The sequence below is a fragment of the Pantoea sp. Z09 genome, from assembly GCF_022394795.1.
Taxonomy (GTDB): Bacteria; Pseudomonadota; Gammaproteobacteria; order Enterobacterales; family Enterobacteriaceae; genus Pantoea; species Pantoea latae.
In genome coordinates this window covers 1,979,080-2,034,885 of record NZ_CP092373.1, presented here as the reverse complement: position 1 = coordinate 2,034,885, position 55,806 = coordinate 1,979,080, and the positions used below count along the sequence as shown (strand labels likewise).

Sequence of the window (55,806 nt, the reverse complement as noted above, 5' to 3'; positions counted from 1 at the left end):
TGGGCGCCTGGGCGATTATCGGCGTCGGCATGGCGATGGGGCTGTACGATGCGCTGTTCGCCACGCTGGGCACGCGCTACGGCGGGCAGGCGCGCGGCGCCATTACCAGCATCACCCTGATTTCCGGCTTTTGCACCACGCTGGTCTGGCCCGGCACCGCCTTGCTGATCCATCTGCTAACGTGGCGCGGCGCCTGTTTCGCCATTGCCGCCATGCTGCTGCTGCTGGTATTACCTGCCTATTTCTACGCGCTGCCGAACCGGTCGCTGGCGCTTAAGCCGACAGCGCAGGCCGCGAGCGCGGCGCAGCAGGATATCGCGCCGTCGCTGTTCTGGCTGCTGTGCGCCATCTTTACCCTGGCCTCTGCGCTGGGGATCAGCGCCATCCTTGGCCCTTGCCAGGTCGGCTCGCGCATCGTCGATATTTTATTTAAGCGCGGCCATCCCATCTGGACCGCTTTTTTCTCGGTGGGGCTGGTGGCGCTGGGCCTGCTGCTGCTGGCACTGTTTCCGCAGCTGGCGCTGCTCAGTATGGTGCATTACGGCGCAGGAAACGGCCTGCGTGCGATTGTCAGGGGAACTTTACCGCTGGCGATGGTCAAACCAGAAGCCTATGCCGTCGTGGTGGGCCGCATGGCGCGTCCGGCGCTGATCGGACAGGCGCTGACGCCGCTGGCGGGCGGCTATGTCTTTGAAACCTTTGGCGCCTCCGCAACCATGGGGTTGCTTTGCGCGCTGGCATTGCTTAACGTGGCGCTGGTAATAGTGCTGAAACAGCGGCTGCCGGCGAGACCGGCGTCAGTGCCGTAGCAGTGGGGCGGAAGCCGCAGCGCCACTGGGCTGAACAGCTTGTGCTGTCGATGGCGATGTTTTAATGAATACGTGCCCTGGCGCAGCAGCCTTGCTTCTAAAAAGCAACAGTGTTTGTTATATTTATTGCTCACTGAATGTTCACTTACGCGGCAATAAAACAATAAGATGCACCGCAACTCAGGAAAATGAAATGCTTGATTACCGCTTCCCGACAGCTTTGCAAATGGTTCTTAGCGTAGCGATGGCGGAGCAAATGGGTAAACGCTCGACCAGCGCCATTCTGGCATACGGTCTTGAAGCGAACCCCAGTTTCATCCGCAAGCTGATGGTTCCGCTGACGCGCGACGGCATTATCGTCTCGACGCTGGGGCGTACCGGTTCGATCCATCTGGGGCGTCCGGCCAGCGAAATCACGCTGCGCGATATCTACACCTCAGTGATTGAAGACAAAAAGCTCTGGGCGTCGCGTCCTGACGTCGCGCCGCGCTGCCTGGTCAGCGCCAACCTCTGCTGGTACTTCAAATCGATTGCCGACGAAGCCGAGCAGGCCTCGCTGGACGTGCTGGCAAAACGCACCGTCGCCGACGCCCTCGAAGAGCTGAAAAAAGGCAACGAAACCGAGTGCGCCCCGGTGCTGGAACCGGATGCTATCGAAGACCTGTGCAAAAAAAGCCGCTAACCGCGGCTTTTTTTATGCCCGGCAACGCCGGAGTTCAATAGCCAGGATTAATCAATAACAGACTGAAGCAAAAAAAACCGCCCAAATGGCGGTTTTTTTATTCGATTGATTTTTCAGGATAATAGTATTTTATCTGCTGTTTATTTTTATCTAAGGAGAGAGAAGTGGCATTAATCAATTGTCCGGAATGTAAAGCGGCAATCAGCGATTCAGCATTTAAATGTCCTTCATGCGGGCATCAGGTAAAAAAACCAAAGCGAACGCTGTTTGGAAAAATTGTGAAGATCGTATTTATCCTCTTCAACCTTCTGATGATTTATTCCATTTTCAGCGGGATGGGCGCAAGCGGAGACGTCATCAACCACGCTGCTTCAGATGCAGAACGGGCCGGCGCTGCGCTGGGGGCTGGAATGGGCGCAATGATGCTAGGGATTCTCTGGGTCGTAGGGGATATCATTATCGGCACGCTGGTTTTTCTGACGCGCCCCAAAGCCTGATCATACCTCCCGTAAAGCAGGTACATGCGTGTGAACATAAAAAGCCGCTGATGCGGCTTTTATTAGGGTTAAGCCATTTCCTGCCGCGTTATTTTTTCCGTAATGGATGCTGCTTCCAGCGCATGACCAGCCACTCAAATTCCTGATACGTTGTCTCTGAGTGAATATGCTCTCTAATCGCCTTAATCAGGGGCTCCGCAATATCCCATGCTTGAATAACAGTAGTAAAAGAGGTTCTCTTAATCATCTGCTCATCATATATCCCTTCACGAATACTGACGGCAACTCTCTCATAAAAGTTTAAAATGTATTGTAACTTGCGTCGCTCAAGCATCTCTTTTTCCGGTAATGACTCCAACTTACTGATAGTGTTTTATGTTCAGATAATGCCCGATGACCTTGTCATGCAGCTCCACCGATTTTGAGAACGACAGTGACTTCCGTCCCAGCCTTGCCAGATGTTGTCTCAGATTCAGGTTATGTCGCTCAATGCGCTGAGTGTAACGCTTGCTGATAACGTGCAGCTTTCCCTTCAGGCGTGATTCGTACAGCGGCCAGCCATCCGTCATCCATACCACGACCTCAAAGGCCGACAGCAGGCTCAGAAGACGCTCCAGTGTGGCCAGAGTGCGTTCACCGAAGACGTGCGCCACAACCGTCCTCCGTATCCTGTCATACGCGTAAAACAGCCAGCGCTGACGTGACTTAGCACCGACGTAGCCCCACTGTTCGTCCATTTCAGCGCAGACAATCACATCACTGCCCGGTTGTATGCGCGAGGTTACCGACTGCGGCCTGAGTTTTTTAAGTGACGTAAAACCGTGTTGAGGCCAATGCCCATAATGCGTGCACTGGCGCGACATCCGACGCCATTCATGGCCATATCAATGATTGTCTGGTGCGTACCGGGCTGAGAGGCGGTGTAAGTGAACTGTAGTTGCCATGTTTTACGGCAATGAGAGCAGAGATAGCGCTGATGTCCGGCAGTGCTTTTGCCGTTACGCACCACGCCTTCAGTAGCGGAGCAGGAAGGACATCTGATGGAAATGGAAGCCACGCAAGCACCTTAAAATCACCATCATACACTAAATCAGTAAGTTGGCAGCATTACCCTTTTTCCGTTATTATTTTACCTTCTCGCGGAAAAATATATGAACGAAAAGACTTACCTGAACGATTTACTTTTTTAAGAACGTGTAAAGATTCCGTGTAATCTTTATCCTGGCGGCTTTCAAATAAAAATTTTGCTGTCTCTGTTTTTTTGGCTGTGCGCACGTTATAGAAGATGGCGCATGTAGCGACGATAACGCCAAGCAGGACGATGGCGTTACTGATGAATGGCCAGACAGGCAGGTTTGAAGTCATATTTTTCATCCATGAAAAAGAAAGGCGGGTTGCTTCCCCGCCTTAGTTACTTTGCGGCTGCTTAAAACCCGTCAAATTCGTCTCTTACTTTGTTCATATAGCCCCCATGAATAGACTTATTGCTTTCGCCTTAATAGTTAATTCTTCATGATCTTGCTGTTCCGGAAATTAACCTGGGAGGTTTTCGCTGTCAATTACTTGTCTGGCTGAATTGCGTAGCGTTACGCAGTTTTCACATTCTGTTTCCATCATCTGAATAAAAGAAAGGGCGGTCATCGACCGCCCTCAACTATTTACGCTGTCTGCAGCGCCTCTTTCGGCGCCTTGCGCGTCACCAGCTTACGCAGCGTGACGTAAAACACCGGCGTCAGGAACAGGCCGAACAGCGTCACGCCCAGCATCCCGGCGAACACGGTAATGCCGGTCACGCCGCGTACTTCCGCGCCCGCGCCTTCGCCGAGAATCAACGGTACGGTGCCGGCGATAAAGGCGATAGAGGTCATCACAATCGGCCGCAGACGCAGGCGACAGGCTTCCAGCGCCGCCTCCACGATGCCTTTGCCCTGCATCTCCAGCTCGCGCGCGAACTCCACGATAAGAATAGCGTTCTTACACGCCAGCCCCATCAGCACCACCAGACCGACCTGCACGAAGACGTTGTTATCGCCGCCCGTCAGCCAGACGCCGACCAGCGCCGACAGCATGGTTACCGGCACGATCAGGATCACCGCCAGCGGCAGCGTCCAGCTCTCATAGAGCGCGGCCAGCACCAGGAACGCCAGCAGCACCGCCACCGGGAAGACGATAAAGGCGGTATTGCCCTGAGTCGCCTGCTGATAGCTCAGATCGGTCCACTCGATATTCATGCCGTTCGGCAGCAGCTGACCGGACATCGCTTCCAGCTGGGTCATCGCCTGGGCGGAAGAGAGCACGCGCGGATCGGCGTCGCCAATCAGGTCCGCCGCCGGGTAGCCGTTGTAGCGGATCACCGGATCGGGGCCGTAGGTGGTGGTGATATGCACCATACTGCCGATGGGCACCATCTCACCGCGATCGTTGCGGGTGCGCAGGTTGGCGATATCCTCCACGCTGTCGCGGAACTCGCCGTCCGCCTGCGCCATCACGCGCCAGGTGCGGCCGAAACGGTTGAAGTCGTTAACATACGACGAGCCGAGATAGGTCTGCAGCGTGCTGAAGAGATCGGTCAGCGACACACCCTGCGCCTTGGCTTTATCGCGGTCGACCTGCACGTCGAGCTGCGGCACGTTCGCCTGATAAGAGGAGATGGGATAGTGCATGCCTGGGGTCTGCATCACCGCGCCGGAGAGGGTGTTGATCGCCGTCTGTAGCGCGCCGTAGCCCAGCCCTGCGCGGTCCTGCACGTAGAGCGAATAGCCCGACCCCTGGCCGAGGCCGAGGATTGGCGGCGGCATAATCGAGAAGCCGAAGCCCTGCTGCAGCTGGGCGATCTTCGCGTTGATTTCCGCGTTGATCTCCGCCGCGCTGTGGGTGCGCTCGCTGAACGGCTTCAGGCCGAAGAACACCGTGCCGGTATTCGGCGTGTTGGTGAACTGCAGCGCGTTCAGGCCGGGGAAGGCGACAGAGTAGGCGACGCCTTCGGTGTTCATGCCGATTTCGCTCATCTTACGGATCATCTCGTCGGTGCGCTCCAGCGACGAGCCTTCCGGCATCTTCACGCCGCCGATCAGATAGAGCTTATCCTGGGTCGGGATAAAACCGCCCGGCACCGCGTGGAACATAAAGCCCGCGCCCGCCAGCAGCAGCACATAGACGCCGAACACCGCGCCGCGTCGGCGCAGCGTTTTGCCGACCAGCCCTTCATAGCCGTGCGCGCTGCGGTTAAAGAAGCGGTTGAACGGACGGAACAGCCAGCCAAGCAGGCGATCGATAATGCGCGTCGGAATATCTTTCGGCGCATGGTGATCTTTCAGCAGCTTCGCCGCCAGCGCTGGAGAGAGCGTCAGCGAATTGATGGCGGAGATCACCGTGGAGATGGCGATAGTCACCGCGAACTGCTTGTAGAACTGGCCGGTGACGCCGGAGAGAAACGCCATCGGCACAAATACGGCGCACAGCACCAGCGCGATGGCGACAATCGGCCCGGAAACTTCGCGCATCGCCTGATGCGCCGCCGCCTGCGGCGACAGGCCCAGCGCGATATTACGCTCGACGTTTTCCACCACCACGATGGCGTCATCCACCACGATGCCGATCGCCAGTACCAGCCCGAACAGGCTCAGGGTGTTGAGCGAGAAGCCGAGCAGGTAGAGCACGCTAAAGGTCCCGACCACTGACACCGGCACCGCCAGCAGCGGAATAATCGAGGCGCGCCAGGTCTGCAGGAACAGGATCACCACCAGTACCACCAGGGCGACCGCTTCCAGCAGCGTATGCACTACCGCGCTGATCGAGTCGCGCACGAACACGGTAGGGTCGTAGGGCGCGGCCCACTGCACGTCGTCCGGGAAGCGCGTCGCCAGCTCGTTCATTTTGGCGCGCACCGCGTTAGAGAGATCGATGGCGTTGGCGCCAGGTGCCTGGAAAATACCGATGCCGACCGCGTCTTTGTTGTTGAGCTGCGAGCGCAGCGCGTAGCTGCCAGAACCCATCTCAATACGCGCCACGTCGCGCAGCCGCACCAGCGAGCCGTCGTCGGAGGTTTTCAGGATGATATTGCCGAACTGCTGCTCGTTTTCGAGGCGGCCAGCGGTGTTGATGGACAACAGAAAGTCAGACTGCTTCTTCAGCGGTTCGGCGCCGAGCTGGCCGGCCGACACCTGCACGTTCTGCTCCTGCATCGCCGTCACCACGTCGGCGGCGGTCAGGCCGCGTGCGGCCACCTTGTTGGGATCGAGCCAGACGCGCATCGCATACTCGCCCGCGCCGAAGATCTGGATCTGGCCGACGCCCGGCAGGCGCGCCAGCTCATCTTTCACCTTCAGCGTGGCGTAGTTGCGCAGGTAGAGCGAGTCGTACTTGCCGTGCGGCGAGAACATATGCACCACCAGCGTCAGCGTCGGCGACATCTTCTGGGTGGTGATGCCGAGGCGGCGCACATCTTCTGGCAGACGCGCCTCCGCCTGGGCGACGCGGTTCTGCACCTGAACCTGTGCCTGATCGGGATCGGTGCCTGGGCGGAAGGTGACGGTGGTCACCAGCACGCCGTCGGAGCCGGCCACCGACTTCATATACATCATGTTCTCAACGCCGTTGATCGCCTCTTCCAGCGGCGTCGCCACCGAGTCGGCAATCACCTTTGGGTTAGCGCCGGGATATTCGGCGCGCACCTGCACGCTGGGCGGCACCACGTCGGGATACTCGCTGATCGGCAGCAGCGGAATGGCGATCAGGCCGGTCACAAAAATCAAAATCGACAAAACGGCGGCGAAGATCGGCCGGTCGATAAAAAAGCGGGAAAAGTCCATAGCGGCAGTAGCCTCAGTTAGTTGGCGTGAGCCGCGCGCATCGCGACCTGCTGGGCCGTGACCGGCATGCCGGGCATAAACACTTTCTGCAGGCCGTCAACGATCACCCGATCGCCCGGCTGCAGCCCGTTTTTCACAATGCGCAGGCCCTCGGCCATCTCGCCGGGCTGAATATCGCGGCGCTGCGCTTTGCCGTCTTTATCCACCACATAGACATATTTGCGATCCTGGTCGGTAAGCACCGCCTTATCGTCGATCAGCAGCGCCTGAAACTCCGCGCTGCCCGGCAGACGCACGCGCGAGAAGAGGCCCGGCGTAAACTGACGCTGCTGGTTGTCGAGCTGGGCGCGCATGCGGATGGTGCCGGTGCTGGCGGTCAGCTGGTTGTCGGTGAAGTCGACCACGCCACGGTGCGGATAGCCGTTTTCGCCGGCCAGGCCGATCTCGACCGGCAGCGAGCCGCGCTGCTGGCCCTGGCGCGCCATCGCCTGGTAGTGCAGAAAGGTAGTTTCATCGACGTCGAAGTAGACATACATGCGGTCCTGCGACACCAGCGAGGTGAGCACGCTGGCGCTGTCGCCGGCGGTCACCAGGTTGCCGGTGGTGATCATGGCGCGACTGGCGCGTCCGTCGATCGGCGCGGTGACGCGGGTAAAGTCGAGATTAAGCTGCGCCATATCGACCGCCGCCTCGGCGGAGAGCACGTCGGCCTGCGCCTGACTGGCGGCGGAGCGGCGCTGCTCCCACTGCTCGCGCGAAATCGCCTGGCTGCCGATCAGCTTCTCGGTGCGCGCCGATTCGCTGCGCGCCAGCGCGGCCTGACTGCGCGCGCGCGCCAGTTCAGCCTTCGCCTGCTCCAGCGCGGCACGGTAGGTGCGATCGTCGATGGTGAACAGCACCTGGCCTTTTTTCACCTCGTCGCCTTCGCGGTAGTTCACCGCGTCGATATAGCCGGAGACGCGCGGGCGCAGCTGCACGCTCTGCACCGCCTCGATGCGCCCGTTAAAACTGTCCCACTGGCTGACCGGTTTCTGCACCACATCGGCGACGCTGACCTGAGGCGGCGGCGGCGGGGCGTTTTTCGCCACGCCTTTGTCACATCCGCTGAGTATGCTGGCCAGCAGCGCCGCGCCCAGAAGGGTTGAACCCTGACGAACCCACTTCGTTTGTCTGTTCATTATTGTTATTCCGCATAGCGTTAAAAAAGAGCCCACACGCGCGAGCCAATATTTGCAACTTTTAAGATTGCAATTAATCGCGAGGAGTGTAGGCTCGTGCATCAGGCAACTGCAAGAATATCTGATACACTTTATGTGCGGTTTTGACTGAGACGAAACGCCGACGGAGCGGGGGAAGAGAATGACCTTACGGCGAGTGCGGCATTTAATGTATCAATCCAACTTGCATTAAATGGCAAAGTCAGTCACCCTTAAAGTGTAATTGCAACTGATACTGATACTGTTCGCAACGGCGACGGGAGAAAATGGGATGATGAGCGACGCATTTATTCACGATCTTATCGACTGGATCGACAACAACATCGAAGCACGTCTGGATCTGGACACCGTATCGGAGCGCGCAGGCTACTCCAAGTGGCACCTGCAGCGTATGTTCAAAGAGCATACCGGTTATCCGCTGGGCGAATACATCCGCATGAAGAAACTGAAAAAATCAGCGGATCGCCTGACCACCACCAACGAACCGATCCTCAACGTGGCGATTTCGCTGGGCTTCGACTCGCAGCAATCCTTCAACCGCAGTTTTAAACGCCAGTATGGCGTCGCGCCTGGCGCATGGCGTCGTCACGGTGCCCAGATGCAAGTGATGCAGTGATCCCCGCAGGGCCAGCTATGCTGGCCCGCGCTGTATCTGACAAGTAAAGCTGGTATCATCTGCGTCCTGTTGTCTGGGATGCCATCATGTCGAAAAAACTCTGGATCGCACTGATTATCGTGCTTGCGGCCGCCTGGGCCGGTCTTAAACCCCATCTGAACGCTCTGCCTTCGTCCGACGCCCGCGATATCAGTTCGCTGACCGATGCGCGCACCGTGGCGCGTTACCTGCTGCAACATCAGCAGCTGCCTGACTACTACATCAGCAAGAACGACGCACGCCGTCTCGGCTGGGATCCCGCCAGAGGCAATCTGTGCGACGCGCTGCCGGGCAAAGCGATCGGCGGCGACCGCTTCGGCAACCGCGAAAAGCGCCTGCCGCAGCGCAGCGGGCGCCTGTGGTATGAGGCGGACGTCAACTACCGCTGCGGCCACCGTGAGGCGGATCGGCTGGTTTACTCCTCCGACGGCCTGGTCTATATCACCACCGATCACTACCGCAGCTTTAAGCAGGTGCCGTAACCATGCTGACCATCACGCTCGATTTCCGTCATCTTCAGGATCGCGACGCGCTCTATCGGGCGCTGGCGCAGCAGAGCCACTGTCCGTTCACCTTCGGCAATAATCTGGACGCGCTGTGGGACTGGATCACCGGCGGCATGGCGCTGCCGGCGCGCATTCACCTGCGCCATGCGGCGGGGCTGGAGAACAGCGAAACGTTCGGCGCCGTGCTGGCGCTGCTGGAAGAGGCGGCGCAGGCGCTGGAGGGCGACCTGCGCCTGAAGCGCGATTAACTGCGCAGCGAGGCGAGGATGGCCGCCAGCGCGTGGCGCGCGGCGGGCGTGAGATCGCGACCGCCGGCGTAGCCGTTGTTTTCAAGGATCACCGCGTTCAGCCCCACCAGCCAGTCATAGATATAGTAGGCGGTATGGTTAGCGGGCGCGGCGGAGAGCCGCGTCAGGCGCTGCCCGGCGGAAAAATTGACGCTCGGCGCCGGCGGGCGCGCGAAAATCGGCTGGCCGCGATTGACGCGGCTCGGCGGACGCGCCGCCTCGTCGCGCTGCAAAAAGCCGAGCCAGGCGACAAAATCTCCCAGCACCGTCATCGCCCGCGAAACCTGACGATCGGCGCGCGACTCGTGCGTCACCGCCTGATTTTCCGGCTCGTGCAGCGCCTGCTCCAGCCTGGAGAGGATATCAAGGCGGAAGCTGGCGACGATCAGCTCCTCCACCAGCCACTCCAGCGTCACGCGATCCACATTCAGCAGCGTCAACAGGCTGCGGTTCTCCGGCAGCTCGCGCAGATGATCGAGCCACAGCGCCATCACCTGACGCGCGAAGCTCTGGCCGGCGGCGCTCACCGGCTGCTGTCCCGCCGCCGGATCGGCCAGCGGCGCGTCGCTGAAAAGATCGAATTCAAAACCAACGCCAAAGTGCTGCGCGGGCGCGTCGGTGCGGATTGCCGCGGCGCTGGGCGCGTCATGCTGGCTCAGCCAGAGCTGACGCAGGGTGTCGCGCGGCGGCTGCAGCCGCTCCAGCAGCTCGCCGTGCAGGCCGGTGCGGTGCTGCAAACACTTCAACAGCGTATCGGCGATGGTTTGCTTGCGCGCGGCCTGCTCGGGGCTGGCCTCGGCGTCGGTCCAGGGCAGCAGCCGACGCTCCAGCACGCTGTGCTGCAGGTCGCGTAGCTCCGCCACCAGCCGCTCGCGGCGCGCATCGGGCTGCATCTCATCCTGAAGCCACTCCGCCATGCGGTCGACGCCGGCGCGATCGAGCGCCAGCATCGAGCCCCAGCGCTGGCCGGGCTGGCCAATCTGACGCTGCACCGCTTCATCGACGTTGATCTGCTGATGGCGCGCGTCGTAAGGGGTGATGGCCCAAATCAGGCGCGGCTTTTCGCCGCTCTCACGCAGCGGCTGATGCAGCTGCCATTCGCGCAGGGCGCGGCTGGCGAGATCGACATCCTGACGCTGGCTGGCGGCGGTGCAGATCAGCATCAGATCGATGCCCTGACGGCCGGCGTAGAGGCCAGGCAGCAGGGCGCGTTTCTGCTCCAGCGCCAGGGCGAACAGCGGATCCTGCTGCGCCAGGCGCTGGCGCTCGTCACGCGCTGCCGCGTCGGCGGGCACGCCGGGCGCGGGCAGATCCAGCATATCGGCGTCGTCATACAGGGCGGTGCGCGGCGTCGAACTCAGCGGCATCACCAGCTCCAGCGTCAGCAGCGCCAGCCAGCCGAGCGGCACCTGCTGCGGCTTGCCGATGCGGTTGCCGTTGAGCGGGCAGACTTCCACCTTCATCTGCCGATCCTGCTCGCTGGCGTGGGCGATCAGCTGTTCGCTCGGCAGCAGGGCGTGATCCACCAGCAAGCTGAGCGGCGCGAGCACGCGGCTGGCGCTGCGCAGCTGATGACGCAGGTGCAGCAGATGGCGCAGCATCTCGCTCAGCGCCGGCTGCGTCGGCCAGAGCAGCGCGAAGAGCTGCACCCGGTCGTCGACGCTGAGGGCGGGCGCCAGTTCGACCGCCTGCGGCCAGAAGTGACGGTCGAGTCGCGCCTCGTGCAGGCGGTGACGGCGGCTCCAGGCCCAGAGCGTCACCAGCGCGTCGCCGTCGAGCCCGCCGACGGGCGCGTTGAGCCGCTGGCGCTGCAAACGCTGCAGCTGCTGGTCAAGCTGCGCGCTTTCCGGCTGCGGCGCCTCGGCGCGGCAGCTCAGCACCAGGCGTAAAATTTCCGCCTCGCTCATCAGCGCCAGCTCAACCGGCCACTCGCCGGAGAGGGGTTCACGCTGATGGCAGTAGCGCGTCGCGGCGGCAAAGTCGAGGTTGCCGGGATTGATCTGCTGAAACACGTTGAGGGTTTTCTCGCCGAGGCGCGCCAGCATCTGGCCCTGCGCGTCGGCGACCATTTCGCTCAGCAGCCAGGCTTTGCCCGCCTGCGACTGGCCGAACAGCGCCAGCGTCACCGGGCGTGCCACCTGCTGCGCCAGGGCGTCGCTCTGCGCGCGGGCGCGGCGCAGCTGACGCGTGACGGTCTCCGCCTCCAGCGCCAGGCGCGGCGCGGCGTCACGGTGTTCGGCAATCCAGCCGAGGCTGGCGTTGAGCGCCTCCTGCAGCAGGCTAAGACGTTTTGCCAGCGTCTGCGGCTGGCGCGGTTTTACAGTTCTCATCGTTTACACAGGCTTCCGCTGTCGATCCAGTACTGGGCATGGGCGTTGCCCGTCGGCGAGAGGGTATTGAGTTTCAGGCTCAGTTGCTCAAGCGGCACGCGCGTGCCGTCGTCGAGGCGCGCGTCGCTCAGCACCAGCCGCTCCGGTCCCGGCAGCACCGGGCCGGGCGCGACCGCCAGCTTCACGCGCAGCACGCTCTCGCCGGCAACCTTACGCGCCAGCTGGGCGTCGTTCAGCGTCAGGCTGTAGAGCGGCGAGGCGGGCCAGCGATCGTTGTCGAGCTGGCGAAAGCCGAGGCAGACGTTGCCGCGAATGCGAAAGCTGCTTTTACGATCGAGCGCGAAGCTGCCATCGTCGAGATCGATATCGCTGTAGCAGAGATTATCGTCGGTCAGCGCCTGGTTTTCGTCGAGCACGCCGAGGTAGCGGATGGTCGAGTAGGGTTCGAAATCGCCCGCGCGGAACCAGAAGCTGTTCAGACGCAGATCCAGCGCCAGCAGGCAGAGCATGGCGCCCACCGCCGCAGTGGATTTCGGGTTGTCGATACGCCCATGTTTATTAAAGGGATACCAGTCGCTGGTGTGGTAGCCCTCCAGCGAGAGAATGCGGCTGCCCGGCAGCGGCTGCAGATGACGCACCAGCGCCTGAATGCCGGGGAAGCGCGACGGCCGACCGGTGAGCAGCAGCACGTCGCACTGATAGAGCGATACCACTTCGCACATCGAGCGCAGCGCCGGAATGATCGCCATGCGGTGCTGCATAAACTCGGCGTGCAGCTGCGCCAGGCTGACGATCAGCGGCACCTGCAGCAGATCGAACGCGCTCTCGGCGCCCAGCGCGCGCTGGATTTCGCCGTTGATAAAGGCGAGCACCGCGTCGGCGGGACGCTGTTCGACCAGCTCGCCGAACAGGGCGTTGATCTCCGCGTGGCTCTCCAGCGGATCCCAGTTCTCATAGCGCTCCAGCACCGCCTGCGCCAGCGGAATAAAGAGCTGCAGCGTCGCCTGCTGGCGCAGCGTGGCCTGGCCGTCGAGGCGGCCGTCGTGGCCGAACAGCTTGTTCAGCAGCGGCTCGGCCAGCGCGAGGCCCGCTTTTTGCAGGCTCTGCTGCAGCGCGGGCAGGATCCAGAGCTGGATCACGTCCAGCAGAATATCGTCACCCGCGACCTTGAAGCCTTCGCGGAACAGCAGCCGCGGGGTGATCTTGACGTTATTGCCCTGGCCGTCGTCGAGACGGTAGTGGGTAATCGCCAGATCGGTGGTGCCGCCGCCGATATCGATCGAGGCGATGCGCAGGCTTTTGCCCGCCACCTCGTCCGCTTCGCGCGGCCGATCCGGACGCGCGGTGCTGCTGAAGAAATCCTGCGCGCGACCGGCGAAGTTGACCTGGGTTTCGTTGAACAGCCAGACCATCTGGCCGCAGGTGGCTTCATCCCACTCCATCTGCACGTCGGGCACCGGCTTGCGGCAGACCGGCGGCGCGGCGGCGTCGAACGGCTCGTCGCCGGCGTGCCAGCCTTCCGCTTTCCACACCAGGGCGATCGCCTGCTGCATGCGGCGACGGAAAATCTCGCGCTCCGGCTTCGGCATCGCCGACGGCAGCGTCAGGATGACGTGGCGCAGCTGACGCGGCGCGTGGCTCTGCGGCATGCGCTGGCGCTGCGCGGCGCTGTTCATCTGCATCAGCGCCTGCGCCAGCAGCTCGCACAGCATAAAGGTCATCAGCGAGCTGCGGCTGTAGTGGGCGGAAAAAACCGGCAGGCGATCGTCGGCGGCGAGGGCGTGCAGCGGCTCGCCTTCGTCATTGAGCAAGAAGGTGAAGGGCGCGGCGTTGGCCTGCGGCTCGTTGGCGCCCTGCGGCTGGTTAAAGCGCCAGCCTGGCTGATAGCGCGCCTCGTCCCACAGGTAGCGGCGCGGGCTGGAGATGCCGGTGCTGCCCTCAAGGCCGGCGCGCTGCAGCGCCAGACGGCTCGCTTCGCGGCCGACGCGCGTCAGCGACGGCCACATAAAGGCGTTTTCGCGGCCGCTCTGCAGGGAAAAGTTCGCCTTGCCGAAGTGCGTTTCGGCGAACTCCAGCCGGCTGTCGAACAGTTCGTTATAGACCTGATGCGGCTGCGACAGGTCGCGCAGCTGCAGTTCATAGGTCTGCTTCAGGCCGTTGCTCTCTTCGGGATGATCCTCCACCAGAATGCCGCAGGTGTGCGAGTTGCCGACGTCGAGAATAATGTCGACGTTGACGGCGGGCGTCTGCTGGCTGGCGGCCTGAATATGGATATCGCTGAGGTTGAGCTGCTCGCCGAGCAGTTCGAGCAGATTAAGGTAGTGCGCCTGATATTCGAACTCGCGCAGCGCCTGGGCAATCGCCTGCTCGCGGCGGTCGCCGACGCGATCGCTGAAGGATTCGCGCAGCCAGCCGTCTACCCAGGGGTGATCGAGAAACTCACCCAGCTCATAGTTGTGCCAGGCGAGGGAAAAGGTGACGCCGTTTTGCGCGTCGGCGGGCGTCAGGCCGAGCGGCTCTTCGCCCTCCGCCACGAGGCGGGTATCGAACGCCAGGGTGGCGCGATGAGTGTTGCCCGCCGCATCGGGCTGCGCCAGCGCGGTCAGACGCAGACGCGCCCAGTTTTCCGGGCCGCCGATAAAGCGTCGGCCGCTGGCGCAGCGCAGCATCGGCAGCGGCAGCCAGCAGTCCGCCAGCAGCGCCAGCGAGTCGACCAGCGCCACGTCCGATTCGGGACGCACCACTTCCGGCGCGCCGCCGTCCTCGGGATAGAGCAGAAACTTGCCGCTGTTGCCGTCAACGTTGAGGCGCAGCAGCGGACCGTTCGCCGTCTGACGCACAAACTGGCGGCGCGCCTGGCCGGCGGCGATGCGCAGGCCGAAGTCGAGAAACTGCACGCCGCTCTCTTCGATCAGCGTGATTTTTTGTTTGTCATCGATCAGGGGAGCCAACATGGTTACTTACTCTCGCGCGTAATCGTCATCGGGAAGGATTTGTTGTCGCTGAACAGCGCTTCGCACACGGCGGCGCCGTCTCCCGGTTTACACATCAGCTGCGGCATGCGGTAGCGCGAGCCGTCGCTGCATTTGGCGGTATAGCGGCTGCGGATCGAGAGCTGGCCGCTGCCGAGCATCGCGGCGGAAACCTCGTCGGCGCTGCAGCGCAGGTTATTGCCCTGGGTGACCGTGGCGCTGCCTTTGCCCGCGCTGAGTTCATAGCGCAGCACCGGAGAGGCGCCGCCCGGCAGGGAGTTTTGCATCACCACGCGCCAGCGGCCGTCGACCACGCTAATCGCGCCGTTGCGGACGTCCTCCACGCTCATTTTCAGCGCGGCGTCGGCGGTGGGCACGGCGGGCGTCACCACGCTGGCGAGCGTAGCGGAAGGCGCAGCCGGCTCGGCGGGCGCGGCGACGCTGGCCGGCGCCTGCGGCAGGGTGGTCGCCAGCTTCTGCGCGGCAATCAGCGCGGCAGGCGGCGCAACAGCGGTAGCCACCACCGGCGTGCTCGGCTGCGGTGCGGCGACCGGCGTCGGCTGATGCAGCCAGAACGCGGCGGCGGCGGCCACTGCCAGCGCCAGCGGCGCGAGCATCCAGACGCGCATGGCGCGGCGCGGCGCGACAGCGGGCGTCATCACCGGCGTGGCGTCAGGCAGGGGTTCTGGTTCAGGCAGCGGCTCTGGCTCAGGGATGATTTCCGGCATCGCAGGCGGCGGCGCGGCGATGACCGGCTCCGGCAGCAGCGGCGGCAGCGCCTCTTCCAGCGTTTCGCGCAGGCAGGCGAGCGCGTCGTCGCGCGTGCGCGCCTGCGCGTCAACAAAGCCCCAGAAGGTGATCACCGGCTTGCCGTCCACCAGATAGACATACTGCTGATCGGGAAACTGCAGCGCTTTGGCCAGCAGCGCGCCGAACAGGCGCATCGCCGGATTGTCGGCTTCGCGCGCGCGCGCGCTGAGTGCCTGCATCTCCTGCTGGGTCGCTGTGAGCTGATCCAGCGCCTGACGGCGCTCATAATCGCTGGCGCCCAGCCAGGATTTCACCTTGCCGCTGAACGGCGCGTACCAGTCGAGGCGGTCGCCGCGCGCGTTGGGCTGAGGAATGGCGAGGCAGTTTGCCAGCGCGGTCTGACGACGCAGCCGCAGGGTTTCACGTATTTGCAGGGCGGATGCGTAGACCGGCTGGCCGTTTTCACCCAGCGCCAGCACCGCGTCGAGATTGCCGCTGCGCAGAAAAGTTTTTGCCACCTGTTGGGCCCTTATCGGTCGAATTCTGAGGCAGAAAATCGTGTGTTATCGGCGATTGGGGTGATTTTACGTCGAGCAACAGCAAATCAAACGGCGGAAAAAACGGTGATTAAGGGCGTTTTTCGCGCGCTGCGAGAAAAATGTGCAGCGCGCGTAAGCGGTTATGCGGCGCGCGGCTTCAGCACCGCGTGCGCCGCCAGCCCGGCGACCAGCCCCCAGAACGCGGCGCCGACGCCAAGCAGCGAGAGGCCAGAGGCGGTGATCAAAAAGGTGATGACGGCGGTGTCGCGCGTACTGGGATCCGCCAGCGCGCGCGTCAGGCTGCCGCTCAAGGTCGACAGCAGCGCCAGACCGGCGAGGGTGGCGATCAGCGGCGAGGGCAGCGCCACAAACAGCGCGGCGATCAGCGCGCCGGAGAGCCCGGCCAGCAGATAAAAGCCGCCGGCCAGCGCGGCGGCCATCCAGCGCCGACGCGGATCGGCGTCGACCTCGTCGCCCATACAGATGGCGGCGGTGATTGCGGCGATGCAGACGGAAAAGCCGCCAAACGGCGACAGCAGCAGGGCGGCCAGCCCGGTCCAGCCGATCAGCGCCGAAACCGGCGGCTGATAGCCGTGCGCCTGCAGCGTGGCGATGCCCGGCGCGTTTTGCGACGCCATGGTGACGAAGAAAAAAGGCAGGCCGACGCCCAGCAGCGCGGTGAGGCTAAAATGCGGCATGATGCCCTGCGGCAGGGCGAAGCTGGCCGCCTGTACCGGAAAATGGATTGTCTGCCGGGCCAGCGCCACCGCGACGCCGGCGGCCAGCGCGGCGAGAATGGCGTAGCGCGCCAGCCAGCGCCGCGCCAGCAGCCAGGCGAGACACATGGCGCCGCACAGCGCAAAATCGTGCTGCAGTCCGGTAAACGCCTCCAGACCGAAGCGCAGCAGGATCCCGGCGAGCATCGCCGAAGCGAGCGCGGGCGGGATAACGCGCATCAGACGCGCGAACAGCCCGGTGACACCGCTCAGCACGATCAGCGCGTTGGCGAAGATAAACACGCCCACCGCTTCATTGAGGGTCAGCCCCTGCAGGCTGGTGGCCAGCAGCGCCGCGCCGGGCGTCGACCAGGCGCACAGGATCGGCATGCGCGTCCAGAGTGACAGGCCCAGCGAGCAGAGGCCCATGGCGATGCCCAGCATCGACAGCCAGCCGCCGATCTGCACCGAGGAGGCGCCGGCCGCCTGCGCCGCCTGAAAAATAATGGCCGCAGAGCTGCTGTAGCCGACCAGCACGGCGACAAACCCCGAGACCAGCAGGGGAAAAGAGAAGGCGGATCGCGCCGTGATGCTCTGCATAAAACCTCCGTCGTGCGTTATAGCGCACATCGTAGCAGTGTGCGCTATAGCGCTCAAGTGCTACACTGCCGCCACGATTTCAGGAGAAGCCTATGGAAAATCTGCATCAGCATCTCAGCGAGGCGCTGAAACAGCTGCGCCAGGCGAACGGCTGGAGCCTGACGCTGGCCGCGGAGCGCACCGGCGTCAGCAAAGCGATGCTCGGCCAGATCGAGCGCGGCGAGTCCAGCCCGACGGTGGCGACGCTGTGGAAAATCGCCACCGGTTTTAACGTGCCGTTTTCCTTTTTTATTCAGGGCAACGGGCTGCCGCCAGGGGAAAGCGCGCGCTTCAGCCAGCCTAACGCGCAGATGACGGTGCGTCCGCTGCTGCCCTGGGACGCGCAGCTGCGCTTCGATCTGCTGGCGGTGGAGCTGGCGGCCGGCGCGCAGAGCGACTCCTCGCCACACGAAAAAGGCTGCGTCGAGCAGGTGGTGGTGATCGAGGGCGAGCTGCTGCTCGGCACCGGCGGCGTCTGGCGGCGGCTGCAGGCGGGCGAGGCGTGGCAGTTTGCCGCCGACGTGGCGCACAGCTACCGCAATCCGCTCGCCACGCCGCTGCGCTTTCACAGCCTGATCCACTACCTGCAGCGCCCCTGACCTTACAAATTGATACGAAGGTAAACTACACAGTTTACCTTCGCATCTCTATACTGCGATGAACGTAAGGAGAAGAGCGATGAGCGAACTGACTGAATCGGCCGCAACGCTGCGCAGGCTGATCGGCAAGCTGAGTCGTCGACTGCGCGAATCCGCGCCGCCGGGCGATCTCACCTGGTCGCAGGTCTCGGTGCTGGGCTATCTGGTGCGCGACGGCGCGATGACCATTACCGAACTGGCCGCGGCAGAAGGGGTGCGCACCCAGTCGATGGGCGCCACCGTTGCCAGCCTGCTGGCGGTGGGCATGGTGCAGGGCGAAGCGGATCCCCACGACGGACGCAAAACCCGCTACCTGCCGACGCCGGCCGCCTGCGCGCTGATCGCCGCCAACCGCGCCCTGCGCGACGACTGGCTGGTGCGCGCCATCGACACGCAGCTTAGCCCCGACGAACAGCAGCTGCTGCGCGCCGCTGTTCCCTTACTGCAACGACTCGCCGACAACGCATCCTGAGAGGATTTTCCATGGCTCTGACCACCCTTGATACCCAAACTGCCCTGATTATTATCGACCTGCAGCACGGCATCGTGCGCCTGCCGCTGGTGCACGAGCCGCAGCCGGTGATCGACCTTTGCGCGCAGCTTGCCGACGGATTTCGCGCGCATCAGCTGCCGGTGGCGCTGGTGAACGTCGCCGGCGGCGCGCCGGGCCGCAACGAGCAGGCGCGTCACAGCGGCGACCTGCCGGCGGACTGGGCGACGCTGGTGCCGGAAATGGCGCCGCAGCCGGGCGATATCACCGTGACCAAGAAAACCTGGGGCGCGTTTCATCAGACCGATCTGCACGCTGAGCTGCAGCAGCGCGGCGTGACTCAGGTGGTGGTGTGCGGCATCGCCACCAGCATCGGCGTGGAGTCCACCGCGCGTCAGGCGTATGAACTAGGTTACAACGTCACCTTAGCCACAGACGCCATGACCGATCTTAATCTCGACACCCATAACAACAGCGTCGAGCTAATTTTCCCGCGCCTCGGCGAAACCGGCTCTACCGCCGACGTGCTGGCACTGCTTAGCGCGCGCTAAGATGACGATGGCGCAGGCGGGTCTGACGCGCTGGGCCGGGCTGATTGCCGGCTCGGCGGCACTGGTCGTGGCGCTGGAGTGGCTGCATATTCCGGCCGCGCTGCTGCTCGGCCCGATGTTCGCGGCCATCGGCTTTGCCGCATCCGGCCGCGCGCTGAAAATATCGCGGCCGCTGTTCAACTGTGCCCAGGCGACGGTGGGCGCGATGATCGCCGCGGCGATCCCCGCCACTATCTTTCATGAGATCGCCGATGACTGGCCGCTGTTTGTGCTGTGCGTCGGCTCGGTGATCGTCGCCAGCCTGGTGCTGGGTGGGCTGCTGGCGCGCTTTCGCGTGCTGCCCGGCTCGACGGCCATCTGGGGATCCTCGCCCGGCGCGGCCACCGCCATGACGCTGATGGCAGAGAGCTTCGGCGCCGACGTGCGTCTTGTCGCCTTTATGCAATATCTGCGCGTCATGATGGTGGCGCTGGTGGCCACGCTGGTGACGCGCTTCTGGGCAGGCGGCGACGGCGGGGCGCCGGCAACATCGCCCGCGCTTAATCTCTTCGCGCCGTTCGCGCCGCTCTCGTTCCTGTTTACGCTGCTCACCATCGCCGCCGGCGTGCTGGCGGCGCGGCTGCTGCGCATTCCCGCCGGTCCGATGCTGATGACGCTGATCGTCGCCTCGGTGGTGCAGGATGTGGGCTGGGTCGAGATCACCCTGCCGAAATGGCTGCTGGCGCTCGCCTACGCCTTTGTCGGCTGGGGCATCGGCCTGCGCTTTAGCGCGGAGATCCTGCGCTACGCGGCGCACGCCTTTCCGCGCGTGCTGCTGTCGGTGCTGACGCTGATCGCCATCTGCGGCCTGTTCGCCTTTCTGCTGGTGAAATTTGCCGGCATCGATCCGCTCACCGCCTATCTGGCGACCAGCCCTGGCGGCGCGGATTCGGTGGCGATTATTGCGGCGTCAAGCAACGTCAATATGCCCTTTGTGATGGCGATGCAGACCGGGCGCTTTATCGTGGTGATGTTCACCGGTCCGATTTTATCGCGCTGGATCGCCAACTGGATGGCGCGGCGCGCGTCCTGAAAAACGCCCCGGCGTCTGGCCGGGGCGATAAGGTTTACTGAAAGGCGTAGCTCAGCGTCAGCCCGACGCTGTAATTCCGTCCCGGCGCCGGTTCGAAATAGCGCCCATTCCCCTCGTTAACGATAACGGAACCGACATAGTTGCGGTCGAACAGGTTATCGACGCGGCCAAAGAGATCCAGCGTCCAGTTCTGCACCAGCCACTTATAGCCGCTGTTAAGCGCCGCCACGGTATAGGCGGGCGCCTTAACGTCGTTAGCGTCGTTGGCGGCGATATTGCTCATATAGCGCAGCTCTGCACCGGCGTAAAAGCCCTGTTCCGGCGCGTACTCGACGCCGGTGTAGAGCATATTGCGCGCGATGCCGGGGATGCGGTTGCCGTTGCAGCTCTCGTCACCGCAGGCGTTGCTGCGGTAGCGCGCGTCAAGCAGCGTCCAGGCCGCCTTGACCCGCCAGTCGGCGGCGAACTGCTGATCTACCCCCAGCTCCAGCCCGCGCCGACGGGTTTCCCCGGCGTTTTTATAGGTGGTGCGGCCGCCGAGGCTGGTGTCGGTGACGATTTCGTTTTTGGTGTCGGTCTGGAACAGCGCGGCGGTGATCAGGCCGTTGCCGATGCGTTTTTTCGTGCCCAGCTCCACCGTGTCGCTGGTTGCCGGTTTTAAGCCGGTGTTCAGGCCGGTTTCGCCGTCGGCGCGATAGGAAAGCTCGTTGATGGTCGGCGTCTCAAAGCCGCGACCGGCTGAGAGATAGGCGTTCCAGCTGCTGTCGATCGCATACTTAAGGGACGCGGCGGGCAGCCATTTGTGGTAGCGCGCATCGCCGCTGTCGTCGCCGTTGCGGGCGGTGACGTAGTAGTCGTTGGAGTCGAAATTAACCGTGCTGAAGCGCAGCCCGGCGTCCAGCGACCACGTGTCGCTCAGCTGCCAGGCGGTTTGCAGATAGGGATCGAGGTTCCACATCAGGTTACGTTCGTTGCGGCGGATATCGCCCTTGACGCCGTAATCGCTGCCGCTGAAGTTCTCGAAGCCTTTGCGGCGCTCGGTCATGGTTTCATAGTCGAGCCCGCCGGTCAGCGTGACCGGCATGCTGAACAGGGTGTCGCGATGGGTCCAGCGGGTGTCGATGCCCTGATAGTGGCGCGTCAGGTCGATCACCCCGCCCGGATGGGTCGGGTTGCTCTGGGTCGCTTTAGGGATCGACTGATACTGGGTGGTTTCACGGATCCCGGCGTACATCATCACGCTGAGATCGTCGTTCTCGCTCATCTGGCGCTGATAGCGCAGCCCGCCCTGGGTCTGATCCACGGTTTTGCGCGTGTTGTAGAGCGTGACGTTGCTTACCACCTGGCGCGGATTGTCGCGCCACTGATCGGGCGTCAGACCGCCGGGATCCTGCGCCTCGATATGCACGCTGTTGAACAGCAGCGTCAGGGTGCTGACATCGTCGATGCGCACGCCGAGCTTCGCGTTGCCGAGATTCTTCTGCGCCTCGCTGTGGTCACGGTAGCCGTGCGTAGTGAAGCGCGAGGCGGAAACCGTGTAGTTGACGTCGCCCGCGTGCGTGCCGTCGCCGGTGGCACCGCTGGCCTTAACGCTGTTGCGCCAGCTGCCGTAGCTGCCGTACCAGCTGCCGACTTCCAGCGTGGTCGGCTGCTGGCCGGTCTGGGTATCGACGTTAATGACGCCGCCGGAGGCGTTGCCGTAGAGCGCGGAAAAAGGGCCGCGCAGCACGTCAATATGGTCAATGGAGCCGATATCGATATTGGAGGTTTGCCCCTGGCCGTCGGGCATGGTGCCAGGAATGCCGTCGACGTAGAGGCGCAGCCCGCGCACGCCGTAGGTCGAACGCGCGCCAAAGCCGCGCACTGAAAGCTGCAGATCCTGCGCGTAGTTCTGGCGGTTCTGAATTTGCAGGCCCGGCACGCTGCCGAGATTTTCCGACAGGTTGACGCGCGGCGCGGCCTGGCGCATATCCTCGCCGTTCACCACGCTGACGGCGGCGGGCGTATCGAGTTCGGACAGGCCGGCTGGCGCCGGCGCGGCGCTGACCACCATGGTGTTGCTGCCGGTGTTGTCCGCCGCCAGCAGCGGCAGCGGCAGCAGAGCGGGCAGCAGCACGCTGGCCTGACGCAGGGAGACATTTTTCATGGATGAAAGACCGTTATAAAAGAGACGAAAATGAACCAGCTGGAACAATGTGCGCGTATGTTAAGGTTTTTTACGATTATTTGAAAAGCGTAAATAATAAGGACGTTTTATGCGAAATTCAGCGTCAAAAAATGTTTTCCCAGGCTGGCTTTTTGCCGACTTTCCCTTCAGTGTTAGCTGTTTAGTGAATGGACAACAGGAAGAATGAGTATGAGTCAACAAACCGCAGTCGCCGTACTGGGTTTAGGCGCGATGGGACACGCCTTCGCCGCCAACCTGCTGAAAAAAGGCTTTAAGGTCTATGGCTGGAACCGCACCCGCGCGCGCGGCGAGGATCTGGTCGCGGCCGGCCTGACGCTGAGCGACAGCCCGCAAGAGGCGGTGCGCGACGCCGACGTGGTGATTGCCATGCTCGCCGACGGTGAGACCACGGAGCAGACGCTGCATCAGGTCAGGGATGCGCTGAAGCAGGGCGCGACCCTTGCGCAGATGGGCACCATCGGCGTGGAGAAAACCGACGCGCTGATCGCCTGGTTCGCCGGAGAGCGTCCGGACGTGCTGTTTATCGATGCGCCGGTTTCCGGCACCAAAGCGCCGGCTGAAAACGCGCAAATCCTGGTGATGGCCAGCGGCGACCAGACGCGCGCCCAGGCGGCGGAAGCGGTGTTCGCCGCCATCGGCAAAGGCACCCAGTGGCTGGGCGAGGCGGGCAAATCGTCGCGCATGAAGCTAGTGGTCAACAGCTGGCTGATCGGCCTGATGCAGAGCCTCGCCGAGAGCACGCGACTGGCGGAGTCGTTCGGCTTCAGCACCGACGATCTCTGGCAGGTGCTTGAAGGTGGCCCGCTGGCGGCGCCCTACGCCAAAGTGAAGCTCGCCATGATCGCCAGCGACGATTACACGCCGCAGATGCATCTGGTGTGGGCGCTGAAAGACGCGAAGCTGGCGCTGGAAGCGAAGGGCGAGGCGAAGCTGCCGGCGCTGGAGAATATCGCCGAACTCTGGCAGCAGGCGGTGGACGCCGGCTACGGTGAACAGGATCTGGCGTCGATCTATCGCTTTCTGCAGGCGTAAGGCGTGACGGCGCGGCTGGCGTTCGATTTTACCGCGCGGCCGCTGGTGCCCTATGCGCACGACTATGCGCACGGTGACAGCGAACCCTGGCATCACCACAGCTGCGCGCAGCTGATCCACACGCTCAGCGGCGTGGTGCGCGTCGACATCGAGCAGGGCAGCTGGGTGGTGCCGCCCGGGCGCGGCGTCTGGCTGCCCGCCTTCACCCGCCACGCGCTGCAGATCACCGGCAGCGTCGCGGCGCGCACGCTGTTCGTCGATCCGCTGGCGCGCGCGGATCTTCCCGCCAGCTGTCAGGTAGTACAGATATCGCCGCTGCTGCGCGAGCTGATCGTCAGCGCGCTGCCGCTGCCGGAAACCTATGCGCCCGGCAGCCGCAGCGAGCGTATCTATGAGCTGATCCTCGATGAGCTGCGCGGCCTGGACGTGCTGCCGTTTCATCTGCCGCAGCCGCAGAGCGCTCGCCTGCAGCGCCTGTGCCGCGACATTCAGCAGGCGCCGGGGGAGTGCTGGACGCTGGAGGGCGCGGCGCGGCAGCTGAATCTCTCCGGCCGCACCCTGGCGCGCCATTTTCTGCGCGAGACGGGGCTTCAGTTCAGCGACTGGGTACGGCGCGCACGTCTCGCTATCGCCCTGACGCGTCTGGCGCAGGGCGAGTCGGTACTGCGCGTGGCGCTCGATCTCGGCTACGAGAGCCCCAGCGCCTTTAGCGCGATGTTTCGCCGTTTGTTGGGCGTCACGCCCGCCGCGTATTTTCCGCAGGCAGCGCGGCCGCCGCCGCGTTAAGCAACGCCTGCAGCGAGGCGCGAGCGATATCGCTGTCGATGGCGACGCCCCAGGCGCGCTCGCCCTGGTTGTTCAGGCAGCAGACGTAGGCGGCCGAACGGCTGTCGCTGCGCTTGCCCAGCGTATGCTCGTGGTAATCCGCAATGGTCAGCGTAAGCCCCAGCGCGCGCCGCAGCGCATCGGTTGCCGCAGAGAGCAGCCCATTGCCGCGGCCCTGCAGACGCTGCACGGCGCCGTCCACCCTCAGGCTCGCCTCCAGCCGGGTAATGTCGCCGTCGCTGCGACTCTCCGCTTCCAGCAGCTTCAGCATCGGCTGCTCGACGCCGTAATGCAGACAGAAACAGCGCCAGACGGCGCGCTGCGTCATCTCTTTACCGTGACGATCCGTTTCCTGCTGCACCCGCTGGCTGAAATCCTGCATCAGCGCGCGCGGCAGCCTCAGCCCGTGATTTTGCTCAAGCAGCCAGGCGGCGCCGCTCTTGCCCGACTGGCTATTAACGCGGATCACCGCTTCGTAGCTGCAGCCGATATCGGCGGGGTCGATCGGCAGATAGGGCATCTGCCAGATGCTTTCCTGGCGCTGCTCGCGGATGGCGAAGCCTTTGCGGATCGCATCCTGATGCGAGCCGGAAAAGGCGGTGAACACCAGCTCGCCCGCATAGGGATGGCGCGGATGCACCGGCAGCTGGTTGCAGCGGGTCACCACCTCAACCACCTTTGCGATATCGCTGAAGTCGAGACGCGGCGCGACGCCCTGACTGTAGAGATTGAGCGCCAGCGTGACGATATCGACGTTGCCGGTGCGCTCGCCGTTGCCGAATAAACAGCCCTCGACCCGATCGGCGCCCGCCAGCAGCGCCAGCTCGGCGCAGGCGGTGCCGGTGCCGCGATCGTTATGCGGATGCACGCTAATGCAGACGGCATCGCGACGGCTAAAGTGGCGGCAAAAATATTCGATTTGATCGGCGTAGACGTTGGGGGTGTTGACCTCGACGGTGGCGGGCAGGTTGATAATCATCGGGCGTTCGGCGCACGGCTGCCAGACATCGGCGACCGCCTCGCAGATCGCCAGCGCGAACGCCGGCTCGGTAAAGCAGAAGGTTTCCGGCGAATATTCAAAGGTCCAGTGCGTTTCGGGCCGCGCTTCGCAGCCCGCGCGGATCTGGCGCGCGCCCGCGCAGGCCAGCGCGACGATCTCCGCCTGGCTCTGGCCGAACACCCGTTCGCGAAACAGCGGTGCGGTCGCGTTGTAGAGGTGCAGGATGGCGCGCGGCGCGCCCTGCAGCGCCTCGAAGGTGCGGGCGATCAGCGCGTCGCGCGCCTGGGTCAGCACCTGAATGGTGACGTCGTCGGGAATGCGGCGCTGTTCGATCAGCTCGCGTACAAACTGAAAATCGGTCTGCGACGCGGCGGGAAAGGCGACCTCGATCTCCTTAAAGCCGCAGGCCAGCAGCAGCTGCCAGAACGCCAGTTTGCGTTCGGCGTCCATCGGCTCCGCCAGCGCCTGGTTGCCGTCGCGTAAATCGGTTGAGAGCCAGCGTGGCGCGCTGGTCAGCTGGCGATCGGGCCACTGGCGATCGGGCAGGGCGAGAACGGGAAAAGCACGGTACTTCTCTGCGGGTTGCGTCAACATACTACCTCCTGGTTGGGTCAGCTCAGTCTGCCGTGGCGCGCAGCCGCTCGGCGCGCGCAAAAATGACAACCGATCGCGCAAACGCGACAGCGTTATGCGCCGTCCGGTTAACCTCATGCGGAATCGGCATCGGCGCTTTTCAACGTCTGGTTTACTCTGGCTTTTTTGCGCGAAGAGGAGGCTGAATGAAATATCACGTTGTTGGCATGGCGCTGGCGCTGGCGAGCGCGACGTCCGCGCAGGCCGTTACGCTGCGCATCGCCGATCAAAAGGGCAATATGCGCGCCGAGATGACGGCGGCGCATCAGCTCGACGGGCTGGATTACCGCATTGAGTGGGCGGAGTTTCCCGCCGCCGCGCCGCTGGCAGAGGCGCTCAACGCCGGCGCGGTGGACGCCGGCATCATCGGCGACGCGCCGCTGCTCTTTTCGCTGGCCGCGGGTTCGCAGGTCAAAGCGGTGGCGGTCAGCAAATCGGTGCCCGCCGGACTGGCGGTGCTGGTGCGTCCCGACTCGCCGATTAAAACCGCCGCCGACCTCAAGGGAAAAAGCATCGCCACCGGCCGCGGCTCTATCGGCCATTTTCAGGCGCTGAAAACCCTGGAGCAGGCGGGCCTGAGCGATAAAGATGTTACCTGGCGCTTTCTGCAGCCTGCCGACGCCCGCATCGCCCTGACCAACGGCTCGGTAGACGCCTGGGCGACCTGGGATCCCTATACCGCGCTGGCGGAAGTGACGCAGACCGGCCGCGTGCTGGTGAACGGCGTGGGGCTCTCCACCGGCAACAGCTTCCTGGCCGCCACCGACGCCGCGCTTAATGACCGCGAAAAACGCGCCGCGCTGCAGGATTACGTCAACCGGCTGGCGGCGGCGGATCGCTGGGCCAACAGCCACGTCAGCGATTACGCCCAGACGCTGGCGAAGATCATCGGTTTCCCGCCCGAGGCGGCGGAAAAAGCGTTTTCGCGCCGCCAGTCGCACTGGCAGAGCATTGACGACAACACGGTGCGGCAGCAGCAGGAGACCGCCGACTTCTATCAAAAGTACGGCCTGATCCAGAAAACGCTCGATGTGCAGCCGACCTTTTATCGCGGACTCTCGGTGGCGCAGGGCGGTTAACGCAGGATGCGGTTGCGCGCCGGCGCAAAAAGGCGTAGAAAGCGAACAGAGCACGTTCGCTGCGCCTGGCGTATACTCACCAGAGCGTAACCGCATACCGTGAGGAGTAAAGATGAACAGGCTAAAAACCCTGATGGGCAAGTGGTTCGCCGAACCCGATCAGTTTATGCGCGGCTTAACCAATGAAGATCTGCGCCATTCCGATCGCGACACCCTGATCCTTGACGTCAACGGCACTGCCCGGCTGAACATGAATAACCCCGACGTCGGCAGAGCGATGCGCGCCCGCATGGAAGAGCTGGCGCAAAAACGTTAAGGACGCGCGATGGGACCGCTGGTGATTATGGTCGTGCTGGTGTGCGGCTACTGGTATACGGAAAACCACTATCCCTCGCGGACCCGTCAGGCGCGCTCCACCGGCTGGCTCGCCTATTTTTACGTGGCGATGCACGGCGCCAAATTCGCGCTGCAGGGCTTTTTCGGCGTGGTGCTGATCTACGTGGTGCTGTTTGCGCTTAGCCTGCTGTTCTCCATTCCCCATCTCTTTTTCCCGGACTATGCCGTGCGGGATTACACCTCCTGGCTGACCGATACCACGCTGATGAACTATCCGCTCTTTTTTGAGCTGGGGCTGGCGCTCGCCTGCCTGCGCGCGTGGCGAGCGGGCGTCGCGGCGCGCCGGGCGATGAGGGACAGCCAGAGCAGCATGGCGGAATACCGAAAAGTCGCCAGAGAAGATGGCATGGAGTCGCTGCTGCTGCAGGCGATTGATGAAGAGAAACTGGTATTCGTCACGCTGAAGTCGCGCAAAGTCTATATCGGCTACGTTGCCGCGCCGCGCATCGAACATACCCAAACCCAGCATCTGGCGCTGATCCCCTATATCAGCGGCTATCGTGACAAAGAGACGCTGCGCTTTTGCGAGCAGCATCGCTACTATGAACTCTATCTGGCGCAGAACATCACCCTGGACTCCGAGCCACTTAACCTGCAGCACTTCCGTCATCTGATCCCGATGGAAGAGGTCGAGGCCGTTTCGCTGTTTGACGTCGCCACCTACAAAATCTTTGACCAGTTTTCCACGCCGACCCCGTCAGAGTGACCATTCGTGCCCTGTTGTTTGGCGTTTGTCACGCCTGCGCGTAACATAGCGCGATGTTGAGTTATTTAAGCGCTTATTTCCCCGATGTTAACCTTTGATGGCCATAACGATCTGCTGCTGAATCTCTGGCTGCACCATCGTGACGCGCCGATCGACGCCTTCTTTAACGGCATTGAACGCGGCCACCTCGATTTTCCGCGCATGCAGCAGGGCGGTTTTGCCGGCGGCCTGTTCGCGATTTTTGTGCCGCCGCAGGCTTATATCGCCCAGACAATGCCGCATTATGCCGACATGCCTTATCAGCCGCTGGAGATTATGTGGCAGCAGCTGGCTATCCTGAAGCAGATTGCCGCGCAGTCGCAGGGCCGGGCGCGCCTGTGCTGCAGCGCCGCCGAAATCGCCGCCTGTCGCGATGAGGGCGTGCTGGCGCTGGTGGCACACATTGAGGGCGCCGACGCGCTGGATGAGCACGGCGAACAGCTGCAGGCGTTTTACGATGCCGGCGTGCGCAGCATCGGGCCTTTCTGGAATTTGCCTAACCGCTTCGGCGTCGGTGTTACCGGTGGCTTCCCCGGTTCGCCGGACAGCGGCCCTGGCCTGACCGACGCCGGCTTCGCGCTGATTGAGCAGGCCAGCGCGCTGAATATGCTGATCGACGTGTCGCATATGAACGAAAAAGCGTTCTGGGACACCGCCGCGTGCGCCGCGTCGCCGCTGGTCGCCACCCACTCCAACGCCCATGCGCTCTGCGCCCAGCCGCGTAATCTCACCGACGCGCAACTTATCGCTATTCGCGACAGCGGCGGCATGGTGGGCATTAACTTCGGCAATGCGTTCCTGCGCGCCGACGGCAAACGCGACAGCGACACGCCGCTAAGCGAAATTGTTAAGCATTGTGAACGGCTCATAATGGTAATGGGCGACGATCATGTGGGATTTGGCTCTGATTTTGACGGCATCTCCACGCCAGAGGCGTTAAAAGACGTGGCGGGTTTGCCGCGGCTATTCGCCGCATTACGTGAGGCGGGCTATGATCAGGATCGGCTGGAAAAACTGGCCTGGCGCAACTGGCAACGGGTGCTGCAGAAAATCTGGCAGGGCTGATTCATTTCCTTAACATTTGCGGGTTGATCTCGCTGCGCGGTTAGCGCACCATCAGCCGGCTCAAAATTGCGTGCATAATCACTGGATTGTTTACGTAATGATACCTGACGGGTATCGCTTTGTTCATTCACCTTAGAGGAAGACTATTATGTGGAAAAAACCTGAATTTGTTGATTTACGTCTCGGTCTGGAAGTAACGCTGTACATCTCCAACCGTTAATATTCATGCCCGCCTGCTGTGCGGGCATTTTGTTTCAACGCCGGGTTTCCCCTATGTTCATCAAAGTCCTTGGATCCGCCGCTGGCGGCGGTTTTCCTCAGTGGAACTGTAACTGCGCCAACTGTCAGGGCGTGCGTGACGGCACTATCCAGGCCAGCGCTCGCACGCAGTCCTCTATTATTCTCAGCGACGACGGCGAAAACTGGGTGTTATGCAACGCCTCGCCGGATATCAGCCAGCAGATCGCCCATACCCCAGAACTGATAAAAAAGGGCGTGCTGCGCGGCACCGCCATCGGCGCCATTATTCTCACCGACAGCCAGATCGACCACACCACTGGCCTGCTAAGCCTGCGCGAAGGCTGCCCGCATCAGGTGTGGTGCACGCCGGAAGTGCACGACGATCTCACCAGCGGCTTTCCGATTTTCACCATGCTGAAACACTGGAACGGCGGGCTGCAGCATCGTCCCATCGCGCCGCTGACGCCGTTCAGCGTCGATGTCTGCCCGAACCTGCGCTTTACCGCTATCCCGATCCTCAGCAACGCGCCGCCTTACTCGCCATACCGCGACCGGCCGCTGCCGGGACACAACGTGGCGCTGTTTATCGAAAACCTCGCCAGCAAACAGACGCTGCTCTATGCGCCGGGCCTCGGCGAGCCGGACGCGGTGATCATGCCCTGGCTGCAGAAGGCGGACTGCCTGCTGATCGACGGCACCGTCTGGAAAGATGACGAGCTGCAGGCGACCGGCGTCGGCACCAACACCGGCAAGGCGATGGGCCATCTGGCGCTTTCCGAAGAGCAAGGGCTGATGGCGCTGCTGGCGTCGCTGCCGGCGAAGCGCAAAATCCTTATTCACATCAACAACACCAATCCGATCCTCAACGAGCAGTCGCCGCAGCGTCAGTTTCTGACGCAGCAGGGCATTGAAGTGAGCTGGGACGGCATGGCGATTCATCTCCAGGAGTGAGTGATGCAGATCACCGAGACGCTGACGCCACAGGCGTTTGAACAGGCGCTGCGCGATAAAGGCGCGTACTACCATATTCATCATCCTTACCATATCGCGATGCACAGCGGCGAGGCGACGCGCGAGCAGATCCAGGGCTGGGTCGCGAACCGTTTCTACTACCAGACCAGCATTCCGCTGAAAGACGCGGCGATCATGGCGAACTGCCCGGATCCTGCTACGCGCCGCAAGTGGGTGCAGCGCATTCTCGATCACGACGGCAGCAACGGTCACGACGGCGGCATCGAGGCCTGGCTGCAGCTGGGCGAAGCGGTGGGGCTGACGCGCGAGGCGCTGCTGTCAGAGCAGCATGTGCTGCCGGGCGTGCGCTTTGCCGTCGACGCCTATGTCAACTTCGCGCGCCGCGCCAACTGGCAGGAGGCGGCCTGCAGCTCGCTGACCGAACTCTTCGCGCCGCAGATCCACCAGTCGCGCCTCGACAGCTGGCCGCAGCACTATCCCTGGATCAAGGAAGAGGGCTACTTTTACTTCCGTAGCCGCCTGAGCCAGGCGAACCGCGACGTCGAGCACGGCCTGGCGCTGGCGCTGGAATTCTGCAACACGGTCGAGAAGCAGAACCGCATGCTGGAGATCCTGCAGTTTAAGCTCGATATTCTCTGGACGATGCTCGACGCCATGACCATGGCCTACGCGCTGCAGCGCCCGCCTTACCATACGGTCACCAACAAGGCGGCCTGGCACACCACACGACTGGTATAACATGATGAATGAACACGCTATTCCCGCCTTTCGCCGCGGCTATCGCATGCAGTGGGAAGCCGCGCAGGAGAGCCACGTGGTGCTCTATCCGGAAGGCATGGCGAAGCTGAATGAAACCGCCGCCGCCATCCTCGAACAGGTAGACGGCAAGGCGAGCGTGGCAGCCATTATCGCCATCCTCGACGCGCGCTTCCCGGAAGCGGGCGGCGTCGGCGAAGACGTTAAAGAGTTTCTGCGCGCGGCGTATGAACAAAAGTGGATAATGTTTCGTGACCCAGAATAAACCCGCCGTCAATCCGCCGCTCTGGCTGCTGGCGGAGCTGACCTATCGCTGCCCGCTGCAGTGCCCCTACTGCTCAAACCCGCTCGACTTCGCGCAGCAGGAGAAAGAGCTGACCACGGAGCAGTGGATTGAGGTATTCCGTCAGGCGCGCGCCATGGGCAGCGTTCAGCTCGGCTTCTCGGGCGGCGAACCCCTGACGCGCAAAGATCTGCCGGAGCTGATCCGCGCCGCGCGCGATCTCGGCTTCTACACCAACCTGATCACCTCTGGCATCGGCCTGACCGAGAAGAAGCTCGACGCCTTCGCCGACGCGGGCCTGGACCATATCCAGATCAGCTTCCAGGCGAGCGACGAGACGCTGAACGCTGCGCTGGCTGGCTCGAAAAAAGCCTTCCAGCAGAAGCTGGAGATGGCGCGCGCGGTGAAGAAGCACGGCTATCCGATGGTGCTGAACTTCGTGTTACACCGTCACAATATCGATCAGATCGACAAGATTATCGACCTCTGCATCGAGCTGGAAGCGGACGATGTCGAGCTGGCCACCTGCCAGTTCTACGGCTGGGCGCAGCTCAACCGCCAGGGCCTGCTGCCGACGCGCGAGCAGATTGCGCAGGCGGAGGCGGTGGTCAGCCGCTACCGCGAGCGCATGAGCACCAGCGGCAACCTGACCAATCTGCTGTTTGTGACGCCGGACTACTATGAAGAGCGTCCCAAGCCCTGCATGGGCGGCTGGGGCGCGATCTTCCTCAGCGTGACGCCGGAGGGCACCGCGCTACCGTGCCACAGCGCGCGCCAGCTGCCGGTGCAATTCCCGTCGGTGCTGGAGCAGCCGCTGGAGGATATCTGGTATCGCTCCTTCGGCTTTAACCGCTATCGCGGCTTCGACTGGATGCCGGAACCCTGCCGCTCGTGCGACGAGAAAGAGAAGGACTTTGGCGGCTGTCGCTGTCAGGCCTTTATGCTGACCGGCAACGCCGATAACACCGATCCGGTGTGCAGCAAGTCGCCGCATCACGAGGTGATCCTTGAGGCGAGACGCGAGGCGGCGTGCAGCGACGTGAAAATCGGCCAGCTGCAGTTCCGCAACCGCACCAACTCCCAGCTGATCTACAAAACCCGGACCTTTTAACATGGTCGAGACGCGTCAGCTGCGGCTGCATAACGGCCTGCGCGTTACGCTGATCCATCAGCCCGACGCACAGCAGGCCGCCGCGCTGGCGCAGGTGGCGGTGGGTAGCCATGACGAGCCTGACCGCTGGCCTGGGCTGGCGCACCTGCTGGAGCACCTGCTGTTCAGCGACAGCGCCCGCTTTCAGGGCGACGAACGGCTGATGCCCTGGGTGCAGGCCGCCGGCGGGCGGCTCAACGCCACCACGCTGCCGCGCAGCAGCGCCTGGTTTTTCGAAGTGGAGCCTGCGCTGCTGGCTGAGGGCGCGGCGCGGCTGGCGGATATGCTGGCCGCGCCGCAGTTCCCGTTCGAGGCGATCGCCCAGGAAGCAGCGGTGATCGACGCTGAATACCGGCTGATCCAGCAGCACACGCCATCGCGTCGCGAAGCCGCGCTTTATACGCGCGTCAGCGCGCCGTCCGCTTTTCAGCGTTTCCACATCGGCAGCCGCGAGGCGTTTGGCGACGATATGCCAGCGCTTAAAGAGGCGCTGCATCAGTTTCATCAGCGTTTCTTTGTCGCCGGCGAGACGCAGCTCCTGCTGCAGGGGCCGCAGTCGCTGGCGGCGCTGGAACAGCTGGCGCACGATTTTGCCGGGCGGCTGCCGTCGGGCAGAGCGACACCGCGGGCAGAGGAGATTCGTTTTCTCGCGCAGGCGGATATCGCGCTGACGACCCACAGCCCTGGCGCGCTAGGGATCTCCTTTTACCTGCACGATTTCACGCCTGACGTTCGTGACAACGTCACCTTATTGCGCGAGTTTTTGCAGGATGAGGCGCCAGACGGCGCGATGCATAGCCTGCGCCAGCAGGCGTGGGCGCAGCAGCTGACGTTCAGCTGGCTCAGCCTTGACGCGACGGGCAGCTGGCTGGCGTTGCAGTTCGACACCGAGCAGCCCGACGCGGTCTGCGCCTGGCTTGCCCATGCGCTGCGCGCGCTGGCGCACACCTCATCTGCACAGCGCGCGCACTATTTGCAACTGGCGCAGCAGCGCTTCGCCGCGCTCACGCCGCTCGATCAGCTGCGCGAACGGGCGTTCGGCTTCGCGCCGCCCGCGCAGACGACGCATTTTAGCGCGCTGCTGCGGCAGTTAGCCCAGGCGCCGCAGGCGCGGCTGTGGAGCGCTGCCAGCGTGCAGGGCGAGGCGACAGAGACGCAGGGCTTCAGCCTGCAGCTGCAACCCTGGACGCCGGGCCACTTTCACGGGGCGCTACCGCCGCTGCGTTTCCATCCGCTGGCGCACCGGCACGCTGAGCCGACGCCGCCCGCCGAGCGCGCGCCGCTGATCTCGCTGGCAGGGGACGCGCCCGCGACGCTGCTGCTGCGCCCGCCTTTTTTCACTGCGGTGAGCCCTGCGGACGCCGCCGCAATCGACCGCCGCCTGCGGCCGCTGTTCGCGCTGCTGCGTCATCAGGGTGGCGCGGGCAGCTGGCGCGAGGCGCAGGGCGTCTGGCAGCTTGAGGCGCAGCTGCCGGCAGGCAGCGAAGGCTGGCTGGCGTCGCTGCCGGACGCGCTGCGTCTGGACGGCAGCCCGCCTGCGGAGCCGCCGCCGGACGATGTGGCGATCCGCGAGCTGCTGCGCCGGCTGCCGCAGGCGGTTGCCGCACGCTCTGCCACCGGCAGCTGGCGCGCGGCGCTCTATGGCGGTTCGCCCGGGCAGCAGGCGCTTATCGCGCAGTGGCTGGCGCCGCTGGCTGGCGAGGCTGAGGATCCATGCCCGGCGCCTGCAGCCGGCCGGCGTCTGACTGTCGCCCATCACAGCCGCGAGGGTGCGCTGCTGCTGTTTTTGCCTGCGCCGCCTGAGGTCTCGCTGGCCGCGCTGCGCGCGCTGGCGCTGCTGATGGAGCCGCGCTTTTTTCAGCGCATGCGCGTCGAGCAGCAGATTGGTTATGTGGTCAGCTGCCGCTATCAGCGCTGCGCCGACCGCGACGGCATTCTGTTTGCCCTGCAGTCGCCGGATGTGGCGACCGATGCGCTGCGGGCGCAGTGCGAAACCTTTTTGCAGCAGTTCGTCATCACGGAGGAGGCAGAGAGGCTGGCGACCCTGCAATCGCGCCTCTGCGCCCAGCTAACGGCCGTGTCGTCCAGGGTGGATAAGTTACAGAGTGCGCTGCGCCAGGCGCGCGGCCTGCGCGATCTGGACCAGGCGTCAGTGGATGCGCTCACGCCGCAGGCGCTGCGTCAGGCGCAGGCGCAGCTGGTTCTCGAATGGCCCGGCGCGGTGGCACTGGAAACGCGTTGCGTCGAAACGCAATAGTCACGCCAGGATATTGCTGAATTTATTTGAAAATTAAGACCAAAACTCTTCACTATATCTGCGCCGGGGTTTCAGAGACACTCAAAAGGATTCGGCTGTTTTAAAAGGAACCTAAAGTGAAAAATTTTAAACGTCTTGCGCTGCCGCTGCTGGCCGCTTCTGCACTCTACGCCCCGCTGTCACAGGCGGCTGCTCAGCACTACGACCTTAACCCAGAGCATACCTCGGTCATCGTCACCTGGACCCACTTTGGCTTTTCCCATCCCACCGCGGATATTCCTGACAGCAAAGGCACACTGGTATTCGACAGCGAAAATTCCACCGCCTCGCGCGTTGACGTCACGCTGCCTGTCAGCCAGATCGACAGCCATGTCCCGGCGCTGACCAAAGAGTTTAAAGGCGCTGAGTATTTCGATACCGCGAAATACCCGACCGCCACCTTCCACAGCACCAAAGTGGTCGCGAAGGGCGACAACAAATTTGACGTAGAGGGCAACCTGACGCTGAAAGGCATCACCAAACCGGTTACCCTGCACGCCACGCTGAACAAGCAGGGCGAGCACCCGATGGTGAAGAAGCAGGCGATTGGCTTTGATGCCACCGGCACCATCAAGCGTTCTGACTTCAAACTGGATAAATATGTTCCTGCCGTCGGCGACGACGTAACGCTGACTATTTCCACCGAAGCCTACGCAAAATAAGTTTTTTGCCTCTCTCTCTGACGCTGGAGAGAGAGGTTTTCCCCATCCTTATCCTCGATATATCTCTTTTAACTGCTGGCGCTAAAACCGGTTAACGCTGACAACCTGTTGCACAGTAAATCATCACACCTGAAATAAAAACGGCGCGTTAAATAAGCCTGCGCCCGTTAAAAATGAGGCGAGAATCACAAATCCGCACGATCGTTGTTAAGGCGAAGTCACCTCCCCACCTCAGACGAAAATAAGCAAGCTTATTTTTATCCAACCAGATGAATATTCATCAAAAAAAGCCTTTTTAGCATGATTTTATATTGTGATGATCCTCTCAAATATTGGTCTTTCAAAGGCCGTGTCAATCTTGCGCCATGCGTAATCTCTCCCTGATTTGTGATATTCGTTGCAAATTTAAAGCCCCTGCGTCGGAACAATAGCCTCAGACCGGATGACCTCAGTGAGGGGGCAGAATGCGCATTGGCATAGTGATAAGCGGCGGCGATGTCGCCGGGATTAATAATTTTATCTTTCAGGTGGCGCGACTGGCGCAGGCGGAGATGGTGTTATTTAACGGCGGCATTCCCGGCCTGCTGGAAAATCGGCATCAGGAGATAGGCTGGCGCGAGTTAATAGACTATTCCGTGGCATCGATTCCGCTGATGCAGTCCGGCAGAACTGAAAAAAAATTAGCGCACAGCGACTATGAGCGCATTGCCCGACAGCTTAAGGCGCTGCGCGTAGAGATATTAATACTGGCGGGCGGCGATGGCTCGCTGCAATTTCTGCATATTCTGAGCGAATTTGGCGTTAACTGTTTCGGCGTCGGCATGACCATCGACAATGACGTGTTCGGCAGCGACTACACCATCGGCTTCTCCACCGCCTGCGAACAGGTGCTGAAAGAGGTGGCGAAGCTGCGTAACACCGGGCGCGCGCTGCCGGGACGCGTCTTTATGGCAGAGCTGCTGGGCGGCTTTTGCGGCGAGCTGACGCTGCAGTCGGCGATCAAAAGCAACGCCGACTTCGCGCTGATCCCGGAGAGCCAGATCCCGGTGACGCAGCTGGCCGACCGCATCCGGGCGCGGCTGGAGGTGCAGAACAGCGTGGTGATCCTCTGCTCCGAGGGCTATACGCGCGAATATTCGCCGGGCTTCCAGGGCGCTATCGACACGCTTATCAGGCAGCTGGAGCCGCTGACCGGCGTGCGTATTCGTAAAACCATTATTGGATACGGCCTGCGTAACGGCGATCCCACCTGCGAAGAGATCTATCAGGGCGCCATTATGGCGGCGGAAGTGGTGCGTTGTATTCAGTCGGGCATGCGGAATAAAGCGGTCATTATTAACGGCAGCAATAAACCGATTCCGATTGATTTAATCAGCATGAAAAAACGTCTTGTCGATACCGAAGGGCACTATTACAAACTCGCGAAACAACTGAATATCGTCTGAGGAGAGAGCCATGCTTAAAATTTTATGTGTCTGCGGCTGCGGACTGGGGTCCAGTTTTGCTATCGAAATGAGCGCAAAGGCGGTATTAAAAAAGCTGGAAATTGACGCCGACATCGATCACACCACCATCTCGGAAGCCAACGCTTTTAAGTCCGACATTATTCTGACGCAAAAAGCCTTTGCCGACGTATTAAATGCCGACGCCACGCCGGAAGAGATGAAGCGCGTCATTGTGCTGAATCGTCTTACCGATAAAGGCGAGATTGAAGAGAAGATCCTGGCGTTTTTAAAAGATCGCAGCGCGAAGGTTGTTAATCATGAATAGCGTCATTAATTTTCTGGTGAAAGATTTACTGGGCCAGGCTTCGATTCTGATCGCCTTTATTGCGCTGATCGGCCTGCTGCTGCAGCGTAAATCGGCGGGGAAAGTGGTGGAAGGCACCTTTAAAACCCTGCTGGGCTTTTTGATTATGATGGCGGGCATTAATATTATCGTCGGCGCGCTCACCTTCCTGAACACCATATTTACCCACGGCTTTGGCATGCAGGGTTATATTACGGACGTGGCGGCAATCGCCGGGCTGGCCAACCGCGAGCTGGGATCGGAAGTGGCGCTGACCCTGCTGGTGATCTTTATCGTCAATATTATTATCGCGCGCGTCACGCCCTTTAAATATATCTTCCTTACCGGCCAGGCGCTGCTGTGGATGGCCACCATCGGCACCGTAATCGGCTATAAGGCGGGGCTGACCGGACTGCCGCTGATCCTGACCGGCGGCATCTTCGGCGGCGTAATGGCCGTGGTGATGCCCGCGCTGGCACAGCCGATTGTGCGCCGCATTACCGACTCCGACGATATCGCTCTCGGCCATTTCTGCACCATCGGCTATCTGGTGCAGGCGGCGGTGGCGAAGGTGATCGGCAAAAGCTCCCGCTCGACGGAAGACCTCAAGCTGCCGGACAACTTTAAATTCCTGCAGGACACCTACCTCGCGATGGGCATCGTTATGGTGCCGATGTACCTCATCCCGGCGCTGGCCGCCGGTCCCGCCTTTATTGCCCAGTACAGCAACGGCATGAATTACCTGATGTACGCCTTTATGCAGGCGATGCAGTTTGTCGCTGGGGTCTTCGTGCTCTACAGCGGCGTGCGGCTGCTGCTCAATGAGCTGGTGCCGGCGTTTCGCGGCATCGCGATGCGGCTGGTGCCCAACGCCAGACCGGCACTCGACTGCCCGGTGCTGTTTCCCTATGCGCCGAACGCCGTCATCGTCGGCTTTCTCGCCACCACGCTCGGCTCCATCATCGGCATGATCGTCTTTCCCCTGTTCGGTCTGGCGATGATCCTGCCGGGTTTGCTGACTAACTTTTTCGCCGGCGGCGCGGCCGGGGTGTTTGGCAACGCGCTGGGCGGCCGGCGCGGCGCGATGATCGGCGGCGTGGTGCACGGCCTGTTCATTACGCTGCTGCCCGCCATTCTGGTGCCGATGCTGGAAAGCTACGGTTTTACCGGCGTGACCTTCAGCGACGCCGACGTCATCAGCACCGGCCTGGTGCTGGGCCACGCCTTCCAGGGCAACTGGCTGTTCGTCGCGCTGTTCGTGCTCTTTATTACCCTGATCGCCTGGTTTGTTAACGGAAAATCCACTAAGCCCCGTGAGGAAAAACTCCATGAGTCTGTATAACTTTACCGATCTGCTGCAGGTGGCTAAACAACGCGAATTCAAAGCGCTTGGCTCCTTTAATTTGCACTGTCTGGAAATGCTGCCCGCTTTTTTTAAGGCGGCGGAAAAGACCAACAGCCCTTTAATGATCCAGATTTCCACCGGCACCGCGAAATACTTAGGCCATCGGCTGCTGGTGGATGCGATTTGTTCGCTCTCGGCGAGTAAAAATGTGCCGACCTGCCTGCATCTCGATCACTGTTCAGATTTAGAGGCGATTCAGACCGCGATCGACGCGGGATTCAGCTCGGTAATGTATGACGGCTCGCATCTGCCGATTGAGGAGAATATCGCCAATACGCGCCGCGTGATCGATATGGCGCGCCCGCGCAACGTCTCGGTCGAGGCGGAGCTGGGGGCAATCGGCGGCTCGGAAGATGGCAAGGTGGTGGCGATGGAGGCGATTGCCTTCACCACCGTAGAGGACGCCCGGCGCTTCGTGCATGAAACCGGCGTCGATATGCTGGCGATCTCCATCGGCACGGTTCACGGCCTCTACACCGGCAAGGCGCATATCCAGCATCAGCGGCTGGCGGAAATCACTCACGCCACCGCCACGCCACTGGTGCTGCACGGCGGCACCGGCGTCAGCGACGAGGATATGCGGCTGGCGGTGCGTAGCGGCATCGAGAAGGTCAATGTCGGCACCGAAATGAACGTGCAGTGGGTGGCGCGCTGTAAACAGACCTTTGAACAGGGCAAGGTCAACGACAGCGTGCGTAATTTTCTGGTGCCGGCCAACGACGCGGTGACCAACGTGCTGGTCGAGAAGATCCAGCTGTTCCGTTAATTCGCCTGATTTCCGATTAAACCAGTAATGACCCGGCGCGAGTCGGGGCAGGAGAGGCTATGTTTGGATTTATGAAAAAGTCAGCCCCCGATAAGGGCGCGGATGAAGCGGACATCGATCGTCAGGCGGCGCAGCTGAGCGCTGAAATAGGCGCGCTGGAGCAGCGGCTGGAGATGAACGCGCGCGACGGCGAGGCGCAGAAGCAATTAATGGTGGTCTATAACCGGGCGCTGAGCCTGTTCGCGAAAAGTCGACGTCACCGCGATGAGATAGATGGCCTGTTCGTCAAAATGGATGCGTTGCGCACGCTGACCCGCAAGTCGATCTGAGGAGACCTGATGAGTATTAAACAGGGTTTACAGGAGGCGGGCGCCATCCAAATCGGCGTCAGAGCCGACGACTGGCGGCAGGTGATCGCGCTGGCGGCGCAGCCGCTGATCCGCGGCGGCTATGTGAAAGCCTCCTATCCCGAGGCGGTGATCGCCAATACGCTGACGCACGGCGCCTACTACGTGTTTGAGGAGGGGATCGCTATTCCCCATGCGCGGCCGGAAAGCGGCGTGGTGAAAGACTGCTTTAGCCTGCTGCTGCTGGCGGAGCCGATCTCGTTTGAGGGCAGCGACAAAGCGGACATCGTGATTATGTTCGGCGCGCGCGACAGCAACGCGCACATCGAAGAGGGCATCCGCGCCATTGTGTCGCTGCTGGATAATGAGACGACGCTGACGCGGCTGCGCCAGGCGAACAGCGTAGCGGAGGTGATCGACATCCTATGACACGCGCGACACATTCCAGACAGGTGGTGCTGGTGAACGGCATTCCCGCTTCAGGCAAGAGCAGCCTGACGCGCACGCTCGCCGCGCGGCTCGCTCTGCCGGTGCTGACGCTCGACAGCATTAAAGAGCCGTTTATGGCGAGCTTCGCGCCGGTCGATCGACAGCGTAATCGTCAGCTGGGCTGCGCAGCCTATCAGGCGATCTGGCAGATTGTCGCCCAGGCGCCGGCTGGCTGCGTCTACCTGATCGACGCCTGGTTCGGTTTCCAGCCGAAAAGCGCGCTGGAGCAGGGGCTGGCAAGCGCAGGCGTCAGTCGGGCGCTGGAGCTGTGGATGGCGATCTCTCCTGACGAGGCGGTCGCACGCTATCAGGCGCGGCTGTCGAGCCGCATGCCTGGCCATCCCGGCGCGGAATATCTGCCGGAGCTGCGGCGGCTGGCGGAGCAGGCGCAGCCGATGGGTGCCGGTCCGCTGCTGCGGGTCGACGCCTGTCAGCCGGACACAGAAGGGGCGGAACGCTGGCTGCGGCAGCAATTACTGCCGCCGCGCACCACTTTATTTGCACCCGATAACTCACTGTATCAGCAGGGATAACCCTCAACCGGCCGCCGCGCCGGTTTTTTTATCCCTTGTAATCGCTTGACGTATGAGCAGTTAATGACCGTACTTAATCATTAACCGTCATCTAAAAGGAGAGGATTATGTCACTGCCACCCTTTCTCAAACCGGGCGAAAAAGTCGTGCTCTATGACGGCGTGTGCAAAATCTGCAATGGCTGGGTTAACCTCTTGCTGCGCCTGAAGCTGTCGCGCCGCGTCCGCTTTGCGGCGGTGCAGAGCGAAGAGGGCAAGGCGCTGCTGCGCTTTGCCGGACTGCCTGATGAAAATATTCGCACCATTGTGCTGATCGACGGCGACCGTCACTGGATCCGCGCCGAGGCGATTCTGCGCGTTATGCGGCTGCTGCCTTTTCCCTGGGGCCTGCTGTCGCTGCCGGGCCTGTTTATTCCCCATTTCATCAGCAACTTTTTTTACAACCGCATCGCCCTGAACCGCTACCGGCTGTTTGGCCGCTATGACACGCAGCATCCGGTGACCTCAGATTATCCGGGGCGCTTCCTGCACGCCTGAGGCGCGGCGACTCAGGAGAGAAAATCGTCACGCTGCGGGGTAAAGGTATCCAGCAGCGTGCCCGCCTCCAGGCAGAGGCAGCCGTGCACCACGTTTGGCCCCTTATACAGGGTGTCGCCCGCGCCGACTTCCTGCGTCACGCCATCGATGGTAAAGGCGAAACGTCCGCTTAACACATAGGTCAGTTGCTCATGAGGATGATGATGCAGCGGCCCGACCGCGCCTTCTTCAAAGGTGACTTCCACCGCCATCATTGCGCCGCCGTGTGCCAGCACGCGTCGCGTAACGCCGTTACCGGCTTCTTCCTGCTGAGTCTGGGTTCGGTAAACAAACATCTCTGCTCCTCCGCGATAAAAAGCGATGCGCTGTTGTTTTTGTGAAGTGACTCACACCACGGCGCGCGATTAACCCATGCACTTTAGCCGCTTTTGATTAAAATGAAACGATGTTTCATAAATACTTAAGGGCAGATCATGAAAATCGCATTAATGATGGAAAACAGCCAGGCCGCCAAAAACGCGGTGGTGCGCAAGGAGCTGGAAAACGTGGCGCAGCCGTTAGGCCATCAGGTCTTTAACGTCGGCATGAGCGACGAACAGGATCACCATCTGACCTATATTCATCTCGGCATCATGGCCAGCGTGCTGCTCAACAGCAAGGCGGTCGATTTCGTTATCGCCGGCTGCGGCACCGGACAGGGCGCGCTGATGTCTCTGAACCTGCATCCTGGCGTGGTCTGCGGCTACTGCATCGATCCGGCGGACGCCTATCTTTTCGCCCAGATCAACAACGGCAACGCGCTGTCGCTGCCGTTCGCCAAAGGCTTCGGCTGGGGCGCGGAGCTGAACCTGCGCTTTATTTTTGAGAAAGCCTTCACCGGCGAAAAAGGGCTGGGCTATCCGCCGGAGCGTAAAGAGCCGCAGGTGCGCAACGCCGGCATCCTCAATCAGGTTAAAGCGGCGATGCTGAAAGAGAACTATCTCGACACGCTGCGCGCGCTGGACCCGGAGCTGGTGCGCACCGCGCTAAGCGGCCCGCGCCTGCAGCACTGTTTGTTCGAGCACGGCCAGGTGCCGGACATCGCCGACTTCGTGCGTCAGATTACCCAGTAACGCTCTCTCTGCGCGCGGCGTCTGCCGCGCGCTTCTCTTTATACCTCTCTTGCCAGCGCCGGATTGTAGTGACGGCTCGCCTTAACCAGCATGCGCGTATAGGGCATCGCCGCGCGGTTGGCCACCAGCGTCGGCACGTCCAGCGTCTCCAGCACGCGCCCCTGCTGCATCACCGCCACGCGATGACAGAGATGCGCCACCACGCCTAAATCATGGGTCACCATCAGGTAGGTGAGATTTGCCTGCTGCTGCAAATCGCTCAGCAGGTTAAGGATCTCCGCCTGCACCGAGACGTCGAGCGCCGAGGTCGGCTCATCCAGCAGCAGCACGCGCGGCTCGAGGATCAGCGCGCGCGCAATGGCGACGCGCTGGCGCTGACCGCCGGAGAGCTGGTGGGGATAGCGCGTCTGCCAGGCGCGATTGAGTCCGACCTTCTCCAGCATGGCGACCACGCGCGCCTGGCGCTGGCCGATACCGTGGATCAGCAGTGGCTCCTCCAGAATATCGCCGATGGTGTGGCGCGGATGCAGCGAGCCGTAGGGATCCTGAAACACCATCTGCACCCGTCGGCAGCGCGCGCGATCGAGGCGGCGCCCCAGCGGCTCGCCGGCGATCGCCAGCTCGCCCTGCCAGTGGGTAAACAGCCCCGCCAGACACTTCAGCACCGTGGTCTTGCCGGAGCCCGATTCGCCCACCAGGCCAAAAATTTCCCCTTCGCTGACGCGCAGCGAGACAGCAGACAGCACCTGGGTTTTGGCCGCCGCTTCGCCAAAGCTGAGATTCAGCCCCTCGACAGTGATCATGTTGCGCTCCTTATTCATATAGCCAGCTCGCCTGGCGCTGCAGCACCGGCAGACGGCTGCGACGACGATCGATATCCGGCAGCGCCGCCAGCAGGCCCTGGGTATAGGGATGCTGCGCCCGGTCCAGATCGGCCGCCGCCAGCGATTCCACCACGCGGCCGGCGTACATCACCAGCACCCGGTCGCAGAAGCTGCGCACCAGGCTGATGTCGTGGCTGATGAAAATCAACCCCAGCCCGCGCGCTTTGACCAGCTCATCCAGCAGCGCCAGAATCTGCAGACGCACCGAAACGTCGAGGGCGGAGGTGGGCTCGTCGGCGATCACCAGCTCCGGCTCGGTGATCAGCATCATGGCGATCATCACGCGCTGCCCCTGGCCGCCGGAGATCTCATGGGGATAGAGCCGATAGACGCGCGCCGGCTCGCGAATGCGCACCACCTCCAGCATCTCCAGCGCGCGCCTTTTCGCCGCAGCTTTTTCACCGCGATGGTGGCTGCGCCAGGCCTCGGCGATCTGCTCGCCGACCGGCAGCACCGGATTAAGGGAGTATTTCGGGTCCTGCATAATCATCGAGATGCGCCGGCCGCGCACCGCGCGCATCTGCGCCGGGCTGGCGCGCAGCAGATCGAGGTCGCCGAACCGCATGCGCGCCGCCTCGACGCGCGCCTTCGCCGGATGCAGCTGCAGCAGGGCGCGGCCCACGGTGGATTTGCCGGAGCCGGATTCGCCGACGATCGCCAGCTTCTCCCGGCCAAGCTGAAAGGAGACGCCGCGCACCGCCGGGGTGCTGTGACGTCCGTTAACAAAATCGACGCGCAGATCGTGCACGTCCAGCAACGGCGCGCCGTTACTCACTGCGGGGATCGAGCAGGTCACGTAGGCCATCTCCTAAGAAGTTGAACGCCAGGCTGTTGATCAGGATCGCCAGGCCCGGCACGGTCACTACCCACCAGCACTCCAGCATGTAGGTACGGCCGCTGGCGATCATCGCGCCCCATTCCGGCGCGGGCGGCTGCGAGCCGAGGCCGAGAAAGCCGAGCCCGGCGGCGGTGAGGATAATGCCCGCCATATTCATGGTGATGCGGATAATCACCGAGGGCAGGCAGTGCGGCACGATATGGCGCCACAGCACGCGCAGCGGCGACGCGCCCTGCAGCCGCACGGCGGAGATAAAGTCCGCCTGACGCAGGGAGAGGGTTTCGGCGCGCGCCAGACGCGCGATGGGCGGCCAGGCGGTGAGGGTAATGGCGATCACCACATGTTCCAGCCCAGGGCCAAGCGCGGCAACGAACGCCAGCGCCAGCACCAGGCTGGGAAACGAGATAAAGATATCGGTGACGCGCATCAGCGCCGCGTCCACCTTGCCGCCGAAATAGCCGGCGGTGACGCCCAGCAGCAGCCCGATTGGGCCAACGGTGACCGACACCAGCAGCACGATATAGAGCGTAATGCGCGCGCCCCACACCAGTCGGCTGAAGATATCGCGCCCAAACTCGTCGGTGCCGAACCAGTGCTGCGCGCCGGGCGGACTGAGGGCATTGTCGAGATCCTGCACCAGTGGATGATAAGGGGCGATCCACGGGGCGAACAGCGCCGTCAGGCAAAGCAGCAGCACGATGGTGCCGCCGATAGCGGTCAGCGGATTGCGGGCCATGCGCAGCAGAAAATGGCCGGCGCGCGCGGCGCAGCGCTGACAGCGCGCCAGCCGTTCGCGCGCGCGGCCGGTTGTCGGCGTATCGATCGATAGCGTCATACTTTGGTCCTCGGATCAAACACCTGATAGAGCAGGTCGGAGAGCAGATTGAGCAGCACGAAAATCAGGCCGACCACCAGCACGCAGCCCATCACCGCGTTCATATCCCCCAGCATCAGGCTGCCGGTGAGATAGGAGCCGAAGCCGGGCCAGGAGAAGACCGTCTCGATCAGCACCGCGCCCTCCAGCAGCGAACCGTAGGCGAGCGCCACCACCGTCAGCAGCTGCACCAGGATGTTGCGGAAGGCGTGCTGCCAGATTACCTGCCACTCCGTCAGCCCTTTGACGCGCGCCGTCAGGATGAACTCCTGCGACAGCTGCGCCAGCATAAAGCTGCGCGTCATGCGGCTGATGTAGGCGAGAGAGTGAAAGCCGAGCAGCGAGGCGGGCAGCACCAGATGATTAAGGGCGTTCCAGAACACCGTGCCGTTGCCCGCCAGCAGGGCGTCCACCAGCATCAGGCCGGTGCGGCGCGGCACCACGCCGTCGAGGCTGAAATCGATGCGGCCCGCGCCGCCGACCCAGCCGAGATGCGCATAGAAGAGCAGCAGGCCGACCATGCCGACCCAGAAGATCGGTGTCGAGTAGCCCGCCAGACTGACCACGCGCACCGCATAGTCGATCGCGCCGTTGCGCCGCGCCGCGGCGATAACGCCGAGCGGCACGCCGAGCCCGGCGCCGATCACGATCGCCAGCGTCGCCAGCTCCAGCGTGGCGGGAAAGACGCGCAGAATATCCTGACTGACGGGCTGGCCGGTGAGCAGCGCATGGCCGAGATCGCCGTGCAGCAGGCTGTTCAGGTAGATGCCAAACTGTGCCCACAGCGGCTTGTCGAAGCCGAGCTGATGATAAACCTGCTGATAAGTGGCGTGATCGGCGTCCGGGCCGACGATCGCCAGCACCGGATCGAGCGGCATCACGCGGCCGATAAAAAAGGTGAGCAGCAGCAGGCCGAACAGGGTGATGAAGACCTGGGTGGCGCGCCTGCTGACGCGGCGCAGCTGGGGAAGAGCGGCGATCATGGCGTGCCTCCTGCCAGGCTTTCTGGCGTTTTCCATACGTCGCGCAGGAACGTGGTGGCGGACGGATGCGGCTGATAGGCCTGGACGCGGTTGTTGACCACCACGGAGTCGACCATCTGCGAAATCGGCATCAGTGCCGGGATCAGCTGGTCATAGCGCTGCTGGATGGCGAAATAGGCCTGCTGCTGCTTCGCGGCGTCGCGCTCCGTCAGCGCCTGGTCGATCATGCGGTTGAGCTGCGCGTCGTAGAAGCTGGTGCGCCAGCCCTGGAAATTGGTCAGCCGCGCGCTGTCGGCGTTGTCGGGGTTGTAGACCAGCGAGCGCAGGCTGGAGTGGGGATGTGGCTCGACGCCGCTGCCGCCGCGCCCCACCAGCAGGCCGAACTGCCGATCGCGCATCGCGCCGTAAATCTGGTTGCCGGTGCCGGTGATCATGCGCGCGCGGATCCCCGCCTGCATCAGCGTCGACTGAATGGCGATGGCGACGTTAAGAAACGGCTGATCCGCCAGCACGCGCAGCGTGGTGTCGAAGCCATCGGGATAGCCCGCCTCCGCCAGCAGCGCGCGGGCGCGCGCAATGTCGAGCCGATAGCCGGGATCGGGCAGCGTCGCCGGCATGCCGGACTGGATAGGGCGCTGATGCAGCACGCCGTAGCCCGCCATCAGGGTTTTGTTGATGCCCTGATAGTCCACCAGATAGCGTAGCGCTTCGCGCACCTTCGGGTTGGCGAAATGGGCGTCCTTCATGCTCATCGCCAGGTAGTAGATCGTGCCGCGCTGCACGCTGTCGATGCTCAGGTCGGGATCGTCGCGCAGGGCGCGCACGTCCGGGATTGCCATATTGCTGGCGATATCGAGATCGCCTTTCTCCATCATCAGGCGCAGGGTCTGCGACTCCTGCAGATGACGAAACACCACGCGCTGCATTTTCGCCGCGCCGCGCCAGTAGTCCGGCGCGCGGCTCATGGTCAGCACATCTTTCGCCTGCCAGCCGTCAAGCCGGAACGGGCCGGAGCCCGCCTCATGGGTGGTGAGCCAGCGGTTGCCCCAGTCGTTGTTGACGGCGTGCGCCTGCACGGTCTTGCTGTCGAGCACCACCATGCTGCCGAGCGCGGCGAGGGAATAGAGCACCAGATGGGGATCGTTGGGCTTCGGCAGGCGGATCACCAGGGTGCGTGCGTCGGGGGCGACGATCGCCTGGTCGACGTTAGCTTTACTGAAGCCGTAGGATTTCCACACCGACGCCTGCGCCAGGTTGAGATGCAGCACGCGGCGCATCGACCAGCGCGCGTCGGCGCTGGTCAGCGCGTTGCCGGAGTGAAAGCGCACGCCGTCGCGCAGCCGGAAGGTGAGCGTGCTGTTGTCGGGGCTGATGTCCCAGCTCTCCGCCAGCGCAGGCCGCACGTGGGTCAGCTGCTGCGGATCCAGCTCCACCAGCCCGTCGTAGAGATTGACCACCATGCCGACCACCTCGTTGCCGGTCATGGCGGCGGGATCGAGCGTGAGCAGATTGTTCATATTCATGCCGACGATCAGCTGGTCGTCAGGCGTATTTGCCTGGAGCGACGCGCTGCCCGCCAGCAGCAGCAGCGTGGCGAGCCACGCGCCGCAGCGGGTGCGGATAGTCATAAAGTAAGTCCAGCAGGTCAGAGGTTTATAGTTGTTTGCTGTACTTCTCTCTCAGCGTTACCAGCGGTTCAGCGTATGGGTTTCAATCCAGCTGAAATTAATGTCTTCGCCGAGGCCGGGTCGCGTCGGCAGCTGCACATAGCCCGCGTCGTCCATCGGATCGATCAGGCTGTTCAGGTACGCGGGCGGTTGCTCATAGTCGAGGAACGGATGCAGCAGGCCGCGCTCGTACCAGCGGCAGTTGCGGATCGCCCCAACCACCGCCAGGCTGGCCGCGCCGTTGCCATGCACCTCGCAGTCCATGCCGAACGCCTCCGCCAGGCTGGCGACCTTCATGGTGGCGCCGATGCCGCCGACGCCGTTGGCTCCGGCGCGCAGAATGTCGCAGGCCCCGGCGCGCACCCAGTCGGCGCGGCTGTGATGTTTGCCGCCGAGACTCTCCGGCCCCAGCACGTCGATGCTGAGGTTCTCCGCCAGCCAGGCGTAGGAGGCCATGCTCTCTTCCTCCATCGGCTCTTCGAACCAGCTGAAGTTAAGCTTCTCCAGCGCCTTGCCGATGGTGAGCGCCTCGCTGCGGCTATACCAGTGGTAGCCGTCGAGCATCAGGGCGATATCGGGGCCCACCGCTTCGCGCACCGCGGCGCACGCCCTGATATCCATCTGCGGGCTGGGCGCAAATGCCACCGGCGGCATCCAGGTGTGTAGCTTGATCGCTTTATAGCCGCGCGCTACCAGTTTCTCCGCGAAGCGCGCATAGTCGTCCGGCGTCGACAATCCGCCGGGCAGCTCGTCGCCGCACATGGTGCTGCCGTAGGCGGGCACCCGTTCGCGATAGCCGCCGAGCAGCTTGTGCACCGGCTGCTGCAGCCGACGGCCAATCAGATCCCACAGCGCCTGCTCCACGGCGGACAGGGCGCGCTCGGTGAGCTGATGCGCGCTGCCGCGCTGCCAGTGCGCCAGATCCTGCCACAGCCGCTCGCGATCCATGGCGTTCTGCCCGATCAGCACCTTGCGGAAAAAGGCGTTGACCACATGCGGGCGGATCACCTCCGGCGGCGCAAAGGCGTAACCGCTGTGACCCTCCTCGGTGGTCAGGGTCAGCAGCGCCATCTGCGCCTCGGTTTCGTCGCCGGGATGAGAGTGTCCGGCGCTGTCGGCATGACGCCGGCTGGGATAGGTAAACTGGGTGACCTCAATGGCGCTGATCTTCACGGCACAGGCTCCTTATGCGGCTGCTGCTGCTATTGTGAAATAAAAGTAAAACGGCGTTTCATTTCGTAATCTAGCCTTCACAGATTGTTTACGCATTAGCCAAAGCGGGGTAAATGCAGCCGCATATTTGGGCAGCCGCACAGCCTGATGTGAACAGATTCACGAAGACCGGTGGATTTGTGAGCGAGGCCGCAGTGAAAAACTTCCCCATTGATTGTGCCGCTCACGCTTGCAGATGCGGCAGGGCTGACCATTATTGGTTACATCACCCGTTCATCATTAACCGGCTCTTTCGCCGCGACGGCGAAAGGCAAGGAGAAGACAATGCGCGTTCATCATCTTAACTGCGGCTGTATGTGTCCCTTCGGCGGCGCGCTCTACGACGGATTCAGCCGCTCACCGCTGGCGCACCTTAGCTGCCACTGCCTGCTGCTGGAAACCGACGCCCACGGGCTGGTGCTGGTGGATACCGGCATTGGCCTGCAGGATATGGCGCATCGCGGCCGGCTGTCGGGTTTTTTCCGGCTGTTCAACAATATTCAGTTCGACCGCAGGCTCAGCGCCTGGCAGCAGATCGTCGATCTCGGCTTTAAGCCCGAGGATGTGCGCCATATCATCCTGACGCATCTCGACTTCGATCACGCGGGCGGCATCAGCGACTTTCCGCAGGCGCGCGTGCATCTGCTGCAGCGAGAGCTGGAGACCGCGCCGCAGCGCCAGAGCTGGCTGCAGCGGCAGCGTTTTCGTCCCCAGCAGTGGGGCAACCACAGCGGCTGGCGCGGCTACGCCGCCGGCGGGGAGCGCTGGTTCGGCTTTGACGCGGTGCGGGCGCTCGACGATCTCAACGATGAGGTGCTGCTGGTGCCGCTGCCGGGCCATACGCTCGGCCACGCGGGCGTGGCGGTGCGGCAGGGCGACGGCTGGCTGCTGCACGGCGGCGACGCCTGGTTTTATCGTGAGGAGATGCGGCAGGCGGAACGCCACTGCACGCCTGGCCTGCGCTTCTACCAGTGGATGATGTGCAGCGATCGCGAGGCCTGGCGCACCAATCAGCAGCGGCTACGCGCGCTCTCGCTGCAGGCCGACGCGAAGGTGACGCTGTTTTGCAGCCATGACCGGCGCGAGCTAGGGCTGCTCGACCACCGGTAAAAACATTTTTCGCTGCCTCTTCTCCTTTAACCCATTTTGCGTGATAGTAACGCCACTTTACATTAATAATTCTCATTATCATTTGTATGGGTTAATTCAATGAAAAAATGGATGTTAGCGCTGGGGTTGCTGTGCATAGCGGGGACGGCTGCGGCCAAAACCATTACCGACGTGGCGGGCCGTCAGGTTGAGGTCGCCGCCGAGTCGAAACGCATTATTCTGGGCGAGGGGCGGCAGATCTATCTGCTGGCGGCGTTCGACACCGAGGCGCCGTTTCAGCGCGTGGTGGGTTGGCGCGACGATTTTCACAAAGCGGACTGGGACGGCTATCAGGCCTATGAAAAACGCTATCCGCAGATCAAGACGCTGCCGACCTTTGGCGGCGCCAAAGACGGCACCTTCAACGTCGAGCAGGCGCTGACCCTGAAGCCCGATCTGGTGCTGATGAATCTGGAGTCGAAAGCAGCGACCGACGAAGGCAAGCTGATTGAGAAGCTGCAGGCGGTTGGCATTCCGGTGGTGTTTATCGACTTCCGCGAAGCGCCAATGGTTAACGCGGAAAAAAGCATCCGCATTATGGGCGAGCTGCTGAATAAGCCCGCGCGTGCAGAGGCGATTATCGATTTCCGCCGCCAGCAGATCGCGCGCGTTACCGCGCGGCTAAACGATTTTCACGGCCCGCGCCCGAAGGTGATGATCGACCGCGCCGGCGGCTACACCGACGAGTGCTGCATGTCGTTCGGCAATGAAAACTTCGGTCAGATGGTGGAGATCGCCGGCGGCAGCAATATCGCGAAGGATCTGATCCCAGGCACCTTCGGCACCCTCAACCCGGAGCAGATTATCGCCAGCCAGCCTGATGTGGTGGTGGTGACCGGCGCCAACTGGAAAAACTATAACACCGTGGGCAAATGGGTCGGCGTCGGGCCGGGCGCCGACGTGAAGGAAGCCGAAGCGCGCCTGAAGCGGCTAATGATGCGCGACGCCTTTAAAACCCTGCCGGTGGCGCACAACGGCCACGCGCACGCCATCTGGCATCAGTTCTACGACAGCCCTTACCAGTTCGTCGCCATTCAGGCGCTGGCGAAATGGCTGCATCCCGATCTCTTCGCCGATCTCGATCCCGACGCCACCTTCCGTGAATTTCATGAGAAGTTTTTACCGCTGCCTTATCAGCCGGGCTACTGGGTCACCCTGCCGGCGGACAAGGGCTGACGGTCAGACTGCGGCAGGGACGCCGCATCCTGTGCGGAAACTTTCCGCACATTTTCTTCATATTTACTAATATTTTACAGGCGCGGCGCATTTATGCGCTGAGACGCCTAATAATATGGAGATGATAATGACCAGAACCTCGGGACGATCGGCTTTCGCCGTGGCGCTTTACACGCTGTTCGAACCTGTGCCGCTCGGTTTTTTCGTGGCGGCATGGATCTTCGACATTATTTACCTGAACAGTTTTGTCGTGGAGTGGACGCACGCCGCCAGCTGGCTGATCGCCATCGGGCTGGTTATCGCCATTATTCCGCGTCTTATCGCCCTGATCGCGCTGTTTCGCGGCCCTGATCGCGCAGAGAAGGTGCATTTCTGGCTCACGCTGCTGGCGATCGTGCTGGCGATCCTGAATGCCTTTGTTCACAGCCGCGACGCTTACGCCGTGGTGCCGTCCGGCGTGATCCTGTCGACCATCGTGGTGGTGCTGATGCTGATCGCCAATGTTCAACTCGCGCTGCGTCAGCGCACGGCATAAGGAGAAGCACCATGAAAAAGCCAACGCTTATTGCCCTGGCGCTGACCGCGCTGCTGGCCGGCTGCGACAGCGGCGCGCAGCTCGACCCGCAGAAGCAGACCGGCCCCAATCCAGAACTGCCGGAAGCGAAAAACTTCTTTATGCCGCCGATGCAGGTGCCGGAAGGGGTGCCGTGGAAGCAGGGCGAGATGCCGAAGGTGGCGCAGGGGCTGAAGATTGAGAAGATCGCTGAGAATCTCAAGCATCCGCGTCAGGTGCTGACGCTGCCGAACGGCGACGTGCTGGTGGCGGAGTCCAACGGCCCGGCCAAGCCCACCACGCGGCCCAAGCAGCTGATTATGGGCATTGTGCAGAAAGCTTCTGGCAAAGGGGGCGAGGGCGGCAACCGCATTACGCTGCTGCGCAACGTCAACGGCAAATGGGAGCAGCACACCTTTATCGAAAACCTCTTTTCCCCCTTCGGCATGCAGCTGATCGGCAACACGCTCTACGTTGCCAACGCCGACAGCCTGGTGAAATTTCCCTATCAGGAAGGGGAAACCGAGATCCGCACGCCGCCGCAGTGGGTGACCGATCTGCCAGGCGGCCCGATTAACCACCACTGGACCAAATCGCTGGTGGCCAGTCCCGATGGCAGCAAGCTCTATGTCGGAATCGGCTCTAACAGCAATATCACGGAAAACGGCATCGGCGCCGAATACCATCGCGCCGCGGTGCTGGAAGTGGACGCCGCCACCGGCGCGACGCGTCTTTACGCCACCGGTCTGCGTAACCCGACCGGCCTGCAGTTTGAGCCGCAGAGCAACCGGCTGTGGGCCATCGTCAACGAGCGCGACGAGATTGGCTCCGATCTGGTGCCGGACTATATGACCTCGGTGCAGGAGAACGGCTTCTACGGCTGGCCCTATAGCTATTACGGTCAGCATGTGGATACGCGCGCCCAGCCGCAGCGTCCCGATCTGGTCGAGAAGGCGATTAAGCCGGACTACGCCCTTAGCTCGCACGTCGCGCCGCTGGGGCTGCTTTTCTACCAGGCGGAGAATATGCCGCAGTATCGCGGCGGCGCCTTTATCAGCGAGCACGGCAGCTGGAACCGCACGCCGCTTAACGGCTATCAGGTGGTGTGGGTGAAATTTGAGAACGGCAAGCCGGTCGGATTGCCGCAGCCGGTGGTCACGGGATTCCTCACCGACGACCAGAAGCAGGTGCGCGGCTTGCCGGTCGGGCTGGCGGCGGATCGCCAGGGCGCGCTGCTGATTGCGGATGACGCCGGCAACACGGTGTGGCGCGTCAGCGCACAGTAGCGGATCGCAGGCATAAAAAAAGGATTTGGCGTCATGGCCAAATCCTTTCTTTTTTTGTTCGCTTAACGGCTGGTGACCGCGCCGCGAACGAGGTGCTCAGCACTCTCCACATCTGCGATTCTAAATAGCGCGGAGAAATATTTCAAGTTTCGGCAAAATACTGTATGGTTATACAGGTGTTGAGCGCGAAGCTGAGCCGACTTGCTGACTGGCCGCTCCCAGGGGCACGGTTTTGAAAATCCCGGCAGGCATCAGGTGGTGCTGGCCTGTGGCTTTAGCAACGAGTGCCGCTCAGCGCTCTCCACAAGATGTGCTTAGGCGCCCGGCGGGTAGAGTCAAAGCCTCGGTAGCCGAACAGCGCGCTCCTGGTAAAGGAGAAGGAAAGTGATGGAACTGATTAGATTGCTCCTGGATCTCATCCGGGTCATCTTGCAGATCATCGTTGCCCTTTTGCAACTGACCGGCCAGGATCACTAGCCGGAACTTGAATAAAGGCGGAGCTAACCACTCCGCCTTTTTTCGTGGTCTCGCCCCCTTGCTGTCTTCTGCCTGTCATCTCTGCCCGTTACCGTCAGCGCTGATTCCGGCGCGCGTAATGCGCGACTTATCCAGATATCCGACCAGACGAGGCCTCTATGTCTTTGCACGCTCTCTCTTCCGCTCCACTGCAGCAGACGGTTATCCACGACAGCGTGCGCATGCGCGACACCCACGTCGGGCAGCAGTGCGAGATCCTGGCGCACAGCTATCTTGAGTACAGCACGCTGGGGGACTTCTCCTATATAGGTGAACATTGCCACGTGGCGGACGCGCAGATCGGCCGCTTTACCGCTATCGCCAACCAGGTGCGGCTTGGCGCGCCGAATCATCCAGTGGATCGCGCCTCGCAGCATCGCTTTACCTACTGCCCGGAGTACTACGACGCCGACGCGACGCGTGACAGCGGCTTTTTTGCCGATCGCCGCGCCGCGCGGGTGACGATCGGCAACGACGTCTGGATAGGCCACGGTGTGATTGTGCTGCCTGGCGTGACCATCGGCGACGGCGCGGTGCTGGCGGCGGGCGCGGTGGTGACAAAAGATGTGTTGCCCTACAGCATCGTGGGCGGCGTGCCGGCGAAGCCGATCCGCATGCGCTTTACCCCCGCCATCGCCGCGCGCCTGCAGCGCATCGCCTGGTGGCAATGGCCGCTGGAGAAGCTGATGGCGAACCTGGCAGATTTTCAGTCCGGCGACATCGAGCGCTTCTGCGAACGCCACGGCTGACTACACTTATTCGGTCACAACCCGAACAGGAGAAGGCTATGTTCACGCTCTACGGCGCGCCGGGATGGGGATCGGCGATTAGCGAACTGATGCTTTGCCTCTGCGATGAACCCTATCGCTGGGTAGATGTCTCCGGCTTCGACCAGCCAGGCGAGGCTCGCGATCGGCTGCTGGCGCTTAATCCGCTGGGCCAGGTGCCGACCCTGCAGCACGCGGATGGTCGAGTGTTGACGGAGAGCGCCGCCATTGCGCTACTGCTGGCGGATCGCCATCCTGCGCTGATCCCGTCGGCTGGCGATCCGCAGCGCGAGCGCTTTTATCACTGGCTGGTCTGGCTGGTGGCGAATATCTATCCCACCTTTACCCTCGGCGACTATCCGCAGCGCTGGACGACCGCCGGTGCGCAGGAGCTGCGCCAGCGCGCCAGCGCCCATCGCGAACAGGGGTATCGCTGGCTCGAATCGCAGATCGGCGAGGGCGAGTATCTGCTCGGTGATAACATCACGCTGCTTGATGCTTATCTGCCGGTGCTGGTGCGCTGGCAACCGCGTGAAGCCTGGTTTCAGGTAAATACCCCGAAGCTGTGGGCGATTGCTCAGCGCGTGAAAGCGCGAGAAGCGCTGCAAACCGTGGTGGCGCGCAATGAGCTGTAGGCGCGCGCTGCGGCTACAGCGCGCTCTGCGCCACGCCGGATGCGCGCTGCGGCTGCAGACGTTTCTCGGGCTGCAGCAGGGTCATCGCCAGCATACTGCCCAGCGCAATCACGGCGGTGACGGTAAACATCGCGTTGTAGCCGTAATACTCCGCCAGCCAGCCGCACAGCATTGGCGAGATAATTGAGGCGAGATTGGCGATCGCCAGCGTCATGCCGCTAAAGGCGCCGACAGAGGCTTTCGGCGTTACGTCGATCACCACCGACCAGTAAACGTTATTGACCATCGCGTTGAGCGCGTTGCCTAACGTCATCAGCGCAATAATCGCCGCGGCCGATCCGGCGTAGGGGATGGCCATAAAACAGCAGGCGGTGCCGAGCAGCGTCACGGCGGCAAAGCCGTTGCGCGCCACGCGCAGGTCGCTGAAGCGCGCCAGCAGACGATCGGCGATGCGGCCGCCGAGCAGCACGGTAAGACAGGCGCCGCTCCAGGGGATCATCGCCACATACCAGAGTGAATGCAGGTCGTAATGAAAGTTGTCCTGCAGGTATTTCGGCAGCCAGGTCACCAGCGTAAAGGTGATATAGAGGAAGGAGAAGTAGCCCAGCGCGTTGCACACCAGCGTTCTGCTGGTGAAGAAGCGCCACCAGGGCAGCGGCGCCTCGTCGTGCGCCTCCTGCCGCTGCCCGTTGCGGATCAGCGCGCGCTCTGCCGCGTTGGCGGCGGGCTGTTGTTCCGGGAGGTCGCTGAAGCGGCGCGCAAACAGCAGCATCGCCAGTAGCGAGAAACAGCCCAGCAGGATAAACA

At 62.4% G+C, this 55,806-nt stretch carries 55 protein-coding genes and 2 pseudogenes (2 of these 57 cut by a window edge); 38 read left to right on the top strand and 19 right to left on the bottom strand.

Features of this window, described 5'->3' with window-relative positions; translation table 11 throughout:
- The 3 genes from MC269_RS09730 to MC269_RS09720 all read left to right on the top strand — a co-directional run.
- Positions 1-809, top strand: the 3' portion of a protein-coding gene (locus tag MC269_RS09730) for an MFS transporter (protein WP_239952249.1). 307 nt of this gene lie to the left of the window's left edge; only the last 809 of its 1,116 coding nucleotides appear in the window; the start codon falls outside the window, past its left edge; its stop codon occupies positions 807-809.
- A 193-nt stretch (positions 810-1,002) separates the two neighbouring features.
- Positions 1,003-1,491: an Rrf2 family transcriptional regulator gene (locus MC269_RS09725; RefSeq protein ID WP_033789942.1), complete on the top strand. Its 489-nt coding sequence runs from the start codon at positions 1,003-1,005 to the stop codon at positions 1,489-1,491.
- 164 nt (positions 1,492-1,655) lie between these two features.
- Positions 1,656-1,988 carry a zinc ribbon domain-containing protein gene (locus tag MC269_RS09720; protein ID WP_239952248.1) on the top strand — a complete coding sequence of 111 codons (333 nt, stop codon included), beginning with the start codon at positions 1,656-1,658 and terminating at the stop codon, positions 1,986-1,988.
- Between the two features lie 88 nt (positions 1,989-2,076).
- Here the strand turns inward: MC269_RS09720 and MC269_RS09715 are convergent.
- From MC269_RS09715 to MC269_RS09695, 5 genes and pseudogenes are all read right to left on the bottom strand, one after another.
- A pseudogene (locus MC269_RS09715) lies at positions 2,077-2,325 on the bottom strand (DUF4760 domain-containing protein); the annotation flags it as partial.
- A 22-nt stretch (positions 2,326-2,347) separates the two neighbouring features.
- Positions 2,348-3,045, bottom strand: a protein-coding gene (locus MC269_RS09710) for an IS1 family transposase (protein ID WP_239952247.1) whose coding sequence is annotated in 2 segments (ribosomal slippage) — positions 2,348-2,796 and positions 2,796-3,045 — 699 coding nt in all. Because the reading frame shifts where the segments join, the coding sequence is not laid out codon by codon here.
- A gap of 56 nt (positions 3,046-3,101) precedes the next feature.
- Positions 3,102-3,353 (bottom strand): annotated as a pseudogene (locus tag MC269_RS09705) (DUF4760 domain-containing protein); the annotation flags it as partial.
- A gap of 293 nt (positions 3,354-3,646) precedes the next feature.
- On the bottom strand, positions 3,647-6,799 hold the full coding sequence (gene oqxB, locus MC269_RS09700) for a multidrug efflux RND transporter permease subunit OqxB (protein ID WP_239952246.1): 3,153 nt from the start codon (positions 6,797-6,799) through the stop codon (positions 3,647-3,649).
- A gap of 17 nt (positions 6,800-6,816) precedes the next feature.
- On the bottom strand, positions 6,817-7,977 hold the full coding sequence (locus tag MC269_RS09695) for an efflux RND transporter periplasmic adaptor subunit (RefSeq protein ID WP_239952245.1): 1,161 nt from the start codon (positions 7,975-7,977) through the stop codon (positions 6,817-6,819).
- 310 nt (positions 7,978-8,287) lie between these two features.
- Between MC269_RS09695 and MC269_RS09690 the strand changes: the two genes are divergently transcribed.
- The 3 genes from MC269_RS09690 (at position 8,288) to MC269_RS09680 (ending at position 9,425) form a co-directional block, all read left to right on the top strand.
- Complete coding sequence (locus MC269_RS09690; RefSeq protein ID WP_081137479.1) at positions 8,288-8,632, top strand: helix-turn-helix domain-containing protein; 345 nt, start codon at positions 8,288-8,290, stop codon at positions 8,630-8,632.
- 86 nt (positions 8,633-8,718) lie between these two features.
- Positions 8,719-9,153: a ribonuclease domain-containing protein gene (locus MC269_RS09685; RefSeq protein WP_081137482.1), complete on the top strand. Its 435-nt coding sequence runs from the start codon at positions 8,719-8,721 to the stop codon at positions 9,151-9,153.
- Positions 9,154-9,155: 2 nt separating this feature from the next.
- Positions 9,156-9,425 carry a barstar family protein gene (locus MC269_RS09680; protein WP_239952244.1) on the top strand — a complete coding sequence of 90 codons (270 nt, stop codon included), beginning with the start codon at positions 9,156-9,158 and terminating at the stop codon, positions 9,423-9,425.
- Here MC269_RS09680 and MC269_RS09675 read toward each other — a convergent pair.
- From MC269_RS09675 to MC269_RS09660, 4 genes are all read right to left on the bottom strand, one after another.
- Positions 9,422-11,794, bottom strand: a complete 2,373-nt coding sequence (locus tag MC269_RS09675; RefSeq protein WP_239952243.1) for a virulence factor SrfC family protein — start codon at positions 11,792-11,794, stop codon at positions 9,422-9,424. The genes MC269_RS09680 and MC269_RS09675 overlap by 4 nt on opposite strands.
- The gene (locus tag MC269_RS09670; protein ID WP_239952242.1) at positions 11,791-14,748 is read right to left on the bottom strand and encodes a virulence factor SrfB; all 2,958 of its coding nucleotides are present in this window, start codon (positions 14,746-14,748) and stop codon (positions 11,791-11,793) included. The genes MC269_RS09675 and MC269_RS09670 overlap by 4 nt, the downstream gene beginning before the upstream one ends.
- Before the next feature lie 2 nt (positions 14,749-14,750).
- Positions 14,751-16,034, bottom strand: coding sequence for an SrfA family protein (locus tag MC269_RS09665; protein ID WP_239952241.1), 1,284 nt, complete (start codon positions 16,032-16,034; stop codon positions 14,751-14,753).
- A 161-nt stretch (positions 16,035-16,195) separates the two neighbouring features.
- On the bottom strand, positions 16,196-17,371 hold the full coding sequence (locus tag MC269_RS09660) for a benzoate/H(+) symporter BenE family transporter (protein ID WP_239952240.1): 1,176 nt from the start codon (positions 17,369-17,371) through the stop codon (positions 16,196-16,198).
- Between the two features lie 92 nt (positions 17,372-17,463).
- Between MC269_RS09660 and MC269_RS09655 the strand changes: the two genes are divergently transcribed.
- The 4 genes from MC269_RS09655 to MC269_RS09640 all read left to right on the top strand — a co-directional run bounded on the left by MC269_RS09655 (position 17,464) and on the right by MC269_RS09640 (position 20,161).
- Positions 17,464-18,009: a helix-turn-helix domain-containing protein gene (locus MC269_RS09655; protein ID WP_239952239.1), complete on the top strand. Its 546-nt coding sequence runs from the start codon at positions 17,464-17,466 to the stop codon at positions 18,007-18,009.
- Positions 18,010-18,088: 79 nt separating this feature from the next.
- Complete coding sequence (locus MC269_RS09650) at positions 18,089-18,520, top strand: MarR family winged helix-turn-helix transcriptional regulator (RefSeq protein WP_239952238.1); 432 nt, start codon at positions 18,089-18,091, stop codon at positions 18,518-18,520.
- Positions 18,521-18,531: 11 nt separating this feature from the next.
- Positions 18,532-19,089 (top strand): isochorismatase family protein, encoded by a 558-nt coding sequence (locus tag MC269_RS09645; protein ID WP_239952237.1) that lies wholly within the window; start codon positions 18,532-18,534, stop codon positions 19,087-19,089.
- 1 nt (position 19,090) lies between these two features.
- Complete coding sequence (locus MC269_RS09640) at positions 19,091-20,161, top strand: AbrB family transcriptional regulator (protein WP_239952236.1); 1,071 nt, start codon at positions 19,091-19,093, stop codon at positions 20,159-20,161.
- Between the two features lie 34 nt (positions 20,162-20,195).
- On the opposite strand, the gene pqqU is transcribed toward MC269_RS09640, so the two are convergent.
- Complete coding sequence (pqqU, locus tag MC269_RS09635; protein ID WP_239952235.1) at positions 20,196-22,307, bottom strand: TonB-dependent receptor PqqU; 2,112 nt, start codon at positions 22,305-22,307, stop codon at positions 20,196-20,198.
- Positions 22,308-22,517: 210 nt separating this feature from the next.
- Here pqqU and MC269_RS09630 point away from each other — a divergent pair, with 210 nt between their 5' ends.
- Both MC269_RS09630 and MC269_RS09625 read left to right on the top strand, forming a co-directional pair.
- Positions 22,518-23,381 (top strand): NAD(P)-dependent oxidoreductase, encoded by an 864-nt coding sequence (locus tag MC269_RS09630; RefSeq protein WP_239952234.1) that lies wholly within the window; start codon positions 22,518-22,520, stop codon positions 23,379-23,381.
- 3 nt (positions 23,382-23,384) lie between these two features.
- Positions 23,385-24,167, top strand: coding sequence for a helix-turn-helix transcriptional regulator (locus MC269_RS09625; protein WP_081137511.1), 783 nt, complete (start codon positions 23,385-23,387; stop codon positions 24,165-24,167).
- Here MC269_RS09625 and leuA read toward each other — a convergent pair.
- Positions 24,118-25,800: a 2-isopropylmalate synthase gene (leuA, locus tag MC269_RS09620; RefSeq protein ID WP_239952233.1), complete on the bottom strand. Its 1,683-nt coding sequence runs from the start codon at positions 25,798-25,800 to the stop codon at positions 24,118-24,120. The genes MC269_RS09625 and leuA overlap by 50 nt on opposite strands.
- A gap of 185 nt (positions 25,801-25,985) precedes the next feature.
- On the opposite strand from leuA, the gene MC269_RS09615 reads away from it, so the two are divergent.
- The 19 genes from MC269_RS09615 to MC269_RS09525 all read left to right on the top strand — a co-directional run bounded on the left by MC269_RS09615 (position 25,986) and on the right by MC269_RS09525 (position 41,347).
- Positions 25,986-26,918, top strand: coding sequence for an ABC transporter substrate-binding protein (locus tag MC269_RS09615; protein ID WP_239952232.1), 933 nt, complete (start codon positions 25,986-25,988; stop codon positions 26,916-26,918).
- A 112-nt stretch (positions 26,919-27,030) separates the two neighbouring features.
- The gene (locus tag MC269_RS09610; protein WP_239952231.1) at positions 27,031-27,234 is read left to right on the top strand and encodes a hypothetical protein; all 204 of its coding nucleotides are present in this window, start codon (positions 27,031-27,033) and stop codon (positions 27,232-27,234) included.
- Between the two features lie 9 nt (positions 27,235-27,243).
- Positions 27,244-28,020 carry a hypothetical protein gene (locus MC269_RS09605; protein ID WP_239952230.1) on the top strand — a complete coding sequence of 259 codons (777 nt, stop codon included), beginning with the start codon at positions 27,244-27,246 and terminating at the stop codon, positions 28,018-28,020.
- 84 nt (positions 28,021-28,104) lie between these two features.
- Complete coding sequence (locus MC269_RS09600) at positions 28,105-29,124, top strand: dipeptidase (protein ID WP_239952229.1); 1,020 nt, start codon at positions 28,105-28,107, stop codon at positions 29,122-29,124.
- 148 nt (positions 29,125-29,272) lie between these two features.
- Positions 29,273-29,344: a pyrroloquinoline quinone precursor peptide PqqA gene (gene pqqA / locus MC269_RS09595; protein WP_010617686.1), complete on the top strand. Its 72-nt coding sequence runs from the start codon at positions 29,273-29,275 to the stop codon at positions 29,342-29,344.
- 53 nt (positions 29,345-29,397) lie between these two features.
- A complete protein-coding gene (pqqB, locus tag MC269_RS09590) occupies positions 29,398-30,315 on the top strand; it encodes a pyrroloquinoline quinone biosynthesis protein PqqB (protein ID WP_239952228.1) in 918 nt (305 codons plus the stop codon).
- A gap of 3 nt (positions 30,316-30,318) precedes the next feature.
- Complete coding sequence (gene pqqC, locus MC269_RS09585; RefSeq protein ID WP_239952227.1) at positions 30,319-31,074, top strand: pyrroloquinoline-quinone synthase PqqC; 756 nt, start codon at positions 30,319-30,321, stop codon at positions 31,072-31,074.
- A 4-nt stretch (positions 31,075-31,078) separates the two neighbouring features.
- Positions 31,079-31,357 (top strand): pyrroloquinoline quinone biosynthesis peptide chaperone PqqD, encoded by a 279-nt coding sequence (gene pqqD, locus MC269_RS09580; RefSeq protein WP_081137715.1) that lies wholly within the window; start codon positions 31,079-31,081, stop codon positions 31,355-31,357.
- Positions 31,344-32,486, top strand: coding sequence for a pyrroloquinoline quinone biosynthesis protein PqqE (pqqE, locus tag MC269_RS09575; RefSeq protein ID WP_081137528.1), 1,143 nt, complete (start codon positions 31,344-31,346; stop codon positions 32,484-32,486). Before pqqD ends, pqqE begins: the two co-directional genes overlap by 14 nt.
- A 1-nt stretch (position 32,487) precedes the next feature.
- Positions 32,488-34,782, top strand: a complete 2,295-nt coding sequence (gene pqqF / locus MC269_RS09570; RefSeq protein WP_239952226.1) for a pyrroloquinoline quinone biosynthesis protein PqqF — start codon at positions 32,488-32,490, stop codon at positions 34,780-34,782.
- A gap of 116 nt (positions 34,783-34,898) precedes the next feature.
- Positions 34,899-35,483 (top strand): YceI family protein, encoded by a 585-nt coding sequence (locus tag MC269_RS09565; protein WP_239952225.1) that lies wholly within the window; start codon positions 34,899-34,901, stop codon positions 35,481-35,483.
- Between the two features lie 464 nt (positions 35,484-35,947).
- Positions 35,948-36,928 carry a 6-phosphofructokinase gene (locus MC269_RS09560; protein ID WP_239952224.1) on the top strand — a complete coding sequence of 327 codons (981 nt, stop codon included), beginning with the start codon at positions 35,948-35,950 and terminating at the stop codon, positions 36,926-36,928.
- A 10-nt stretch (positions 36,929-36,938) separates the two neighbouring features.
- Positions 36,939-37,253 (top strand): PTS sugar transporter subunit IIB, encoded by a 315-nt coding sequence (locus tag MC269_RS09555; RefSeq protein WP_239952223.1) that lies wholly within the window; start codon positions 36,939-36,941, stop codon positions 37,251-37,253.
- The gene (locus tag MC269_RS09550) at positions 37,246-38,613 is read left to right on the top strand and encodes a PTS sugar transporter subunit IIC (protein WP_239952222.1); all 1,368 of its coding nucleotides are present in this window, start codon (positions 37,246-37,248) and stop codon (positions 38,611-38,613) included. Before MC269_RS09555 ends, MC269_RS09550 begins: the two co-directional genes overlap by 8 nt.
- Positions 38,600-39,442: a class II fructose-bisphosphate aldolase gene (locus tag MC269_RS09545; RefSeq protein ID WP_239952221.1), complete on the top strand. Its 843-nt coding sequence runs from the start codon at positions 38,600-38,602 to the stop codon at positions 39,440-39,442. The genes MC269_RS09550 and MC269_RS09545 overlap by 14 nt, the downstream gene beginning before the upstream one ends.
- Before the next feature lie 59 nt (positions 39,443-39,501).
- Positions 39,502-39,771 carry a hypothetical protein gene (locus MC269_RS09540; protein ID WP_239952220.1) on the top strand — a complete coding sequence of 90 codons (270 nt, stop codon included), beginning with the start codon at positions 39,502-39,504 and terminating at the stop codon, positions 39,769-39,771.
- A 9-nt stretch (positions 39,772-39,780) separates the two neighbouring features.
- The gene (locus MC269_RS09535) at positions 39,781-40,218 is read left to right on the top strand and encodes a PTS sugar transporter subunit IIA (protein ID WP_239952219.1); all 438 of its coding nucleotides are present in this window, start codon (positions 39,781-39,783) and stop codon (positions 40,216-40,218) included.
- Positions 40,215-40,811 (top strand): ATP-binding protein, encoded by a 597-nt coding sequence (locus MC269_RS09530; protein ID WP_239952218.1) that lies wholly within the window; start codon positions 40,215-40,217, stop codon positions 40,809-40,811. Before MC269_RS09535 ends, MC269_RS09530 begins: the two co-directional genes overlap by 4 nt.
- 107 nt (positions 40,812-40,918) lie before the next feature.
- On the top strand, positions 40,919-41,347 hold the full coding sequence (locus MC269_RS09525) for a thiol-disulfide oxidoreductase DCC family protein (RefSeq protein ID WP_081137544.1): 429 nt from the start codon (positions 40,919-40,921) through the stop codon (positions 41,345-41,347).
- Between the two features lie 11 nt (positions 41,348-41,358).
- Here MC269_RS09525 and MC269_RS09520 read toward each other — a convergent pair whose 3' ends face one another.
- Positions 41,359-41,682, bottom strand: a complete 324-nt coding sequence (locus MC269_RS09520; RefSeq protein ID WP_239952217.1) for a cupin domain-containing protein — start codon at positions 41,680-41,682, stop codon at positions 41,359-41,361.
- A gap of 138 nt (positions 41,683-41,820) precedes the next feature.
- On the opposite strand from MC269_RS09520, the gene MC269_RS09515 reads away from it, so the two are divergent.
- Entirely contained in the window at positions 41,821-42,459 is a 639-nt protein-coding gene (locus MC269_RS09515; RefSeq protein ID WP_239952216.1) for an RpiB/LacA/LacB family sugar-phosphate isomerase, read from the top strand.
- A gap of 38 nt (positions 42,460-42,497) precedes the next feature.
- Here the strand turns inward: MC269_RS09515 and MC269_RS09510 are convergent, their stop codons facing one another.
- Genes MC269_RS09510 through MC269_RS09485 form a run of 6 tightly spaced genes read right to left on the bottom strand, consistent with a single transcriptional unit; the run spans position 42,498 to position 48,878 of the window.
- Entirely contained in the window at positions 42,498-43,262 is a 765-nt protein-coding gene (locus MC269_RS09510) for an ABC transporter ATP-binding protein (protein ID WP_239952215.1), read from the bottom strand.
- 10 nt (positions 43,263-43,272) lie between these two features.
- Positions 43,273-44,139, bottom strand: coding sequence for an ABC transporter ATP-binding protein (locus tag MC269_RS09505; RefSeq protein ID WP_239955100.1), 867 nt, complete (start codon positions 44,137-44,139; stop codon positions 43,273-43,275).
- A complete protein-coding gene (locus tag MC269_RS09500; RefSeq protein ID WP_239952214.1) occupies positions 44,111-45,016 on the bottom strand; it encodes an ABC transporter permease in 906 nt (301 codons plus the stop codon). Before MC269_RS09500 ends, MC269_RS09505 begins: the two co-directional genes overlap by 29 nt.
- The gene (locus MC269_RS09495; RefSeq protein WP_239952213.1) at positions 45,013-46,038 is read right to left on the bottom strand and encodes an ABC transporter permease; all 1,026 of its coding nucleotides are present in this window, start codon (positions 46,036-46,038) and stop codon (positions 45,013-45,015) included. Before MC269_RS09495 ends, MC269_RS09500 begins: the two co-directional genes overlap by 4 nt.
- Positions 46,035-47,666, bottom strand: a complete 1,632-nt coding sequence (locus tag MC269_RS09490) for an ABC transporter substrate-binding protein (RefSeq protein WP_239952212.1) — start codon at positions 47,664-47,666, stop codon at positions 46,035-46,037. Before MC269_RS09490 ends, MC269_RS09495 begins: the two co-directional genes overlap by 4 nt.
- 57 nt (positions 47,667-47,723) lie before the next feature.
- Positions 47,724-48,878 carry a mandelate racemase family protein gene (locus tag MC269_RS09485; RefSeq protein WP_239952211.1) on the bottom strand — a complete coding sequence of 385 codons (1,155 nt, stop codon included), beginning with the start codon at positions 48,876-48,878 and terminating at the stop codon, positions 47,724-47,726.
- Between the two features lie 324 nt (positions 48,879-49,202).
- Between MC269_RS09485 and MC269_RS09480 the strand changes: the two genes are divergently transcribed.
- From MC269_RS09480 to MC269_RS09455, 6 genes are all read left to right on the top strand, one after another.
- Entirely contained in the window at positions 49,203-50,027 is an 825-nt protein-coding gene (locus MC269_RS09480; RefSeq protein WP_239952210.1) for an MBL fold metallo-hydrolase, read from the top strand.
- Between the two features lie 99 nt (positions 50,028-50,126).
- Positions 50,127-51,242 (top strand): ABC transporter substrate-binding protein, encoded by a 1,116-nt coding sequence (locus tag MC269_RS09475; RefSeq protein ID WP_239952209.1) that lies wholly within the window; start codon positions 50,127-50,129, stop codon positions 51,240-51,242.
- A 127-nt stretch (positions 51,243-51,369) separates the two neighbouring features.
- Positions 51,370-51,777, top strand: coding sequence for a DUF2231 domain-containing protein (locus MC269_RS09470; RefSeq protein ID WP_081137559.1), 408 nt, complete (start codon positions 51,370-51,372; stop codon positions 51,775-51,777).
- Between the two features lie 11 nt (positions 51,778-51,788).
- Positions 51,789-53,081 carry a sorbosone dehydrogenase family protein gene (locus tag MC269_RS09465; RefSeq protein WP_239952208.1) on the top strand — a complete coding sequence of 431 codons (1,293 nt, stop codon included), beginning with the start codon at positions 51,789-51,791 and terminating at the stop codon, positions 53,079-53,081.
- A 635-nt stretch (positions 53,082-53,716) separates the two neighbouring features.
- Positions 53,717-54,346: a DapH/DapD/GlmU-related protein gene (locus MC269_RS09460; RefSeq protein ID WP_239952207.1), complete on the top strand. Its 630-nt coding sequence runs from the start codon at positions 53,717-53,719 to the stop codon at positions 54,344-54,346.
- Positions 54,347-54,384: 38 nt separating this feature from the next.
- Positions 54,385-54,999: a glutathione S-transferase family protein gene (locus MC269_RS09455; protein WP_239952206.1), complete on the top strand. Its 615-nt coding sequence runs from the start codon at positions 54,385-54,387 to the stop codon at positions 54,997-54,999.
- A 13-nt stretch (positions 55,000-55,012) separates the two neighbouring features.
- On the opposite strand, the gene MC269_RS09450 is transcribed toward MC269_RS09455, so the two are convergent.
- Positions 55,013-55,806, bottom strand: the 3' portion of a protein-coding gene (locus tag MC269_RS09450) for an MFS transporter (protein WP_239952205.1). 526 nt of this gene lie beyond the right edge of the window; the window shows 794 of its 1,320 coding nt (coding positions 527-1,320); its start codon lies beyond the right edge, outside the window — the gene reads right to left on this strand; the stop codon is at positions 55,013-55,015.

Bases quoted from the DNA above. Each gene is read 5' to 3' on its own strand.
- MC269_RS09725 (WP_033789942.1), top strand. From the start codon at position 1,003: ATGCTTGATTACCGCTTCCCGACAGCTTTGCAAATGGTTCTTAGCGTA.
- oqxB (WP_239952246.1), bottom strand. From the start codon at position 6,799: ATGGACTTTTCCCGCTTTTTTATCGACCGGCCGATCTTCGCCGCCGTT.
- MC269_RS09695 (WP_239952245.1), bottom strand. From the start codon at position 7,977: ATGAACAGACAAACGAAGTGGGTTCGTCAGGGTTCAACCCTTCTGGGC.
- MC269_RS09690 (WP_081137479.1), top strand. From the start codon at position 8,288: ATGATGAGCGACGCATTTATTCACGATCTTATCGACTGGATCGACAAC.
- MC269_RS09685 (WP_081137482.1), top strand. From the start codon at position 8,719: ATGTCGAAAAAACTCTGGATCGCACTGATTATCGTGCTTGCGGCCGCC.
- MC269_RS09680 (WP_239952244.1), top strand. From the start codon at position 9,156: ATGCTGACCATCACGCTCGATTTCCGTCATCTTCAGGATCGCGACGCG.
- MC269_RS09675 (WP_239952243.1), bottom strand. From the start codon at position 11,794: ATGAGAACTGTAAAACCGCGCCAGCCGCAGACGCTGGCAAAACGTCTT.
- MC269_RS09670 (WP_239952242.1), bottom strand. From the start codon at position 14,748: ATGTTGGCTCCCCTGATCGATGACAAACAAAAAATCACGCTGATCGAA.
- MC269_RS09660 (WP_239952240.1), bottom strand. From the start codon at position 17,371: ATGCAGAGCATCACGGCGCGATCCGCCTTCTCTTTTCCCCTGCTGGTC.
- MC269_RS09655 (WP_239952239.1), top strand. From the start codon at position 17,464: ATGGAAAATCTGCATCAGCATCTCAGCGAGGCGCTGAAACAGCTGCGC.
- MC269_RS09650 (WP_239952238.1), top strand. From the start codon at position 18,089: ATGAGCGAACTGACTGAATCGGCCGCAACGCTGCGCAGGCTGATCGGC.
- MC269_RS09645 (WP_239952237.1), top strand. From the start codon at position 18,532: ATGGCTCTGACCACCCTTGATACCCAAACTGCCCTGATTATTATCGAC.
- MC269_RS09640 (WP_239952236.1), top strand. From the start codon at position 19,091: ATGACGATGGCGCAGGCGGGTCTGACGCGCTGGGCCGGGCTGATTGCC.
- pqqU (WP_239952235.1), bottom strand. From the start codon at position 22,307: ATGAAAAATGTCTCCCTGCGTCAGGCCAGCGTGCTGCTGCCCGCTCTG.
- MC269_RS09630 (WP_239952234.1), top strand. From the start codon at position 22,518: ATGAGTCAACAAACCGCAGTCGCCGTACTGGGTTTAGGCGCGATGGGA.
- leuA (WP_239952233.1), bottom strand. From the start codon at position 25,800: ATGTTGACGCAACCCGCAGAGAAGTACCGTGCTTTTCCCGTTCTCGCC.
- MC269_RS09615 (WP_239952232.1), top strand. From the start codon at position 25,986: ATGAAATATCACGTTGTTGGCATGGCGCTGGCGCTGGCGAGCGCGACG.
- MC269_RS09610 (WP_239952231.1), top strand. From the start codon at position 27,031: ATGAACAGGCTAAAAACCCTGATGGGCAAGTGGTTCGCCGAACCCGAT.
- MC269_RS09605 (WP_239952230.1), top strand. From the start codon at position 27,244: ATGGGACCGCTGGTGATTATGGTCGTGCTGGTGTGCGGCTACTGGTAT.
- MC269_RS09600 (WP_239952229.1), top strand. From the start codon at position 28,105: ATGTTAACCTTTGATGGCCATAACGATCTGCTGCTGAATCTCTGGCTG.
- pqqB (WP_239952228.1), top strand. From the start codon at position 29,398: ATGTTCATCAAAGTCCTTGGATCCGCCGCTGGCGGCGGTTTTCCTCAG.
- pqqC (WP_239952227.1), top strand. From the start codon at position 30,319: ATGCAGATCACCGAGACGCTGACGCCACAGGCGTTTGAACAGGCGCTG.
- pqqD (WP_081137715.1), top strand. From the start codon at position 31,079: ATGAATGAACACGCTATTCCCGCCTTTCGCCGCGGCTATCGCATGCAG.
- pqqF (WP_239952226.1), top strand. From the start codon at position 32,488: ATGGTCGAGACGCGTCAGCTGCGGCTGCATAACGGCCTGCGCGTTACG.
- MC269_RS09560 (WP_239952224.1), top strand. From the start codon at position 35,948: ATGCGCATTGGCATAGTGATAAGCGGCGGCGATGTCGCCGGGATTAAT.
- MC269_RS09555 (WP_239952223.1), top strand. From the start codon at position 36,939: ATGCTTAAAATTTTATGTGTCTGCGGCTGCGGACTGGGGTCCAGTTTT.
- MC269_RS09550 (WP_239952222.1), top strand. From the start codon at position 37,246: ATGAATAGCGTCATTAATTTTCTGGTGAAAGATTTACTGGGCCAGGCT.
- MC269_RS09545 (WP_239952221.1), top strand. From the start codon at position 38,600: ATGAGTCTGTATAACTTTACCGATCTGCTGCAGGTGGCTAAACAACGC.
- MC269_RS09540 (WP_239952220.1), top strand. From the start codon at position 39,502: ATGTTTGGATTTATGAAAAAGTCAGCCCCCGATAAGGGCGCGGATGAA.
- MC269_RS09535 (WP_239952219.1), top strand. From the start codon at position 39,781: ATGAGTATTAAACAGGGTTTACAGGAGGCGGGCGCCATCCAAATCGGC.
- MC269_RS09530 (WP_239952218.1), top strand. From the start codon at position 40,215: ATGACACGCGCGACACATTCCAGACAGGTGGTGCTGGTGAACGGCATT.
- MC269_RS09525 (WP_081137544.1), top strand. From the start codon at position 40,919: ATGTCACTGCCACCCTTTCTCAAACCGGGCGAAAAAGTCGTGCTCTAT.
- MC269_RS09520 (WP_239952217.1), bottom strand. From the start codon at position 41,682: ATGTTTGTTTACCGAACCCAGACTCAGCAGGAAGAAGCCGGTAACGGC.
- MC269_RS09515 (WP_239952216.1), top strand. From the start codon at position 41,821: ATGAAAATCGCATTAATGATGGAAAACAGCCAGGCCGCCAAAAACGCG.
- MC269_RS09510 (WP_239952215.1), bottom strand. From the start codon at position 43,262: ATGATCACTGTCGAGGGGCTGAATCTCAGCTTTGGCGAAGCGGCGGCC.
- MC269_RS09500 (WP_239952214.1), bottom strand. From the start codon at position 45,016: ATGACGCTATCGATCGATACGCCGACAACCGGCCGCGCGCGCGAACGG.
- MC269_RS09495 (WP_239952213.1), bottom strand. From the start codon at position 46,038: ATGATCGCCGCTCTTCCCCAGCTGCGCCGCGTCAGCAGGCGCGCCACC.
- MC269_RS09490 (WP_239952212.1), bottom strand. From the start codon at position 47,666: ATGACTATCCGCACCCGCTGCGGCGCGTGGCTCGCCACGCTGCTGCTG.
- MC269_RS09480 (WP_239952210.1), top strand. From the start codon at position 49,203: ATGCGCGTTCATCATCTTAACTGCGGCTGTATGTGTCCCTTCGGCGGC.
- MC269_RS09475 (WP_239952209.1), top strand. From the start codon at position 50,127: ATGAAAAAATGGATGTTAGCGCTGGGGTTGCTGTGCATAGCGGGGACG.
- MC269_RS09470 (WP_081137559.1), top strand. From the start codon at position 51,370: ATGACCAGAACCTCGGGACGATCGGCTTTCGCCGTGGCGCTTTACACG.
- MC269_RS09465 (WP_239952208.1), top strand. From the start codon at position 51,789: ATGAAAAAGCCAACGCTTATTGCCCTGGCGCTGACCGCGCTGCTGGCC.
- MC269_RS09460 (WP_239952207.1), top strand. From the start codon at position 53,717: ATGTCTTTGCACGCTCTCTCTTCCGCTCCACTGCAGCAGACGGTTATC.
- MC269_RS09455 (WP_239952206.1), top strand. From the start codon at position 54,385: ATGTTCACGCTCTACGGCGCGCCGGGATGGGGATCGGCGATTAGCGAA.